Here is a 54612-nt window from a genome sequence, read left to right as displayed (position 1 = left end):
CAGCGAGATGCGAGGAGGAACCGATGCCCGAGGAGGCGAAGGTGAGCTGCCCCGGCCGTGCCTTCGCCAGCGCGATCAGCCCCGCGACATCCTGCGCGGGCAAGGCCGCATTCACCGCGAACAGGTTCGGGGCGCGCTTGTAGCCCGATACCGGCGCGAAGTCGCGCACGGGGTCATAGGGCAGGGACGGCATCAGATGCGGGTTGATAATCTGCGGCCCCGGCGTGCCGTAGAGCAGCGTCAGCCCATCCGGCGCCGCCCGCGCCACCACCTGCGCACCGACCGTCGCGCCACCGCCCGGGCGGTTGTCCACGACCACCGGCTGACCGAGCGCGGTGCCCATCGGGTCCGCCAGCATGCGGGCCGAGGCGTCGGCCGACCCGCCGGCGGCGAAGGGCACGATCAGGCGGATCGGTCGCGACGGATAGCTCTGCGCCAGCGCCGGCGCGGCGAGAACGACAGGGGAAGCCAGCAGGGCGCGACGCGACACTCTCATTCGATGGTGATCCTCTGGGCAGTGATGACGGCACGCCAGCGGTCGATCTCCGACTGCACCGCGGCGGCGAGTTGCTCGGGCGTGCCGCCGACGGGTTCCGCGCCGAGCGCCTCGAAACGCTCGCGCGTGGCGGGCTGGGCGAGCACCTCGTTGATCGCGGCGTTGATGGCGGCGATCGCCTCCGGCGGCGTACGCGTGGGGGCGATCAAATAATTGAAGGAAGCATCGTCGAAGCCTGGCAGCGTGCGCGCGATCGGCGGCAACTCAGGCGCGGCGCGCGCGGGCTCGGCCGTGCTGACGGCAAGCGCGCGCAGCCGCCCCTCCCGCACCAGCGGCAGCAGCGCGGCGGCGGTGTCGAGGATCATGTCCACGCGCCCACCCATCAGGTCCTGCACGCCCGGCGCGGTCCCGCGATACGGGATGTGCAGCAGCTCGATCCCCGCAAGCTGCGCGAACAGCGCGCCGGCGAGATGCGCCGAGGAGCCGATGCCGGCACTGGCATAGGAGAGGCCGCCGGGACGGGACTTTGCCAGCGCGATGATGTCCTCGACGCTCCGCGCCGGGAAGTCCGGCCGCACCACGAGGATCTTCGGCGCCCGCATCAGCGCGATGACGGGCGTGAAATCCGCCATCGCGTCATAGGGGATGTTGCGCATCATCAGCGGGTTGAGGATCTGGATCGACGGGGAGCAGTAGAGCAGCGTCAGCCCATCCGCCGGCCCGCGCGCAACGGCGATGGCGGCGACGGCCCCGCTGCCGCCCGGCCGGTTCTCGACTAGCACAGGCTGGCCGAGGATCGCCGCCGTCGGGTCGGCGATGATGCGTGCGATGGTGTCCGCAGTGCCACCGGGCGCGAGCGGCACCATGATCTTCATCGGCCGCGGCGGTCGCCAGGCCTGCGCCGAAGCCGGCCCCGCCGCGAGAACCCCCGCGGCGGCGAGAAGTGTACGCCTGTCCATCGCCTACTCCAGTCGCATGCCGGTGGCGCGAACGACCTCGCCCCACTGGTCGTAGGCGGCACGGATGAAGGTCGCGAACTCGTCCGGGTTGCTGGCAACGATGCGGCCGCCCTGCTCGGAGAGCACGCGGCGCGTCTCCGGATCGTCCAGCGCCGCCTTCGTCGCCGCCGAGAGGATCGCTAGGCGATCCGCCGGGATGCCCGCGGGTCCCAGTACACCGTACCAGGTCTCGCTGATCAGGCCGGGCACGCCGGCTTCCTCGGCAGTCGGCACGTCGGGCATGATGGACAGGCGCTGCGGGGAGGTGATCGCCAGCGCCGGCACCGCGCCGCCCCGCACATGGGAAATCAGCGCCGGCACGTCCGCGAGCAGGATCTGGATGCGGCCAGCGAGAAGTTCCGTCACCGCCGGCGCCGCGCCGCGGAACGGCACATGGACGATGTCGATGCCGGCGCGCAGCTTGAGCAACTCGCCCGCCAGATGCAGCGAGGAGCCGATGCCGGCGGAGCCATAGGTGAGCTGGCCGGGCCGCGCCTTCGCCATCGCCACCAGTTCCGCGAGCGACTTCGGCCCGAGGTTCGGCGCGCTGGAGACGATCTGAGGCACCGCCAGCACCTGGGTGATCGGCGAGAGATCGGTGCGCGGGTCGAAGGGCATGTTCGGCTGCAGATGCGGCAGCACCGCCATGGCGCCGCTGCTGGCGAGCACCAGCGTGTGCCCATCCGGCCGCGCCTTCGCGACATAGTCCACGCCGATCAGTCCGCCGGCGCCGGCGCGTGCTTCGACCACCACGGGCTTGCCGAGCTTCTCGCCCATCGACCGCCCGACGGTGCGAGCTATGAGGTCCGCCGGCCCGCCCGGCGCGAAGGGAACGATCAGCCGGATCGGCTGGTCGGGGAAGGCCTGCGCCTGCGCGCGGCCGATCAGCGCGGGCAGTGCCAGCGCGGATACTGCGAGTCTTCTGGTGATCATTCGTTGTTTCCTCCCGTTTGTTTGGTTCGCTAGTCGGGCGGCGGCTGGGCGAACAGGCCCTCCGCCGGCGCCGTCAGCGGCGGCGCCGTGTCGCCCGGCAGCGGTATCTCGTGCGCATTGAGTGTCATCGCCACCATGGAATAGTAGCCGACGAGGGCGGTGAGCTCGACGACGCCCTTAACGCCGAAGCGCTTTGTCACCTGCGCGTGCAGCGCTTCCGGCACGGTGCCGTCGCGCAGCAGCAGGCGGGCGTAGTCGTAGATCATCGCGTCATCCGCATCATCGAAATGCGGTGCGCGGCCGTCGCGGATGGCCTCGATGATCGCGGGTTCGAGCCCCGCAGCGGCGGCGGCCTGGGCGTGGACGAACCATTCGACCTGCGCCGACCAGCGCCGCCCCGTGACGATGATGGCGAGTTCCGCCCGTCGCTTGCCGAGGCTGGTGCCGAAGCGGAGCGATTCACCCAGCGCGGACCAGGCGCGGGCGAGGTCCGGCGCATGGATCGCCGCGCGCAGCGGGCCGATGACCTGGCCGCGCGGACCGGAGACGACGCTGTCCCACACCGCGCGCTGGGCGTCGTCGGTCAGGTCGTCGCGCGTCGCGGGAAGGGGGATGCGCGGCATGTCAGATGATTCCCTCGGCAGCGAGCGCCGCCTGTTCGGTGGCGCCGATGCCGATCGCGTTCAGCACTGCGGCCGTATCGGCACCGAGCAGCGGCGGCACCCCGTCTTCCCGCATCCCGTCCATGCGGATGGGCGAGCGGACCATCGGTACCTCGCCCGCCGGATGCGGCAGGTGCCGCAGCAGGCCGCGATGCAGCACCTGCGGATCGGCGAAGACGTCGGGCACGGTGTTGATCGGGCCGCAGGGCACGCCGGCGGCGTCAAGCCGCGCGGTCAGCTCGGCGCGGGTGAAGTCGCTGAAGCGTTCGGCGAGCAACGGCGTCAACTCGCCATTGTGCCGCACGCGGTCGGCGTTGCGGATGAAGCGCGGGTCGGCTGCCAGTTCCGGGAGGTCGATGGCCTCGCACAGCTTGGCGAACTGGCCGTCATTGCCGACAGCGAGGACGATCTCGCCATCGCTCGCCGGGAACACGTCCTGCGGCTGGATGTTCGGATGGCGGTTGCCGGCGCGGTGCGGCACGCGGCCGCCGACCAGGTGGTTCATCGCCTGGTTCGACAAGACGGCCGTGCCGACATCGAGCATGGCGAGGTCGATCGTCTCGCCCTCGCCCGTCTCTGCGCGCCGTGCGACGGCAGCGAGGATCGCGGTCGCGGCATACATGCCCGTCATCAGGTCGATGATCGGCACGCCGACCTTCTGCGGTGCGCCATCGGCCTCACCGGTGATGCTCATCAGCCCGCACATCGCCTGGATCATGAAGTCGTAGGCGGCCTGTTCGGCGCGGGGCCCGTCCTGCCCGAAGCCGGTGACGGAGCAGTAGATCAGCGACGGCTTCAGCGCCCGCAGCGACGCCGCACCCAGACCGTAGCGCTTCAGGGCGCCGACCTTGAAGTTCTCGATGACGATGTCGCAATCCTGCGCCAGGCGCTTCGCGATGGCTTGTCCGGCAGGCTTCGTGATGTCGAGCGTGATGGACCGCTTGCCGCGGTTCACCGCGAGGAAATAGCCCGCATCCTTCGTGCCATTGAGGAAGGGCGGCCCCCAGCCACGCGTATCGTCGCCGGCGCCGGGGCGTTCCACCTTGATCACCTCGGCGCCGAGATCGGCCAGGATCTGCGTCGCCCACGGCGCCGCCATGATGCGGCCGAGATCAAGCACGCGCAGATGCGACAGCGGTCCGGCCATGGTCAGCCGTCGACCACCGGGGTCGCGACCATCGACGGACGCTGGCGAAACCGTTCCTGCCACGCGCTGTAGCGCGGCGCGCGTTCCCGCCAGCCAAGATCGGCGAAGCGGAAATCCAGGTAGTCGCCGGCGATCGCCAGCGAGATCTGCGCGATGCCGGGCGGGTCCGCGTTGATCGCCTCGATCTCCTGGTCGATCGCGGTCAGCGTGCTGTCGAACTTCTTCGCGAAGGCATCCATCATCGGTTGCGACGGCGGCGTGCGTTCGCGCTCCATGCGGTACTGGATCAGCATGTCTAGGAAGCCGTTGCCGAGCGCGTGGCGGCGCAGTTCGGTGAAGCGCGCCGGGCCTTCGCGCGGGATCAGCCTGCCGCCGGCCAGGCTGTCGAGATACTCGATGATGACGTAGCTGTCGTAGAGAACCGTCCCGTCTTCCAGCACCAGGGTCGGGATCTTGTTCAGCGGATTGTCCGGCAGGAGCTGCGGCGCGACGATCGCTGCGCCCACCAGGGTGCGCGTGGTCTGGATCCGGTCGGCGAGGCCGAGTTCATGCGCCGCGACCATGACCTTCCGCACGAAGGGGGAACGTGGCGACCAATGCAGCTTCATCATGGACGTTGCGGCGCGAGCGCGCCCTCCCTCTTGTGTCGTTAGGTCAGTTATATGACTTTAAGGGCGCGCGCGGCGGCGGCAAGACCCTGCGCGCAGGGACGAGGAACCACCAGGGCATGCCCATCACCTATGACGCGGTGAAGGCGCTATCCGCAGATCTGTACGATTGGTCGCTGCGCGCGGTGCCGGCCGATACGAAGGACGGGCTGCGCCACGCGATCGGCACGGAAAGCCAGGACGGTGCGCGCAAGGTGCTGCGCATGATGCTGACCAGCGCGCAGAAGGCAGAGGATGAGGACCGCTTCGTCTGCTCCGATGCCGGTGTGCCGGTCTATCACGTCACCATCGGCACCGCGGCGCGGCTGGATGGCGACATCAAGGCCGCGATCTCGGACGGCTTCGATGAGCTGGTCGGGCGCATCAGCCCGCCGCTGCTGAAGCATGTGACGAACCCGCTGACGAATGAGCGCGGCTACAAGGGCAAGGACATGCCCCTGGTGACGTGGGACGTCGCGGGCGGCGCAGATTGGGTCGAGATCCTGTGCCAACCAAAGGCGCTGGGATCGGGCCGCTGGGCGGCGCTCGAAACCTTTTCCTTCCCCAGCCTCGCCGAGATCGAGGCCTATGTGATGAAGGTGGTGATGCAGGCGGGATCGCAGCATTGCCCGCCGGTCATCATCGGTGTCGGTATCGGCGGGTCCTTCGACGTGGCGGCGCGCATCGCCAGCAAGGCGACGATGCGGCGCGTCGGCAGCGTGAATCCCGAACCGACGCTGGCCGCGATGGAGGAACGCCTGCTTCGTGCGGTGAACGCCACGGGCTTCGGTCCCATGGGCACGGGTGGCGACACCACGGCGCTGGCGGTGCATGTCGATTACGCCTCGGGCCACGGCTACACGCCCGTCGCGGTCTGTTTCAATTGCTGGATCAATCGCCGCACGCGCGCGCGGCTGCACAATGACGGCACGGTGGAGCGGTTCGAATGAGCGCGTCCGATCACGCCGGGTTCCGCACCCTCCGCATGCCGCTGTCCCGCGAGGACGCCCGCTCCCTCCGCGCCGGCGACATGATCTTGGTGGATGGGGAGATCGTCATCACCGCCGGCCTTCCCACCGTTCAGCGCCTGGTCGCCTGCGCGGAGGATGGTCACGCACCGCCTTTCCCGCTTGATGGCGGGTCGCTGCTGCATCTCGGTTCCTACTCGCAGGACACCACTGATGGCGGGCTCGAGATCCTCTACATGAACCCCACCACCAGCACGCGCTTCAACCGGCTGATGCCAACGCTGATCCGGCATTTCGGGCTGACGGCGGTCGGCGGGAAGGGCGGGCTCGATGCCGGCTGCGTCGAGGCTATGCGGGAGGTCGGCTGCGTCTATCTCTCCTTCCTCGGCGGCGGCGCGCCGCTGCATTCCGCGGCGATCGAGGCGGTGCGAGAGGTCGCCTATCCCGACCTCGTCGCGCATTACCGCCTGGTGCGGCTCGCTGTGCGCGGCCTTGGCCCGCTGACCGTCGGCATCGACGCGCACGGCAACAGCCTGTTCGACACGCTGCAGCACCAGGCGCAGGACCGCATGCCGGCCATTCTCGCGCAGCTCGCGAAGGATCGCGCGGCCGCTGGGAACTGACCGGTTCCCCCGCGCCGCGATCCCGGCCACTCTGTGCGCATCAACCGGGAGGAAATCGCACATGAAGCGCCTGCTCGCCCTGCTGCTTGCCGCCGTCGCGCCTTGCGCCGCGACGGCGCAGGAAGCGTTCCCGTCGCGCCCGATCACGCTGATCGCGGCGTACCCGCCCGGCGGCAACACCGACCTCATGGCGCGCGCCATCCAGCCCGAGCTAGCACGGGCCCTGGGCCAGACGGTCGTCGTGGTGAACCGCGGCGGCGCGGCCGGGACGATCGGCTCGGCCGAACTCGCCCGCGCGCGGCCCGATGGCTACACCATCGCCATTTCACCGAACAACCCGATCACCGCGCAGCCGCACGCCATCCCGCTGACCTATTCGCTGGAGAGCTTCCGCTTCCTCTGCCTCGTCTATGACAACCCCCAGGTCGTGATTCTCGGCCGCAACGCGCCGTTCCAGGATTTTCGTGGGTTGATCGCCCATGGGCGGTCGGGGAAGGAGGCGTTGGTCTATGGCGCACCCGGCTCGGCCAGCACGCAGCACATCCTGATGGCCGCGGTGCTGCGGCAGGCGGGGATCGAGGCCCTGATGGTCTCCTTCACCGGCGCCGGGCCGATGAGCCAAGCCGCGCTTGGCGGACAGATCCACGCTTTCGTCGAGGCGTCGTCCATCGTGGCTTCCACCGGCCTCCCGGCGATCGCCGTGGTCGGTGCGCAACGCCTGCCGCATTTGCCGGAGGTACCGACGACAACCGAGCTCGGCTTCCCCGTGCAGGGCACGTCCCATGGCGGGCTGATCGCGCCGGCCGACATCCCGGAGGCGGCGGCGCAGGCGATCGAGCGCGCCTGCCAGACGGCCGTGAACAGCGAGGGCTTCCGCACCACGGCGCAGCGTCTGGCCTCGGTGCCGAGCTTCCTGCCGGGCGCGCAGTTCCGCGAGCGCTTCGCGGCGGAGAGCGAAGCCAACCGGACGCTGCTGCGCGAGCTGGGACTGGGGCGGCAGTAGCCGCTCCTTCCGGCGCGCCGGCCGGTATGGCATGGGCGGGCGCTTGGCCGGCGCTCCGTACCACGCCGGCCGCCGGGAGTTCCGCTCATGACCATCGACGCCCTCGCGCCCTGGTATCTCTGGATCAAGTCGGCGCATCTGATCGGCGCCTTTGCCTGGATGGCGGGTCTGTTCTATCTGCCGAGGCTGTTCGTCTATCACTGCCAGGTGCCGGTCGGCTCGCCGCAATCCGAGCTGTTCAAGGTGATGGAACGCCGCCTGCTGCGCGCCATCATGAACCCGGCGATGATCTGGACCTGGACCTTCGGCGTGCTGCTGGTGCTGACCCCGGGCGTGGTCGACTGGAAGGCCGGGTGGTGGCACGGCAAGATGCTCGGGCTGATCACCATGACGGCGTTTCACCATGTCCTTTCGGCTGGCCGGAAGCGCTTCGATCGCGACGAGAACACGCGCAGCGAGCGGAGCTGGCGCCTGCTGAACGAGGTGCCGACCGTGACCCTGGTCCTCATCGTCGTGATGGTGATTGCGAAGCCCTTTTAGGCTGCGTCGGGCCGCTGCTTCCGGCGCCCCCTGGGGGAACGCGGGGGGCGGAATGGGCGGTGCCGGGTCGGCACGGCCTTGAAATCGCATCGGCCCGCAGCACATCCCCGTTGACGGGCGGCCCCGACCTTCATAGGGTTCGCCCGCTTCCCGCCAGCGGTGCGGGGCGCTCCGCGCCAGGCGCCGCCAACTTCCTTCCTTTTTCCGGGACTTCGCCCGTCGCGCCATCCACGGCGCGGTTGCGGGCGGGCAGGCCGCATACGGCGCGGGTCCTCCGCGCCCGTGCTGCCCTCCTCTGGGAACGTCCCGGCCAATCCCCTGCACGGACAGCGTCCAGCACCCATGCATCTTTCCGAACTCAAGGCCAAAAGCCCCGCCGACCTTCTCGCCTTCGCCGAGGAGGTGGGCGTCGAGAATGCCTCCTCCCTGCGCAAGCAGGACATGATGTTCGGCATCCTCAAGACGCTCGCCGAGAACGAGCAGGCGATCTACGGGGAAGGCACGCTCGAGATCCTGCCGGACGGCTTCGGCTATCTCCGTTCGCCCCAGGCGAACTTCCTGCCGGGGCCGGACGACATCTACATCTCCCCCGCCCAGGTGCGCCGCTTCGGGCTGCGCACCGGCGACACGGTGGAGGGGCAGATCCGCGCGCCCAAGGATGGCGAGCGCTACTTCGCGATGCTGAAGGTCAACAGCATCAACTTCGAGCCGCCCGAGGCGCTGAAGCACCGCATCAACTTCGACAACCTGACGCCGCTGTATCCGCAGCGCCGCCTGAAGATGGAAAATGCGGAGGTCGAGAGCGTCGGGAAGGGCCCGACCAAGGACAACACGCATCGCGTCATCGACCTGATCGCGCCGATCGGCATGGGTCAGCGCGCGCTGATCGTCGCTCCGCCGCGCACCGGCAAGACGGTGATGCTGCAGAACATCGCCAAGTCGATCTCGGCCAACAATCCCGAAGTCTTCCTGATGGTGCTGCTGATCGACGAGCGGCCCGAGGAAGTGACGGACATGGCCCGCACGGTGAAGGGGGAGGTCGTCGCCTCCACCTTCGACGAGCCGGCGACGCGCCACGTCCAGGTGACGGAGATGGTGCTGGAGAAGGCCAAGCGCCTCGTCGAGCACAAGCGGGATGTCGTCATCCTGCTCGACTCGATCACCCGCCTTGGCCGCGCCTACAACTCCGTCGTGCCCTCGTCCGGCAAGGTGCTGACGGGCGGCGTGGACGCCAACGCCCTGCAGCGCCCGAAGCGCTTCTTCGGCGCGGCACGCAACATCGAGGAAGGCGGCTCGCTGACCATCATCGCGACCGCGCTGATCGACACCGGCAGCCGCATGGACGAAGTCATCTTCGAAGAGTTCAAGGGCACCGGTAACTCGGAAATCGTCCTCGACCGCAAGCTGTCCGACAAGCGCACCTTCCCGGCCATCGACATCACCAAGTCGGGCACCCGCAAGGAGGAGCTGCTGGTCGACCGCGCGACGCTGTCGAAGATGTGGGTGCTGCGCCGCATCCTGAACCCGATGGGCACGCAGGACGCGATGGAGTTCCTGACCGACAAGCTGAAGTACAGCAAGACGAACCAGGACTTCTTCGACGCGATGAACACCTGATCCGGGTCGGCCGCGCCAACGCGGCCGACGTCGGAGATCGGAGGGGCTCTGCCCCTCCGAACCACCCCGCCAGGTGCTTGGAGCACCTGGACCGCAATCCGTCGGTGCCAGGCGCGACAGGCGGGCAGCAGAACGGCGCACGCCACGTGCGCAGGAGCCAGCGTCGGCACCAGGCCTGGCCGTGGCGTGGCAACGCTTCTGCAACGCCGGCCGAGGAACTATCGGGATAGTCAGGCGTGTCTTGCACGGGCAGGCGCAACCGCGGATCCAACCCGCGGCCGCACGCTGCGTTCAGGTCGGCAGGGATCTCGGTCGTAGCCTTTCCCGGCGTGGCCGCCCGCCCTTATGTTGGCCGGAATCCGGGAGACGCCCGACATGACCCGCCGCAGCAAGCGCATCCTGGGTGCGGTGCTGGCCCTGCCGCTGATCGCCGTGCTTGCCGTGGCGGCGCTGTTCGTCGCGTTGCCGCGCCTTGAACTCGCCCCCTACGCCGCCGCGCGCCTCACGGCCCAACTCGGTCGCGCGGTCACCATCGAAGGCCTGACGATCTCCCCGGGCCTCGCCACCACCGTCACTCTGCGCGGCCTCGCCGTCGCCAATATCGAGGGCGGCTCGGCGCCACAGATGGCCCGCCTCGACTCAGCGACCGCCGTGCTCGACCTGCTGCCGCTGTTGCGTCGCCAGGTGGTGTTGCGCCAGGTACGCGCCGAGGGGTTCGACCTCCTCCTGGAACGCGATGCGCGGAAGCGGCGCAATTGGCGTTTTCATGGCGATGCCGCCGGTCCTTCGACGCCCTTCTCACCGGAGCCCCCCGACCGCAGCGGCCTGCCGGTGATCCTCGACGTTGGTCTCAGCCGGGCCAATATCGTCTTTCGCACCAGCAGCGGAACGCCGCTGCGCACCGAGCTTACCGCCGTCACCCTCGTTGCCCCGGCGCGCGACCAGCCGCTGACACTACGTGCCCAGGGCGCCTATCAGTCGATTCCCGTCAGCATAGCCGGCACGCTCGGCACGCCGGACCAACTCCGAGATGGGACCGCGCCCTTCCCCTATCCGCTGCGCGCCACCGCGCCGGAGACGGTGCTCGCCTTCGACGGCACCTCGCGCGACCCGCTGAACTTCGATCGGCTGGAGGGGCGGCTGTCGCTGCAGGCCGGATCGCTCGGCGCCATCCTGACCATGGCGGGCGCCGGCCCTGGTCCTGCGTTCCTGGTCGGCCTGGCCGGCGCCTTCCGGCGCGAGGGCGACCGCTGGCGCCTGACCGCGGCACGGGGCGAGATCGACAACGACGCCTTCACCGCCCCGCGGCTGGAACTGGTCGAAGGCCCGGCGGGCGAGCCGGACGCGGTGGCGGCCGAGATCGACTTCACCCGGCTCGACCTCAACGCCCTGTTCGGCGCGCCGCCGGCGCAGCCCGGCGACGGGCGTGGCCAGGCCGACATCCCGCTGACCTTCGCAGCGGCACCCGACCCGCGGCTGAACATCCGGGCGACGGCGCGCGAATTCGCCTACGCCGATCTCGCTGCCACCGAGGTACGGCTCGTCGCAACTGCCGCGCCCGGCCGCATCGCGGCCGAAACCCTCACCATGCGCGCCTATGGCGCACGGCTCGAAGCCACCGGCGCGCTGGAACCGTCACCGCGCGGCGGCAAGGTGACGGCGAACGTCGCCCTGCGGGAGGGCAATCTCGACACGTTGCGCCAGGCCTTCGGCATCCGTTCCCTGCCGGCGCAGGGCCCGATGGAAGCGCGCGTCGCCGTCGCCGCCGAGGGCGCCACCATGAATGCGGCGACCCGGCAGGCCCACATCTCCGCCGTGGTGTCGATGCGCAGCGGCTCGATCGCGCGGGAAGTGATCGAGATGGCATCGACCGACCTGCGCGCGCTGTTCCGCACCGCCCGTGGCCAGACGCCGCTCACCTGCCTGCTCGCCGTCGTCGACATCCGCGATGGGCGGGGGGAGGCAGCGCCGCTGCGCATCCGCGCCGGCACCGGCACCATCAGCGGCCTTGCGACCTTCGACCTGAACCGCCGGGTTCTTGACCTGGTGATCGGCAGCCAGAGCGAGACGACGGATTTCTTCGCGCTCGATATCCCCGTCCGGGTCAGCGGGTCCTTCGCCGACCCGAACATCGCGCCGGCGAGCTGGTCGGGCGAAGGGCGTGCGCGGCTGGCCGCCGGGGACCGGATTGCCCCGCTTCCCCCGGCGCTGCGCGACTTCGCCCGGCAGAATCCATGCTTCCGGGCGGGCGCGGGGCGCTGACCGAGGCGCGGCTCAGCCGTCACCGCACGCCGCGACCGCCCTGATCGCCGCGGCCTCGTCGAGCAAGTAGAGATCCTTCAGCGACGGCATGGCCAACACCGCGCGCCCGCGGAACCGGCGAGGCTCGTCCACCATGGCTATTCCCTTCACCCTTGCGCGAACGGCCATCGCGGTTCCATTGGAGCAGCCATGAAACCCAGTACCGACCCCGGTGCCGAGATCCTTCGCGCCACGTTGTTCGCCGCCCGCGCCCATGCCGGCCAGGTGCGCAAGGGCTCGGCCGCCGAACCCTACGTCAACCACGTCATCGAGGTGGCATCGATCCTCGCGGAGCATGGTGCGCCGCTGCCGGTGATCCTGGCGGCGCTACTGCACGACACGGTGGAGGACACCGACGTCACCCATGCCGATCTTGTCGCCGCCTTCGGGGTGGAGGTCGCCGATCTTGTCGCCGAGGCCACAGACGACACGATGCTGCCCAAGGAGACGCGCAAGGCCTTGCAGGTCAGCCAGGCGGCGAAGAAGTCGGACGGGGCAAAGCAGCTCAAACTGGCCGACAAGATCTCGAACCTGCTCGCCATCGCGGACAGCCCGCCGGCGAACTGGATCCATGCGCGGCGCCTGGAATATGTCGGCTGGGCCGGCCGTGTCGCGGCAGGGCTGAAGGGCGTGAACCCGGCGCTGGACGCGCTGTTCGACGCAACCTACCGCAGCGCGGTCGCGAAGCTGTCGGCGGAGGAGGGGTAGCCCGCCACAGCCACGGTGACCCGGCACCGGGCTGCGGCGCCTGCCCGCCTTTAAGCCGCCGGTAGCCGTACGACGAAGCGCGCACCGAGCACCTTCCCCGCCGCGTCCCGCCGGTTCTCGGCCGAGATCCGGCCGCGCAGCCCCTCGATGATCTGTTTGCTGATCGACAGGCCGAGGCCGGAATGCTGGCCGAAGCGCTCGCCGCTGGGCCGTTCGGAATAGAAGCGCTCGAAGATGCTCTCGAGCTTCTGCTCGGGGATGCCGGGGCCCTGGTCCTCGATCGCGACCTCTACCACCGCGCCTGTCGGCCGTGCCTTCACCGTCACCTTGCCGCCGCGTGGGCTGAAGGACAGCGCATTGCCGAGCAGGTTGCGGAAGACCTGCACGATGCGGCCCTCGACCCCGCGCACCACGAGCGCGCCGGGTTCCGTCTCCAGCGAGACGGACGGCGCGTCGTCCTCCGCCCGCGTCGCCTCATGCAGTTCGGCCAGTGCGGACAGGATCGGCGCGATGTCCACGGGGGCGGATATGGTGCGCGACAGCTCGGCATCCACGCGCGAGGAATCGGAGATGTCGGCGATCAGCCGGTCCATCCGCACCGCATCCTCGGCGATGATCGCGAGCAGGCGGTTGCGGCTGTCCGGATTCTCGACACGGCGCAGCGTCTCCAGCGCGCTGCGCACGGAGGTCAGGGGGTTGCGGAGCTCATGCGCCACGTCGGCGGCGAAGCGTTCGTTGGCGTCGATGCGCGCCCACAGGGCGCGGGCGGAATTCTGGAGGTCGCGCGCCAGGGTGCCGATCTCGTCGTTGCGCGCGAGCAGGGGTTCGGGAACGGATTCCTCGCGTCCTTCGCCTTCGCGGATGCGCTGGGTGGAACGCGCCAGGTCCAGCATCGGCGTCGCGATGGTACGCGCCAGATAGAAGGACAGCATCACCGTCAGCACCAGCGCCGTGCCGAACAGCAGCAGCACGGAGGCACGGATCTCGAACAGCCGCTGGTCCACCTCGCGCGCCTCGCGCGTCAGCAGCACGATGCCGACGCTCTGCCCCCCGCGCCGGGCAGGCTCGGCGACCGAGACGAGCAGGCGGCCGTCGCCGGTGCGGCGGATATAGGGGCGCACGCCGCCTTCGAGGGCGAGGCGCAGTTCTTCCCGCCGGTCGGGGCCGAGATCGGGCTGCCAGTCGAAATCCGGCGCCTCCGGCCCGACCGTGACCGCGACGCCATCGCCGCCCGCACCGCCACGCAGCGGCGCGGGCAGCACCGAGACCAGCCGGTCATAGACATTGGCGACGGTCGAAGTCAGCGGTCCCCGCGGTTCGGGCGGCGGCAGCGGTTCGCTGGTCACCGCGCCGCCGGGTCCCTCGCGTACCCGGCTGTCGGCGACCATCACGCCGCTGCTGTCGAACAGCCGCGCCTGGGTATTGGGGGAGGGTTCGACGAGGCGGCGAAGCAGCGGGCGCGCCTGGTCAGGCACAAGGATGGCGCGGTCGCCCTCGATGCGCACGGCGGCTTCGGCGATGGCGCCGGCATAGATGCGCGCCTGGGTGCGGAGCGCCTCGACCTCCGCGGCCAGCAGGCCGTTCTGGTACTGGTCGAGGTAAAGCAGCGAGGCTGCGAGGAGCGCCGGCGGCACGGCGTTGACCAGCAGGATGCGGCGCAGGAGCGGGGAGAAGCGGCGCGTGCGGCGTCGTTCGACCTTGCTTGAGGTCGGCGGGGCGGGGCGGGGCAGGCTGGCGCTGTCGTCAGGCACGGGGAGAACCTAGCTCGATTGGGCGCCCGGCGCTCGTCAGGAACGCCGCATCGAAGGCCTGGGGCAGAACGCTCAATGACGCGGTGGCGGCATACATGCAGGAATAGCGCCTGAAGGCTCCCGCGGCTTCCATCGCCGGACCAGGAAAAGCAATGGCCATGCGGCACTGGCAAACGCGATCAGGTGCCAGTTCACGGCAATGGACCAGCCACCCTCGCGAAGCACGGCCCGCCCGATCTCCGGGGAGTGGAAGTCCTGCAACAGGCCGAAGCCAATGCACCAGACGCTGAGCGGCCACGTCACCAGCAAGGTCCAGCGGCTGGCATAGGCGAGAAGCGTGCCGATGAGCATCGCCATGCCCGTGGCCAGCCAAAGCTCGGGTAACGACGGGAACTTGTCGAGCACCTCACTGCTTGCCGCCGTCGGTACCAGGAGGCCGAGGATGAGCAGCATGGTCGATGCCGCATTCCGGCTGCTATGCCCTGCCATCACCGAATGCCCCGGCCAGGGTTTCAGGCCTCCTTGTAGCGATACCCGATGCCGTACAGCGTCTCGATCTGGTCGAACTCCGTATCCGTCTGCCGGAACTTCTTGCGAATGCGCTTCACGTGGCTGTCGATGGTGCGGTCATCGACATAAATGTTCTCCCCATAGGCGGCATCGATAAGCTGGTCGCGGTTCTTCACCATGCCGGGACGCACGGCGAGCGCCTTCACCAGCAGGAATTCCGTGACCGTCAGCTGCACCTGCTTCCCGCGCCAGACGCAGGTGTGCTTCGTCTCATCCAGCACCAGGTCGCCGCGGGCGATGACGCCGCCCGGCGGGGCGCCGGAGCCCTCGGCGCGCGATGCTTCGTTGCGGCGCAGCAGGGCGCGGATGCGCTCCAGCAGCAGGCGCTGGCTGAACGGCTTGGTGATGTAGTCGTCGGCACCGAGCCGCAGGCCCATCAGCTCATCCACTTCCTCATCCTTCGAGGTGAGGAAGACCACCGGCATGTTGGAGCGCTGGCGCAGGCGCTGGAGCAGTTCCATGCCGTCCATCCGCGGCATCTTGATGTCGAGCACGGCAAGGTCGGCTGGCTTCGACATCAGGCCCTGCAGCGCGCTCTCGCCATCGGTGAAGGTGCGGACGGAATAGCCCTCCGCCTCCAGCGTCATCTGCACGCTGGTCAGGATGTTGCGGTCGTCATCCACGAGGGCGATGGTCTGGGCCATGTGTCTTTCCGGTACTCGAGCCCGGTTCGGGCCCGCGGGTTGCGCAGCGGCTGGTGTCGGGACAGTTTCGCGCCCGATTGTGGCACGAGACGGGCCGGGGGAAGACATGGCATCGCAGGACGGCATTCGCGAGGCCACCACCCTGATCCGCGGCGGACGGGAAGCGACCCTCGCCTCCTCAGCCGAGGGGCAGCCCTTCGCCAGCCTCGTTACCCCGGCCCCGGCGCCCGACCTGTCGCCGCTGCTGTGGCTGTCCAGCCTGTCGGCGCATACGCGGCAGCTCGCGGCCGAGCCACGTTGCGCGCTGCTGTTCACCGGCCCCGCCGACGGCCCGAACCCCCAAACGGCCCCGCGCGTCACCGTCACGGGCCTCGCCGAGCGGGTGCCGGATTCGGAGGCGCCCGCGCTGAAGGCCCGGTGGCTGGCGCGTCACCCCTATGCCGCACTCTATGCCGATTTCGCCGATTTCAGCCTTTGGCGGGTGCGAATCGGCGGCGCGCTGCATGTTGGCGGGTTCGCTCGGGCGGAGAGGATCAAAGCGAGCGAGCTTGCTCCGGATCCCGTTGCGGTCGCTGCCATCCTCGCCGCAGAGCCCCACATCATCGAGCACATGAACCGCGACCACGCCGATGCGGTGGCTGCGATCGCGCAGGGCCTGCTTGGTGGGGGCTCCGGCGGCTGGCGCATGGTCGGGGTCGACGTCGATGGCTGTGACATCTCGGATAGTAACCAAACGGTTCGTCTTGCGTTCTTAGCGAAGGTAAGCGATTCGGACGGTGTTCGCGCGGCCCTGATCCGCGCGGCGCGGGAGGGGCGGGCGCGCCTGGGCGGCTGAGAAGTGGCGGTGTTCCGCCGCAATTTTGCCGCCAGGGGCACTGAAACGGCTCTGTCACCGAACCGCGACGTGACCCCAGGAGAGTGGCCCCCGATGTCTTCCCAGAACCCCGCCCTCGCCGGCACCGGCGTTTCCCCGAGCGGGGAGGTTCACGCAAACCTGACGGCTCCGGTCCTGGTCGCCCAGGCGCTTCGGCGCGGGGAGGGCCGGCTGTCCGCGGACGGCGCCTTCATCGCGGTCACCGGCCAGCACACCGGCCGCTCGGTGCAGGACAAGTTCGTGGTCGATGAGCCCGAAACGACCGAGGCGGTCTGGTGGGGCAAGATCAATCAGAAGCTGCCCGCGGATAAGTTCGCCGGACTGGCCGCCAAGGTGCGCGCCTATCTCGGCCAGAAGGCGGAACTGTTCACCCAGGACCTGCATGCCGGCGCCGACACTGCGCACCAGATTCGCGTGCGCCTGGTCACGACCAATGCGTGGCATGCGCTGTTCGCGCGCAACATGTTCATCCGCCCTGCGAAGGATGCGTTGAACGGCTTCGCCCCTGACTGGACCATCCTGCACGCCCCGGAATTCGAGGCCGACGCCACCATCGACGGCTGCCGCAGCAGCACCGTCATCGCGTTGTCGCTCGCCACGAAGACGATCCTGATCGCCGGCACGTCCTATGCCGGCGAGATCAAGAAATCGATCTTCACCGTCATGAACTGGCTGCTGCCCGCGGGCGGCGTGCTGCCGATGCATTGCAGCGCCAATGTCGGCCGCGACCGGGATGTCGCGCTGTTCTTTGGCCTGTCCGGCACCGGCAAGACGACCCTGTCCTCCGACCCCGACCGCGCGCTGATCGGCGACGACGAGCATGGCTGGTCGGATACCGGCGTCTTCAACTTCGAAGGCGGCTGCTACGCCAAGGTCATCAAGCTGTCCCAGGATGCCGAGCCGCAGATCTGGTCCGCGACCCACCGCTTCGGCACGGTCCTTGAGAACGTCGTCGCCGATGCGGATGGCGTCGTCGACCTCGACGACGGGTCGCTGACCGAGAACACCCGGTCCTGCTACCCGATCCATTACATCCCGAACACCGTGGAGACCGGCACGGCCGGCCTGCCGAAGAACGTGGTGATGCTGACCGCGGACGCCTTCGGCGTGCTGCCGCCGATCAGCAAGCTGTCGGCCGCCCAGGCAATGTACCACTTCCTGTCCGGCTACACCGCGCGCGTCGCCGGCACGGAGAAGGGCCTGGGCAAGGAACCGCAGGCGACCTTCTCCACCTGCTTCGGCGCGCCGTTCCTGCCCCGGCATCCGGAAGTCTACGGCCGCATGCTGCAGGACCTGATCGCGAAGCACGGCGCGGATTGCTGGCTGGTGAATACCGGCTGGTCGGGCGGCGCCTACGGCACCGGATCACGCATGTCGATCAAGGTGACGCGCGCGCTGCTGCGCGCTGCGCTCGATGGCTCGCTGGCGAAGGTGGAATTCGTCCGCGACCCCTTCTTCGGGCTGATGATGCCGAAGGCCGTGCCGGGCATCCCGGCCGAGGTGCTGAACCCGCGCGAAGCCTGGGCCGACAAGACGGCCTACGACCGGACCGCCGCCAATCTCGTCGGACTGTTCGAGAAGAACTTCGCGACCTTCGCCGGCGCGGTTGGCGACGATGTGAAGGCGGCGGCGATCCGTACGGCGGCGTGACGTGTGCCGGAGCGGGGCTGTGCCTCGCTCCGGAGCTTGAGGCCCGAAGGGCTTTACCCTGAGGCTGCCGTTGGGGCTCTGCCTCAGCTTGCGCGGCCGACGGGCGGAGCGGGGAAACCTTGACCTGGCGTTGCCCGGCGCCCGGAAAAGCCCCCAGCCACCGAGCACAAGAACTGTTCTGTTGCTGGAAGCCCGCCTGCCACGCCCGGCGCCCGATGGAGGTTTCCAAAGGCCCTTCGGCCTTTGGCGGGGAGGGTCCGGGAGGGGCGGCGCCCCTCCCGGTTCCGTCCCCCACGCCCTGGGACGAGTAACCTACTTCCGCGTCGCCTCGTACCGCGCCTTCGTCTCCGCATTCGGCGGATACAGGCCGGGCAGCGGCACCCCGCGATCGACCTCGGTCATGATCCAGGCTTCCAGCCGCTCCTGCTCGACCGCGGCTTCCACCACCGCGTCCAGCAGCGCCGCCGGGATCACCACCGCGCCGTCCATGTCGGCCACGATGATGTCGCCCGGAATGACGGTGACGCCGCCGCAGCCGATCGTCTCCTGCCAGCCCACGAAGTTCAGCGCGGCGACCGAGGCCGGCGCGACATAGCCCTGGCAGAACACCGGCAGGCCGGTGCCGATCACGCCCGCGCCGTCACGCAGCACGCCGTCGGTCACGAGGCCGGCCACGCCCTTCTTCGCCATGCGGGCGCAGAGGATGTCGCCGAAGATGCCGGCGGCGGTCGAGGCCATCGCGTCAGCAACGGCGACGCAGCCCTCCGGCATCTCTTCGATGGCGGCGCGGGTGGAGCGCGGGGAGGACCAGGAATCGACCGTCGCTAGATCCTCGCGCGTCGGGGTGAAGCGCAGGGTGAAGGCGGGGCCGACGATGCGCTTCGCCTGGCCCGGCACGATCGGCCGGGACCCGGCGATGTAGCAGAAGCGCACGCCCTTCTTGAGCAGGACCGTGGTCAGCGTCGCGGTGCAGACGCCTTCGAGGGCGGTCTTCTGGGCAGGTGTCAGGGCCATGGCGCGGATCTCCTTCAGCGTCGGTCGTGCATCGCAGGGGGGCGGGCCGCCGGCAAGGGGGGTGCGGCCGGGCTGGATTCGATCCCGACATGTGCTGGCGGCATGGCCGCCCGCTGGCTCACCAGCCGTTCACACGATCCCAGGTCGCGATCACGTCGCGCGACCCGTCCACGACGTAGTAGCGGTCATGCGCCGCGACCGTCAGGCAGGTGTGGTTCGGTGCGATGCGCACCAGCGCGCCGATCGGCAGCCGGTCGAACGGCAATGCGCGATCGCCGCGGACCTCCCCATGCTCCTGATGGGTGCGGGCGACGATGGCTTCGCCGAAGGCAGGCTTGCCGTCGCTGTCGAGCATCAGGCCGAAGCCGTAGTCCTTCGGTGCCTTCTCGGTGGACCGGTCCTTCGACAGCGCGATGGCGCCTGCATCCACCAGCACCGCATTGCGGTCGGGCTTGCGGCCGGTGACGGCGGATAGGACCGTCACGGCAATGTCGCCCATGCCATGCGTGCCGATCTGTCCCTGGAACAGGTCCCCGAACATGTAGACGCCGGCACGGACATCCGTGATGCCTGCCATGTCCTTGCCGTACAGCGCGGTGGGGGAGGATCCGAGCGAGACGACCTCGACAGCGATGCCCGCGGCGCGCAGGCGTTCGGCAGCAAGCGCTGCGCCGCGATGCTCCGTCTCGGCCACGGCCGCGACGCCGGGTATGCTGCGCTCGTTGTAGGAATGCCCCGCATGCGTCATCACCCCGACGCAACGCGCGCCCAGCCGACCGGCGATCTCGGTCAGCAGTTCACCGTCAGGCGTGACACCGCCGCGGCCCTCGCCGCAATCCACCTCGACCAGCGCACGCAGTCGGCCCTGATGGGCGGCGATGGCGGCCGCGACATCGAGGTCGTCGGTAATCACCTTCACATCCGCGCCCTGCGCATTCAGCGCGGCGATGGCGTCGAGCTTCGCCGGCGTGATGCCCACGGCGTAGATCTGGTCGTTGAAGCCGCCACCGGCGAAGTAGCGCGCCTCGGCGACCGTGCTGACGGTGATGGGCCCCTTGCCCGGCGCGGCGAGATCCGCCACCGCCAGCGACTTCGCGGTCTTCATATGCGGCCGCAGCGTCAGGCCGGGATGCCGCGCCACGGCGGCCTGCATGCGCGCAAGATTGGCCTTCAGGATGCCGAGATCGAGAACCAGGCAGGGCGTCGGCAGGTCGTCGAGGGTCATGTCGGATTTACCAGCGGGAGGCGACGGAGAGTTCCACGAGCGATTGCGGCAACTCGCCATCGCCATCCGCACGGCGCAGGCCGACCCGCGCATACTGCGTCTGCCAGTTCGCCTGAGCATTGCCCTGGCCCTGCGTCACGCCAAGGAACGACGCTCCGGACAGGCATGCGCCGATCTCATGCTGCAGGGCGGCGAAGCGCTCATGCGCGCCGGTGTTGCCGTCATGGCGGTACATCACGGCGTAGTAGACGCCATGCGGCTCGCCGCCGACGTGGTTCTGCACCACCCCGCGCCGTTCCTCGATGGAACCGGGGATGTTGCGGCCGGTCGTGGGCAGCCAGTCGAAGCGGCTTTGCGCCGCGGCGACCAGGCCCTGCAGCCCCTGGCAGAAGGCGCGGTCCGCCTGGGCCTCGATCGGCAGGCTCGCGAGCAGCGTCAGGACCAGCAGTTTGCGGCGCAAGGGGCGTCTCCCGATAGGGGTGGCGTGCGGATTGTCTCTACGGCCAGCGCGCCGCCGCGTCGATGGGCAGGACCGGCCGCGGCAGGTGCTTCCAGTCGAAGCGGGTCAGGATGGGTGAGGTCAGGCCGGGGCAATCGACCTCGACGATCTGCTCATGCGCGAAGAATTCGTCGAAGCCGCCGCGGAAGTGGCCGCGCGACTTCACCACGACGGCGCGCGCGGCGCCGATGTCGAGACCCAGATGCTCGAAGAACACCGGGTCCGCGCATTGCGCCCGGCCCTCCGTGACAACGACGGCGATGCCGCCGATCTGCAGGCAGACGGTGCGCCCCAGCGTCATCGCCGTGCCGCGATAGATGCCGCGCCGGCCGGTGACCTTGCCGTCCGAGACCGCACGGACCACCGCCTCGGCCTGGTAGCGCCGGCTGAACGGATCATCCGCCGCCATGCCGGTGTTGAAGCGCGCCGTGAAACGGGCACCGACGCCAAGGCCGTGCGCCTCTACCGCCAGCGGCGCATCCAGCAACATGCCGAGCAGCGCGTTCTCGACCCTCGCCATATGGAAGGCTTCGAGGATCCAGACCGTGTTGCCGCTGGCGCCACCGCCAGGATTGTCAGCCACATCGGCAAAGGCGAGCGGCCTTGGGCTTTCCTTCGCGAGCCGCACGGCCTCGTCCAACGACGTCAGATTGGCCACGAAGCGCGACCGCCGCGCCCAGCCTTCCTCCGCCAGGCGCTGCGCGAGCGCCTCCGCGACATCCTTCTCCGTCGCCGTGGTGATGACGGAAAAGCCGTTGAACGGCGTGTCGCCATAGGAGAAGCCAGCCATCACCGAAACATTGGCGATGCGCGGGTCCTTCGCCGCCAGTTCCTGCCCGAGATCGATCACCTCGGCATAAGGTCCCTGCGCCGTCAGCAACGCCGTCTGCGGGGAGACGATCGGCAGGCGCCGATGGCCGCGATGGAAGCGCTCCCCGGCCAGCAGCCGCCGCAGCAACTGCGCGCTCTCCGCGCCGCGTTCCCGCATGTCGAGATGCGGGTTCGTTCGATAGCCCACGAAGGCATCGACAGTCTGGACCATCCGGTCCGAGACATTGGCGTGCAGGTCGAAGGAGGCGACGAAGGGAATGTCGCCCAGGATGTCGCGCACCATCGCCTGGATGGTGCCTTCCGGGTCGTGGTCGTCCGTCGTCAGCCCGGCGCCGTGCATCACGGCATAGACGCCGTCGACCTTGCCCTTCGCGGCTTCCAGCCCGGCGCGCCACATCGCCGTCATTTCCGCGAAGAAGCCGGCATCGACGGGCCCGTTCGGTTCCGCCATGGCCAGCAGGATCGGGATGGGTTCCCAGGGCCCGGCCGCGTCCATGTCGGCGACGAAGCCGGGCATCTCGGCGAGCGCGCTCGGCGCGGGGCTGCGCGCATCCGTCAGTATTGCCTCACCTTCCAGGTAACACCGGCTGGTGAAGTCGGCCCGCGTCGCGATGGGCGCGAAGCGGTTGCATTCGATGGAAAAGCCCAGAAGGGCGATGCGCGGGCCCGCCATCAGATCGCGACCCCAAGGAGCTCCGCCATGCGCGGCGTCGATTTCAGCCCGGTGCCCGTCAGCACCACGACCGTCGTCTCATCCGCGCGGATGGTGCCGGCTTCCAGCAGCTTCGCGAAGGCCGCCGCCGCCTGGGCCGAGGTCGGTTCCACATAGATGCCGGTACGGGCCAGGTAGAGCGTTGCGGCCGCGATCTCCTCCTCGGACAGCATCACCGCGCCGCCCTGGCTGCCGGACAGCACCTCGTTCACCTCGGCGGTGCGCAACGGCTGGGCGATCGCGGTGCCTTCGGCGATCGTCGGCAGCGGCGGCACCGGTGCCTCGCCCAGGAATGCGCGGGCGATCGGCGCGCAATTCGCCGGCTGCGCGGCGAAGATGCGCGGCAGGCGGTCGATCGCGCCCGAATGCATCAACTCGTCGAAGCCGATGCCGCAACCGAGCACGTTGGACCCCGCCCCGCAGGGCACGATGACGTTGTCCGGTGCCGTGAAGCCGAGATCCTCCCACAGCTCATAGGCGAGCGTCTTGGTGCCGTGCAGGAAGTACGGATGCCAGTTGTGGCTGGCGTAGAAGATGCGGGCGGATTCCGCGAGCGCCGCATCCGCGCAATCCTGACGCGACCCGGGAATGAGCTGGATGGTCGCCCCCGCCGCACGCGACTGCACCGTTTTGGCCGGGGAGGTGCTGGCGGGCACGAAGATGGTCGCCGTCATCCCGCCCGCCGCGGCATAGGCCGAGACGGCCGCACCGCCATTGCCCGAGGAATCCTCCAGCACCGAGGTCACACCCTGCGCGCGCAGCAGCGACAGCATCACCGAGGCCCCGCGATCCTTGAAGGACCCCGTCGGCATGAACCATTCGCATTTCAGCAGCACCGAGGCACCGCCGATCACGCGCGACACCAGCGGCGTGCAGCCCTCGCCCATCGTGATCGGGTCGTCGGGGATGAAGGGCAGCGCGGCGGCATAGCGCCACAGGGACCGATCCTCGGTGCGGATCGCATCGCGGGTGATGCCGGGCAGCGGCGTCAGCAGCAGCGGCGCCTGGCCGTCACCGCACCAGCGCGGGGTGTCGAGCGGATAGGTGCGGTCGGAGCGGGGGTCGAGATAAGCAATGTCGGTCATGGCGGCCGGAGCCTCGCTTGCCCGGGCCCGCACGGCAAGGGATGCTGCATGCATGCCTGATGATGCCGCCGCCGTCCTTCGTCTCGCCGCCGATCTGGTGGCGATCGACAGCCGCTCTTCCCTCTCGAACCTGCCGGTCGCGGACCGGATCGAGGCCGAGCTGACCGGCTTCGAAATCGAGCGCGTGGACTATGCCGACGCGAACGGCGTCGCGAAGCGCGTGCTGGTTGCCCATCGCGGGCCGAAGGGCGGCTATGCCCTGTCCGGCCACATGGACACGGTGCCGGAGACAGGCTGGACCGATCCGCCCTGGACGCCGCGCGTCGCGGATGGCGTGCTGCACGGGCTCGGGAGCGTGGACATGAAGGGGCCGGTCGCCGCCTGCATCGTAGCGGCGCGCGGCATGGCGGCGGATGCGCCCGTGACGCTGCTGCTGACCACCGATGAGGAAACCAGCAAACAGGGCGCCCGCGCCGTGGCGGCGTCGGACTATGCGCGCTCCCTGGGGCTGAAGGGCATCGTGGTGGCGGAACCGACCGGCCTCTCCCCGGTGCGCGGACACCGCAGCCACATCGAATACACCGCCGTCGCGAGCGGGGTGCAGGCTCATTCATCGACTGGGCAGGGCACGAACGCCAACTGGTCGCTGATTCCGTTTCTGACCGAGATGAAGACGGTGTTCGAGCGGCTGCGCCACGACCCCGCCTTCCATGACGCCGCCTATGACCCGCCCTTCTCCGACTTCAATCTGGTCATCGACAATCACGGCACGGCGGTGAACGTGACCGTCGCCAGGGCCACGGCGCGCATCAAGTTCCGCCGCAGCCGGAACATCGACTATGCCGATATCGAGGCTGCGGTGAAGGAGGCCGCGTCGCGCGCCGGCGTCGTGCTGACCGAGAAACGCGAGGGCACACCGCCGGAACTCCCGGCGGACCATCCGCTGATCGCGCTTGGTGTCGCGGCGACGGGACAGGCGGCGCGCACCGCGCCGTATGGTACCGATGCCAGCGAGTTGCAGGAACTCGCCCCCTGCATGGTCCTCGGACCCGGCGGCATCGGGACCGCGCATACCCCACACGAATGCGTGGCTGTCGCCGATCTCGCCGCGGCAATCCCGCTGTTCCGGCGCATCCTCGCCGCCGGATCCTGAGGAGCACGAGTTCATGATCGGACGCCGCGGCGTCATCGCGACCGGCCTTGCCGCAGCCGTCCCAGCGCGGGCTCAGGGCACCTGGCCCGACCGCCCGATACGCATAATCGTCGGCTATCCGGCCGGCGGGCCGTCGGACGTCTTCGCACGGATGGTCGCGGCGCAGCTCGGCCCGCGCCTGGGCGAGACGGTCGTGGTGGAGAACCGACCGGGCGGCGGCGCCGTCCTGGCCAGCGAAACCGCGGCGCGCGCATCCGCGGACGGCCTGACCCTGCTGCATGTCGACAACGGCATCCTGGTCTACAATCCGGCGCTCTATGCGCGCCTGCCCTACGACCCGGATCGCGACTTCGCCGGCGTCGGCTTCATCGGCAGCTTTCCGCTCTACATCGTCTGCCGTGCCGATGCGGTCTGGGGCGATTTCCCGGCCCTGGTGGCCGCCAGCCGGAGCCGCGCGCCGACCTACGGCAGCCCGGCCGTCGCCTCCCCCCACCACCTGGCCATGGAGCTAGTGAAGCGCCGCTCCGGCCTCGAAGCGGAACATGTGCCCTATCGCGGCGGGCAGGCGGCGATGCAGGACCTGCTCGCCGGGTCGGTCGATCTTGTCATGATCGACACGGCAACGGGCCTGCCCTTCATCCGTGATGGCCAGGTGCGTGCGCTCGCCGTGCTGACGGCAGCCCGCACTGCCGAGGCCCCCGCGGTGCCGACGATGCGCGAGATAGGCCATGACGCCGTCGCCTTCGGCTGGCAGGGCCTCAGCGTGCCTGCCGGCGTTGCGCCTGACATAGTGTCCCGTCTGAATGCGGAGCTGGTTCGCGCCACGGCGTCGGAGGAGCTGCGGCAGCGCACCACCGCGCTCGGCATCCAGACCAATGGATGGTCGGCCACCGAGTTCGACGCCTTCGTCGCGGCGGAGAATGCCATTTGGCGGCCGCTCATTCGTGAGCTGGGTATCCGCCTGGACGCTTGACCGGCGGCGCACGCAACCCGAGATTCATCTCCATGAACCGGCGCAGTTGGATCCTGGCCCTGACGGCAACGACCATCGCCCTGCCCGCCGCGGCCCGCGAAGGCGCGGTCCAGCGCAGCGGGCGGGCGATCGAGCGCGGTGCCCAGCGTACCGGCGCGGCGGTGGAGCGCGGTGCCCGCCGCACGGGATCGGCCCTGGAACGCGCGGCGGGTTGGACCGGCGAACGCCTGCGCCGCGCAGGACGCTGGGCGTTCGGGAGCTGATCACAGCCCGTTGTCGCCGCGCCCCGGCAGCATCATCTTGCTGCTCGAAATCGCCGACCTCCGGAGGCACCAATGCGACTGACGCTTGCCACCGTTCTCCTCGCCCTCGCCGGCCCCGCCCTGGCGCAGCAGGCAGGCACCCTGCCCGCGCCGGTGCCGCGGCCTGCCCCACCCGCTGAAGCCTACGGCCCCCCGACCGACCCGGTCGCACCACGCCAGCCAGGCGCCGCGGAACGCGGCGGCGCAGCCATCGACCGCGCGGCGGAATCGACGGGCCGGGCATTGGAACGGGCCGCGGACGATACCGGCTCCGCGCTGGGCCGCGCCATGCGCTGGACCGGGGAACAGATGCAGGGCGCCGGCGACTGGACGGCGCGGCAGGGGGAGAGAATGACAGGGCAACCACCCCGCCAGTGAGCGGCGGGAAGGCACTGCCCCATTGGTGCGGAGGTTAGCCCTGGCGAGGGCGCTGCCGCTGTCCGATCACCTCGGCCAAAGCTCACCGGCGAACCCGATCAATGCCTTCGCCACGGCCTCCGCCCGCTCTGGTAACAACGCGTGCCCTGCGCGTTCGACCACGACCAGCGTCGCCATCGGCCCGAGGGTGGCCTTCAGTTCCGCCTCGCTCGGCGGCGCGGCGATCGCGTCCTCGGCCGCGGCCAGATACAGCAGCGGCTTGTGGTCGGCGACGCGCAGCCATGACTTGTCCGTCGTCGCCTCGCGTGCGCGGCGCTGGGCGCGGGCGACCTCCGTGTGCCATCCCGCCAGCCAGACGCGCGCATCGCTGCCCGGTGCGAAATAGCCGCGCTGCAGATGTGCCAGGCGCACATCGTCGGGCAGCGACGTGTCAAAGCTGCCGGAGATCGCGGCACTGATCTCCGGATGCACGGTCGTGCCCGTCACGGCGGCAAGCATCGCGACCCCCTGCACCAGGTCAGGCCGCAGATGCGCCGTGATGCGCGCCACCCAGTTGCCGGCGGCATGGCCGGCAACGAGCGCCGTCTCAACACCCACATCCTCCATCGCGGCGATTACGTCGCGCGTCATGTCGAACAGCGTGGCGCCGTCGCGCAGCGGTGCGGAACGGCCGATGCCGCGTGGCTCGGGGCGGATCAGACGCAGCCCGGCGGCTAGCAGCATCGGCGCGATGCCGTCGAAATCCTCCTGCCCGCGGCCGAGCGAGGGGAGCAGGACGACGCTGCGACCGTCGCCCTCCACGAAGACTTCCAGCGGGCCTGAATCCAGCTCGAGCATGCGCGACGTCATCGGTGTTCCTCCGTTGACGCGCAGCGTATCAGATGCCGGTCGGCGTGCGGATCGGGCTGCCGTCGAAGAAGCGCTTCAGCGTGAAGGGCGTGGGGTCGACGATGGGCGGCGCGCCGGTCACGAGATCCGCCGCCAGGCGCCCTGCCGCGGGACCAATGCCGAAGCCATGCCCGCTGAATCCCGCGGCGACGACGACGCCGGGCAGTGCCTCGACCGGCGAGATCACCGGCACCGCGTCGGGCGTGGAATCGATCCAGCCCGCCCAGACGCGTGCGGCCCTGATGCCGGCGAGTTCCGGGTAGGTCGCGACGATCTCGCGCAGCGCGGGTTCGACGATCTCCGTTCGCGGAGCCGGGTCCAGCACGCGCATGCGTTCGAAGACGGTAGGCCGGTCGAACGACCAACGTCCGTGCATCGCGTCCGGCCCGTCGAAGAAGGACCGGCCGAAGCGGATCTGCACGACCGACCAGTTCTTGCGCAGCGCCGGCAGGAACTGACGGGCATAGCGGATTCCGGCCGGCGTCAGCTCCAGCCGCCCGCGCGCCTTCGCCGCGACGATGTAGCCGCCATCGAGCCGCGGCGTGAGGATGAAGTCCGGCGTCGACAGCCCGCCAGGCGAAACCTGCCTGGCCGGCGTGGTGGCGAAGACGGTGGACATCACCGAGGATTGCGGCAGGTCCGCCCCATGCCGCCGCAGGAACATCGAGGCCCAGGCACCCCCTGCGAGCAGAACGGCATTCGCGCGGATCCGCCCCTTCTCGGTGAACACGCCGCTTACGCGGCCGCCCGTCATGTCGAGTCCGCGCACCGCGCAGTTCTGGTGCAACGTGGCGCCCAGCGCGCGCGCGGCCTTCGCCAGCGCAGGCGCGGCCATCGCGGGCTCCGCACGACCGTCGCGCGGGGAGACGACGCCGCCGATCCAGTCCTGCTCATTGCCCGGCGTCAGGCGCTTCGCCTCGGCACCATCGATGATGCGCATCGGCGCCTGATAGGTCTGTGCCATCGCGACCCAGTCGCGCCAAGCATCAAGTTGCTTCGGGTCCTTGGTGACATAGACCAGGCCGTTGCGGCGGAATCCCATGTCGGCGCCAATCTCCGCCGGCAACCGCTCCCACAACTCGTGGCTGTGCTGCATGAGCGGAATCTCGCGTTCGTCGCGATTCATCAGCCGGCACCAGCCCCAGTTGCGGCTGGACTGCTCGCCGGCGACGACGCCTTTTTCGAGCAGCGCCACGGAATGGCCCGCCTTCGCGAGCGCGTAGGCTGCGCCGACGCCGATGATGCCGGCGCCTATCACCACGACATCGGCCGAAGCAGGCAGCGTGTCGTCGCTATCCACCGTGTCGAGTGCGCGCGTCGCGGGCATTGCGTGATCGGTCATGAGGCGGAACTCTGACGTGACGCCGCGCGCTGTCCAGCCCCATCGCATTTGGCGGCTTGCGCCATCGGGTGAGCGGAGGAAGCATGCGTCCGCGCCGAGGCCGGCATGCGTCCTGCATCGCACCGGCCCGTTCTATTCCTGTTCAAGTGAGTGCCGGAGGCACCGACCATGACCAAGCTACATCGCCGTTCCCTGCTCGCCGCCACGCTCGCGGTGCCTGCGCTGCGCCCCGCCCTCGCCCAGGCGCCCTGGCCCACGCGCCCGGTCACGCTGGTCAATCCCTGGCCGGCCGGCGGTTCCTCCGACACGATGACGCGCATTTTCGCGCACCGCCTGAGCCAGGCCTTCGGTCAGAACTTCGTCGTCGAGAACCGCACCGGCGCATCGGGCACGATCGGGCACAACTACGTGTCGCAGCAGCGGCCCGACGGCTACACGCTGCTCTCGGCAACCAACAGCACCTATGCGATCGCGCCGCACCTGATCTCCCCGCTGCCCTACGATACGCGCACCGCGTTCACGGGGATCAGCCTCCTCGCGCGGACGGCGCAGGCGGTCTGCGTGCACCCGTCGGTGCCGGTGACGACGATCCAGGAGTTCCTCACCTACGTCCGCGCGCGGCCGGGCGAGATCAACTTCTCCTCCGCCGGCATCGGCGCCAGCAGCCACCTCGCGACCGAGCTGCTGATGTCGGCCGCCGGGCTCGACATGATGCACGTTCCCTATCGTGGCGGTGCGCCCTCGGCGCAGGCAGTGCTCGCGGGCGAGACGAAGATGTCCTTCGTCGATGCGATCACCGCCCTGCCGCACCGCCAGGCGGGCACGCTGAAGATGCTCGCGGTGAGCACCGCGCAGCGCACGCCGCTCGCGCAGGATGTCCCGACACTCCAGGAAGCCGGCGTGCCGGGCTTCGAATCCTCGACCGACATGGCGCTGATGGCGCCGGCCAACCTGCCGGCGCCGATCGTCGCACGGCTGACCGACGCCGTGCGCACCGCGGTGAACGACCCGGCCTTCCGCCAGCAGATCCTGTCGCAGGGCGCGGAACCGGTCGGCGGCACGCCTGAAGAATTCGCCGTCTACGTGGTGCAGGAAAACGAGAAGTGGGGGAACCTGATCCGTAGCCGCAACATCCGGATGCCGAGCTGATACTCGGCCTCCGGCGACGGGCGGCGGCCACCCGGCCGCCCTGCCTTCGCGCTCCGGATCGTCGTCCGCCGCGTGACGCGGTCGCGGCTCAGCCGCGACCGGCTGGCGGGGGTGGGGCGGCGCTTCCCATGCCAGCGGGCGGCAGGGTCTGCGCGACGCTCGGGCGCGGCTGCGCGGCGTCGAACAGCGCGGCGAGCGACGGCCGGCCCTGGCGCCAATCGAACATCGTGTGACGCCGTTCGCAGTATCCGAAGCAGGAGACGAGCGCGAGCCAGGCGGCATCACGAGCCGCGAAGCCTCCCGCCGCCACGTCGCGTTCCAGAATATCCGCCACGCGCGCCGCGCGCATCGTCTCGAGCGCGATGACACCCGGCGAGCGCTCATGCGCCGGCCGACGCAGTTCCCGGTTCCACACCGCGATGCCGTCGATCATGCCGAGCACGCGACCATAGGCGGCCAGCGCAGCGGGCGCATCCGGCCCCGGCAGCAGGCGTTTGGCGGGGTCCGCCATGCTGTCGAGCATCATCAGGACCGGCGTCGTCTCGGTGATCGTGGTGCCGTCGTCCAACAGCAGGGACGGCACCCGCCCCACCGGGTTGTGCGGCAGCAACACCGAATCCGGGTCGCGCAGCGTCGCTTCCTCGACCGCTACGCGGTCGGTCAGGTCGAGCTCGATCACCGCCATCCGGGCGATGCGGGCATAGGGAGAACCAGGGGCATGGAACAGGCGCATGCTTGGCACGCTACCATCCCCCGTTGACGGCGCCAGCCCGCCGGGCGAAGCGGGTTGCATGACCGACGCGACCCTCACCGCCTTCGACCCCGCCGCCGCCGGCTGGAAGCAGTTCCGCTGGCATGAGGACGGCTTCCCCACCCTGGTCGGCCCCTTCTGGTCGAAGAAGGAGGACGTCGGCTGGGCCTACGGCCTGCTCGCCGAGGAGAAGCACGGCAACGCCCATGGTATCGTCCATGGCGGCATGCTGGTCACCTTCCTCGACCAGATCCTGGGCGCGACCTGCTGGGAAGCGGCGAAGCGCGACCCCGTGGTCACCATCCAGCTCAACACGCATTTCGTGTCGGCAGCGCGGGCGGGGGAGTTCATGGAAGCGCGGGCAGAAGCGGTACGTGCGACGAAGTCGATCGTCTTCGTGCGGGGACAGATCACGGTGGGTGACAGGGTCGTCGCGACAGCCGACGGGGTCTGGAAGCGTCTCGGCGCGCGCTGAAGGTCGGGGGAGATGAACTCCCCCGAACCCCCTCCTTTTTCTATCTTCTGGCGCCGCCCACCGCGGTCAGTCTCCAACAGACAAAAAACGGTGGGGGATTCGGGGGAGGTGTTCCTCCCCCGACCTTTCCTCAATAGCGGTAGGCTTCCGCCTTGAACGGCCCCTGCGCGGACACGCCGATATAGTCCGCCTGCGCCTTGCTCATCTTGGTCAGCGTCGCGCCGACCTTCGCGAGGTGCAGCGACGCCACCTTCTCATCGAGGTGCTTGGGCAGCACGTAGACCTTCTTCTCGTACTTGCCCGGGTTGGTCCACAGCTCGATCTGCGCGAGCGTCTGGTTGGTGAAGGACGCCGACATCACGAAGCTCGGGTGGCCGGTCGCGTTGCCCAGGTTCACCAGGCGGCCTTCGGACAACAGGATGATGCGCTTGCCGTCGGGGAACTCGATCTCGTCCACCTGCGGCTTCACGTTGTCCCACTTGAAGTTGCGCAGGCCCGCGATCTGGATCTCGCTGTCGAAGTGGCCGATGTTGCACACGATGGCGCGGTGCTTCATCGCGCGCATGTTGTCGACCGTGATGACATCGACATTGCCGGTCGCGGTGACGAAGATGTCGGCCTGCGGGGCCGCCTGCTCCATCGTCACGACCTCATAGCCTTCCATCGCCGCCTGCAGCGCGCAGATCGGATCGACCTCGCTGACCATGACGCGGCAGCCGGCGTTGCGCAGCGACGCGGCGGAACCCTTGCCCACATCGCCGAAGCCGCAGACCATCGCGACCTTGCCGGCCATCATCACGTCGGTGCCGCGGCGGATGGCGTCCACCAGAGATTCACGGCAGCCATACAGATTGTCGAACTTCGACTTGGTGACGCTGTCGTTCACGTTGATGGCGGGGAACAGCAGCTTGCCTTCCTTCGCCATGGTATAGAGGCGGTGAACGCCCGTCGTCGTTTCCTCCGACACGCCCTTGATGGCGGCCGCGAGCTGCGCGAACCAGCCCGGCTTGGTCTTCAGGCAGTCCTTGATCAGGGCGAAGAAGACTGTCTCTTCCTCATTGGTCGCCTTGTCGAGGAAGGCGGTGTCGCCGTTCTCGGCGCGCAGGCCGTAATGCACCAGCAGCGTCATGTCGCCGCCATCGTCCAGCAGCACGTTCGGCGTGCCGCCATCGGCCCATTCCAGCGTGCGCTTCACATACTGCCAGTATTCCTCGAGCGTCTCGCCCTTGATGGCGAAGACCGGCGTGCCGGTCGAGGCGATCGCGGCGGCTGCGTGGTCCTGCGTCGAGAAGATGTTGCACGACGACCAGCGCACATCGGCGCCGAGCGCCTTCAGCGTTTCGATCAGCACGGCAGTCTGGATGGTCATGTGCAGGCAGCCGGCGATGCGCGCGCCCTTCAGCGGCTGCGTCGCGCCGTACTCGGCGCGGGTCGCCATCAGGCCGGGCATCTCGTCCTCGGCCATCGAGATTTCCTTCCGGCCCCAGCCGGCCAGGGACAGATCCTTCACGACGAAATCGGCGGCAGCGGACATGCGCGTTCTCTTTCTCTCACCCACGGGTCTGCCGGGCGGGTAGCACGCCCGGCAGGGTGAGGCCAGAGACTGCGACTATCTATAAGGATATCTTTATGTGAAGACCGGAGGCTTCAGGCCCGCAGCCGCGGCGCGCCGTGCGGAGGTTCCTCGTCTTCCTGATCGCGCCGCAGTTCAGCGACGCGCTCAGCCTGCACGGGTCGGTCTGCTCGGAAAGAAGGCCCGTTCGATGTCGCCGCCGTCGCCGACAGCGGCGCGAGCCAGATGGCGAAAAGTCCCGTCACGGCGGCCCGGCGGATGTTTCGCATCAGGTTGCCCTTTCAGGCCGTTGGCAATGCTCACATTGGGTAGGGGGGCTGGCCGTGAAAGGGCGCAACCGTGGCGATCCCGTGGCAATGGTGATCAGTCATCGTCGTCATCATCATCGTCATCGTCGCGCCGCCGGCAGCCCTGCACCTGGCCGGGCCGGCCGCGATCATCATCCTCTCGCCAGGATTCGCGACGGGTGGTGGTCCGCCGCCCGTTGCGATCCTCAACCGTGTAGCGCTCGACCCGCGTGCAGCGGCCGTTCGAGCAGTCGGAGGAAGAATCCGAAGACTGGCTCTCCGCCGCCGCCGGTCGGGGGGCAAGGGGCAGGGCGCAGGCGCCCAGGATGAGAAGGCGTCGAAACTGGCTCATGGCGGGACTCCCGGTTGTTCCCGGGCGAACGCTGCCGGCGGGTTGAGCCGGCCCGGCGGCGAAACGGCGGCGAAATCGGGGCGCTATGCGCGCTCCGTTATCCCCTCCGCGAAGCCGGCCACCAGCTCGCGGATGCGGGCCGGGTCGGATTGCTCCATCACCCGCCGCGCGAAGCGCGCGCAGTCGCCGATGTCGAGGCCACGCACCGCCTGCTTCACCCGCGGCAGGGCGGAGGCGTTCATCGAGAAGGTCCGCAACCCGAGCCCCAGCAGCAGCGGGGTCAGCCGCGGGTTGCCCGCCATCTCCCCGCAGACCGACACCGGCATGCGTAGCCGCAGCGCCGCCTCGGTCGCGAACTGAACCAGCCGCAGCACGGCCGGGTGCAGCGGGTCGTAGAGGTGGGAGACATCGACCTCCGACCGGTCCACCGCCAGCGTGTACATGGCGAGGTCGTTGGTCCCGATGGCAAAGAAATCCGCCTCCAGCGCGATCGCATCGGCGGCGAGCGCGGCGCCCGGCGTCTCGATCATCACGCCGAGGGGCGGCAGCTTTTCCGGCAGCTTCTCGCCGCGGCGGCGCAGGCGGCGGGCGACGCGGTCATAGACCTCGCGCGCCTGGCGCACCTCCTCCGGTATGGTGACCATCGGCAGCAGCAGCCGCACATGCCCGTCGCCGCTCGCGGCCGCCACGCGCAGGACCGCGGCGAACTGCACTTCCAGCAGTTCCGACCGCTTCAGCAGCATGCGCAGCCCGCGCAGCCCGAGTGCGGGGTTGCTGCCCGCATGCACCGGCGCGACGCCCTCGGCCAGCGCCTCCATATCCTTCTCGCCGCCCCAGTCGAGCACGCGGATGGTGACCGGCTGGCCCTCCATCGCCTCGACGATCTGGGTATAGGCCTCGACCTGCGCTTCCTCGTCCGGCAGATCCTCGCGGTTCATGAACAGGAACTCGGTACGCAGCAGGCCGATGCCCATCGCGCCCGCCTGCGCGATCAGCGGCAGTTCCTGCGGGATCTCCATGTTGGCCTGCAGCTCGACCAGCTCGCCATCCGTGGTCTCCGCGGGCAGGCGGCGCAGCTTCGACAGCTTCGCCCGTTCCTTGGCGAAGGCCGCAAGCCGTTCCTTCGCTGCGTTCAGGGTGGCCGTGGTCGGGCTGATCGAAACGACGCCCGCCGTGCCGTCCAGCACCGCCTGGTCCCCACGCTTCGTGGCCTCTGTCAGCCCATGGGCGCCGAGCACCGCGGGGATGCCGAGCGCCCGAAGCATGATCGCCGTGTGGCCGTCCGTCCCGCCTTCTTCGGTTGCCACGCCCGCAACACGGGACGGGTCCAGCAGCGCGGCATCGGCTGGCGTCAGTTCCTCGGCAACCAGGATGCAGCCCTCAGGCAGATCCTTGAAGCTGCGGAACGGCGTCGCGGTCAGGTTGCGGATCAGCCGGCGGGCGATGTCCCGCACCTCCGCGGCGCGGCGCGCCAGCCCGGCCTTGTCGTCGTCCTTCGCGGCGAGGATCGTCGCCTGGATCTCCTCGGATTCCTCGAGCACCGCGGTTTCGGCGCCGAGCAGCTCCGCCTCGATGCGCTTGCGCGCGCCACGGATCAGCCGCGAATTGCCGAGCATCATCAGATGCGCGTCGAGCAGCGGCTCGATCTCCTCCTGCGCTTCCTCGGGCAGGATGCCGATGCGGGTCTTGAGCTTGCCGATCTGCTTGCGGGAGAAGGCCACCGCGCCGGCGAGCTTCTGCTTCTCCCCGTCCACGTCGTTCTGGCCGATGGTCCGCCGGGTAACCTCGCTGGGCGGCTCGGTGGTGTCGTAGACGAGGCCGATCGCCACGCCATGCGAGACGGGAATGCCCGGGACGGCGACCTCGGGCAGCTTGGCCTTTCGCGTCCTCGACGTCTCAGTCTTCATGGAAGCCGGCTTCGACCAGGCCAGCGACCGCGTCGAGGGCCTCCTTGGCATCCCAGCCTTCGGCCTCGATCGTCACCTCGGCTCCCTTGCCCGCACCCAGCATCATCAGCCCCATGATGGAGCAGGCAGGCACCTTGTCGCCATTGCGGACGACGCTCACGCAGGCGGAGAAGCGCTCAGCGGTGGTGACCAGCTTGGCGGCGGCGCGCGCATGCAGGCCGCGGCTGTTCGGAACGACGACACTGCGCCGGAGCACCATGCCCGAATCCCCCGGATCGCAACCGCAGCCCTCGGCGGCCGGCGCTGCATCGATCGCTACCCGCGCGCCTGGTTCATCCGGCCACTCGTTCACGCGCCGTTCCTCCTCATGGCCGGCGGCGGCACGGCGGCGGCTCCGGCCGCCACTTCCCTACCGCTGGCGATGTATTTGCGCCCCGCCGCCAGGGCGTGGTCAACCGCCTCGGCGAGTGGCTCGCTGCCGCGAAGTTTCGCCAGCTTGATCAGCAGCGGCAGGTTCACCCCTGCCAACACCTCCACCGGGCGGTCGCCATTGGCGATCTGCATGGCGAGGTTCGATGGGGTACCGCCAAACATATCCGTCAGCACCACGACCCCGTCGCCCTGATCCACCGCGTCCACCGAGCGACGGATGTCGGCACGGGTGTGCTCCAGATCGTCGTCGGCGCCGATGCAGACCGTTGCCACGCCCTGCTGCGGACCAACCACGTGCTCCATGGCGTGCCGCAGTTCCTCGGCCAAACGGCCGTGCGTGACCAGAACCATTCCGATCATGATACCTGTGTCAGGGCCTCCCGCCCCGCGTCGCGGCCGGCAAAGCGCGATCCTGCCTGGGACGCCGCCGCGACATCGTCGCGTTGGGTCCCCGGCGTCGCGCCGGCCGTAAGCTCCCGGTGGTGCAATTCCACCCGCCAGCCGTTGGTGTGAAGATGGTGTGCCAACCGTTCCGCCGCCAGGACCGACCGATGCTTTCCGCCGGTGCACCCTAGCGCGATGGTGAGGTACTTCTTTCCCTCCTGGGCGTAGCGGGGCAAGAGCGGCCCCAGCATATCGGTCATGCAGCGCATGAAAGGCGCGAAATCCGCATCGGCCTCGATATAGGCGGCGACCGCCGGGTCGCGCCCGGTCAGCGGTCGCAGCGCGTCGACGTAATGCGGGTTGCGCAGGAAGCGCAGGTCGAAGACCAGGTCGGCCTCCCGCGGCAGGCCCTTCGGGAAGGCGAAGGACAGCACCGATACGCCCATCCCCGGCGCGCCCTCGATGCCGAAGCGGCGTTCGATCATCCGCCGCAGCTCCGGCAGCGGCAGATCCGAGGTATCGACGACCATGTCTGCCGCCGCGCGCAGCCGGGCCAGCAGCGCGGCCTCCCGCGCGATGCCTTCAGCGACGCTGTAGCCGAGCGGCCCGCCCGGGGCCAGCGGGTGGCGCCGCCGCGTCTCGGTGAAGCGGCGCAGCAGCACGTCCGCCTCGGCGGTGGCGAAGACCAGCGTCACCTGGATGTCCGGGCGCAGGCGCAACCGTTCCAGAAGGCGGATGGCCGCCGGCCCGTCGAAGTCCCGCGTCCGGCTGTCCACCCCGGCGGCGAGCGGCTGGTCGCCATCCCCCACCACCGCCTCGATGACGCTGAGCGGCGGGTTGTCCACCGTCTCGTAGCCGAGATCCTCGAGCACCCGCAGGATCGAGGCCTTGCCGGCCCCCGACAGGCCGGTCACCAGCACGACCTGGCGGCGCGGCGCCTCGGCGGCCTCGATCATGCCGCGAAGGCCCCGGCGCGCTGCGCCACGCGGCCGAGCGCGGCGTCGAGCGCGAGGCCGATCTTTTCCGGTGCCGCTGCGTCGAACCCGTGCAGCGCCACGCGCGGCACCCCCGCCGGGCCCCATTGCCCGGGCACCGGCAGCCGTGTCACCGCATCGCGCGCAACCAGTTCCACCACCAGCGCCAGTCGAGCCTCCTGGGCCACCGCCAATCCTTCGAAAACCCCCAGGCCCCGGACCTCCAGCATTCCCCGCAGCGCGGGGGGTGCCGCAACCGCGACCCCATCGATGGTCACCTGGTCGTCCGCCACCAGGGCCCAGCCTTGTCCGATCAGCCGCAACGACAGGTCCGACTTGCCGGAGCCCGGTGGCCCCAGCAGCAGAACCGCCGCCGCGTCGCGCGAAACACAGCTTCCGTGAAGCAACATCCCAACGTGACAGTCCGTTCAGGCGGCGGACAGTGGCAGAAATGGGGCACCGGGGAAAGCACAGCAACATGACTCCCCGGACGGCGTTGCCGGACGCTCGCGCCAATGCCACCTTCCCGGCCCATGCCGACCCAGGACGCCATCCGCGCCGCCGCGGACCGCATCGCCCCGCATATCCGCCGCACGCCGGTCATCACGCTCTCGCCGGCGGAGACGGGGCTGGAGAACCCGCTGGTCCTGAAGCTGGAACAGCTTCAGGTCACCGGCTCCTTCAAGCCGCGCGGTGCGTTCAATCGCATCCTCTCGGCCGAGGTGCCGAAGGCCGGGGTGATCGCGGCCTCGGGCGGCAACCACGGCCTGGCGGTTGCGCATGCCGCCCAGGTGCTGGGCATCAAGGCCGAGATCTTCGTCCCCGAGATCGCCGCGGAGGCCAAGCGCGCCCGCATCGCCGCCACCGGTGCGACGCTGACCGTGGGCGGGCCGACCTACAACGAGGCGCGAATGGCCAGCGAGACCCGCGCCGCCGAGACCGGCGCGCTGATCGTTCATGCCTACGACCAGGATGAGGTGCTGGCCGGGCAGGGCACCATCGGCATGGAGCTGGAAGCCGACGCGCCCGACCTGACGCATGTGGCGGTCGCGGCGGGGGGCGGCGGGCTCTATGGCGGCATTGCCTCCTGGTATCGCAACCGGGTGCAGATGGTGATCGCCGAGCCGGAGGAATGCCCGACGCTGTTCATGGCGGGCTTCGCGGGCCAGCCGATCGATGCGCCGGCCGGCGGCATCGCCGCGGACAGCCTCGGCGCGCGCCGCGTCGGCGACCTGGCCTTCGAGGTGATGATGGAGGTCGGCGGCCGGTCCGTGGTGCTGCAGGACATGGTGATCCGCAACACCCAGCGCTGGTTGTGGGACAGGCTGCGCGTCGTGGCGGAGCCGGGCGGTGCGACCGCGCTGGCCGCCGTGCTCGGCGGCGCCTGGACGCCACCGAAGGGCGCACGGATCGGCGTGGTGGTGTGCGGGGCGAATTGCGATCCGGGATCGGTGGTGGAGTAGCGCGGATGCGCGGCGATCGGCCGCTTCAGCCGCGACGGCGCCACGGCCTGGCGGCAGAATAGGGTCGCGCAGCAGCAGAAGCCGCCTCGTCTCGGCTACCCAGCTGTGCGTGGTCGGCAATACGCGCGAGCCAGGAGCATCGGAGATGCCTGATGCGGCTCTGGTAAGCGCCGTCAGCCGCCATCCATTGACCGGGCAAGGCTGACCGCCACCTCGTCCCCCGGCCGCAGGCGCGTGGCGAAGGCCATCATCGGCGGGTAGTCGAGGGCAACCTCCTGTTCGGTGCCGTCCGACATCGTCAGCAGCAGGTTGTTGCCGCCGACGGCGACCCCCCGCACTGTCGCGCGTATCCGACCCGTGGCCTGCGCGGCGGTCAGCCGCGCGGCGGGCGCGATCCGCACCGCGCCATTCGCATCGTATTCGACGACCACCCGCGCGCCTTGCCTGATCGCACCAAGGCTGCGGACGCGCTGCGCCGCCGTCATGTCGATGATCGACCCGCCCGCGGTTTCCAGCACCACCTGCCGCGTCGCGGCATCGAAGACGCGCACCGTCGCGAAGGCGGCCAGGCTGGACAAGACGGGCGGCGGCGGGGCGGCCTGAGGCGGGGGGCTGGCAGGTGGTGCGGCGGCGCAGGCAACTAGGAAAAGCAGGGCAGCGAAATGCAGGGACTTTGCACCGCCGAACCGTGCCAGGGTGAAGGCCACCTGCATCGGCCGAAGGGCCCCTGCAAACCTCAACCCCGCGCTGAGTGCAAACATCACAACGGCGCGGAGACCCGCCTTTGCGCACGAAGCGCGCTCGGCGGGCCGCACAGCGTCTATCCTGCCCTGCGCCGGCAGATTGCGGTCCAGGATGCCCAGCATCCTGGCGGGGAGGTTCGGAGGGGCGGAGCCCCTCCGATGCGAACGCAGGACTCGGCGATCAGACAGGCTCGGCATCACGACCACCCTTGGGCTTGGCTTGCGCGGCTACTGTCCCGTTCAGGCTGGCACCGGCGCAAGCGCTGACATCAGCCCCGCGATGCGGTCCAGCCCCGCATCGCGCACCCCCATCGCTTGCAGATGCGCGAGGGTGTTCAGCAGGTAGTCGCGGTTCGCCCCCATGCGGCCGTGGCCTTCGGCGATCGCCGCCGCCGCGCGTTCGGCCGGCAGCCGTCCGCAATAGAGCCCGCAGTCCCTGTTCGCGACATAGGTGACGGCGCGTACGACGCGCCCCGATCCGACCAGCCGCAGCGGCAGCAGGCGGCGGTGATAGACCTGCTCCGCGCCGTCCGGCAGTTCCCGCTCATCGAGATAGGCGAGCACCGCCGCGGCTTCCGTGGCCGCAACGCCGAAGGCGAGCCCGCGGCAGGCGCCGCCTCGGTCGAGGCCGAGCACCAGTCCCGGCCGTTCCGGCGTGCCGCGATAATAATGCGACCACAGGCAGAAACGGCGGTGGAAGCCGCGCAGGAGAGCCGGATGCGTCGCCACATGGGCGAAGCCCGGGCGCCAGATCAGCGAGCCATAGGCGAAGACGTAGAGATGCCCGTCGGCATCGAGGCTGTCGCGCACATCGTCCTGATGCATTCGTGGCCCTCTCGCGACGGCTCACGGCAGCCTCGCCAGCCCTTTGCTGTCGCCCGGCCGGGTGATTACGCCAACGGGGCTTCTGCTCTATAGGGCGCGGCATGATGAGCGCCAAGCCGACGGCCCGGCCCGGTCGCCGCCGTGCCCTGCGAGGCGTGGGGTTCACGCTGTTGTCCGTCCTCGTGCTCGCCGGGCTGGCGCATGGCCTGGCGTGGTTCTGGCTGACCGGCGTGATGACCGTGGCGCTGTCGGATTGGGTGACGCTGCAGCGTGCCCGCGGCTGGGACGTGGAGCACGAGCTGCCGCAGCGGGCCGGATGGCCGTTCTCCGCAAGGCTCGTCGTGCCGGGCGTGCGCATCGCCGGATGGACGCCGACACTGCCGCAGGGCTTCGTCTGGGATGCCGAGCGCGTCGAGCTGTCGATCGGGCCGCCGCGGATCGACCGTCTTTTGATTGCCGCTTCGGGGCAGCAGCGGATCGCGAGCGGTGGCGTGACGGTGCCCTATACCGCGGCACGGCTGGAACTGCTGCTGCCGCTCGACCAGCGCGGCGGCCAGCGCCCGGCCGAGCTGCTGCTGCAGGGGTTGCAGGCGATGACGCCGTCCGGGCCCCTCGCCGCCGAGCGCATCGAGGCACGCGCCACGCCGGGCTCACCGCTGAACGAGCCCGGCCTCGGCCTGTGGATCGAGGCATGGCGGATGACGCTGCCCCCCGTGCCGGACGCTGCCGCCTTCGGCCGGCAGATCGCGCATGCCTCGATCGACGCGCGCCTGACCGGCCTGCCGCCGCCGCCGGTGCCGCTGTCCCCGCGCGACATGGCGCAGGCGTGGCGCGCCGGAGGCGGTGCGCTCGACCTGCGCGAACTGTCCCTGCGCTGGGGGCCGCTGGCCGGCACGCTACGCGCCGTATTGCGGCTGGACGCGGCGTTGCAGCCGGCGGGTAGCGGGGACCTCGTGCTGGAACAGCCGGCCGCCGCGGTCGCTGCGCTTGCCGGCGCCGGGATGATCGAATCGGGTACGGCAACGGCGGCGCAGGCGGTGCTCGGCATGATGGCGCGACCACCCGCAGATGGCGGCACGCCGCGCGTCGATGTGCCCTTCGGTGTCGAAGGCGGCGTGGTGACGGTGGCGCGGTTCCCGCTGCTGCGACTACGGCCCCTCGTCTGGCCGGAACAGGTGCCGTATCAACGGTGACGCGTAGAGCCGTGCATGACCTGCGCGTAATCCGTGCAAGTCGCTGAACAGAACTTTAACGCTGCGCAAGCGCTGCGTGCGGCTTTTCATCAGCAGCGCGAGACTGCCGTGAAAACGGCGTCAATCGCGGTTTTCCAAGCGTCAGGACCCTGTCGGCTACCGCCATTGCAGCGTTAAAGGACTCTTGCGCCCACCTCACGAAAGCGCTGGTGCCCGACAGGCGGGGCGTTGAGAGTTCGATCATGGATGCGGTAATGCCCGTTTCTGAACATGACGAGGAGCGCACGGACAAGAGCGCTATCCTGATGATGCTGGCCTATGTCGAGGCCGAGTGTCGCAGGCTCGGCGTGACGGAAGCGGCGGACCACGCAGCGCAGGCGGCGACGATCCTGTCCCCGGCCGGGCCGGGTGCCGCGCCGCGGCGGTCGGGTGCCGCTGTCTTCATGCCGTTGCTCCCGCTGCACTGACCCGTCCTGGCCACACGGCCCGACTTCAGCCCGCGCGGCTCAATTGGAACAGCGCCTGTTCGCCGAACAGGTTGGCCAGCCGCACCGAGCGGCGCCACGGCGCCTTCAGCCCGCGCTCATCCACCGCGAGCCATTTCTCCACCCGATAGCCGTCCATCTCGCACAGCGCGAAGAAGTCGAGGATGGTGCACGGATGGATGTTGGGCGTCTCGTACCAGGGACGGTTCCAGGTGTCGGTGTCGGGCATGCGCCCGTTGCGGAGCAGGCGCCAGCGCATTTGCCAATGGCCGAAATTCGGAAAGGAGACGATGGCGTTCCGCCCGATGCGCAGCATCTGGCGCAGCACCTCGCGCGGCTTCTCCACCGCCTGCAACGTGCGCGACAGCACCACGAAGTCGAAGCCGCCATCCGGGTAGAAGGCGAGGTCGTTGTCGGCATCGCCATGGATGACCGCGAGGCCGGAGGAAACGGCCTTTGTCACCTCGGCCATGTCGATCTCGATGCCGCGCGCATCGGCCTGCTTCTCACGCGTGAGATGTTCGATCAGCGCGCCGTCACCGCAGCCGATGTCGAGCACCTTGGCGCCGGCTGGGATCATTTCCGCGATCAGGCGGAGGTCGAGCCGCATGTTCTTGGCGACGTAGCGGATGTCGGCGGGGGCTTCGGGCATGGTCCTGGACACGCGACGCAGGTATCCCTCCGGGCATAAGGCCCCGGCTTTGCCGCGGCAAGCCTCGCTTCAGCGAAGAACGGTAGCAGTTCCGCAACGACGGGACGATAATGTGCCCATGGCGGATGCACTCACCAGCGTCGCCCACCGGACATCGGCCGCGACGTCACCTGTCGCCTACGCCGTGGGTCTTGGCGGAGCCTGTCTCCTCGCCTGGATCGCAGCTTCCGTCCTGATCGGCGCCCCACCGCCCTATCACCGCCCCGGCGACTACACCGGCCCGCTGCACTGGACGGTGGCCTGGCTCTGGCTGGCGCCGCTGCCCTATGTCTTTGCCTGGTTCTTCCTGGTCAGCCGGCATCTCACGCGTGCCTTTCTCGCCTTGGCCATCCTCGGCGTTCTGACCGGCGCCGTCGCGCCGGTCGCGGGCATGGCGCTGCTCGGGCTGGGGCCGCTTGTCATCATGGGCAGCGTGCCGGTCGCGATGCTGTTCGGCGTGGTGATGGCTGCGCTGCAGGATGACGTTCCGCCCGGCCTCGCCGATGAATGGCAAGGCGCGCATGTGAAGGGCTGCTTCCTTGCGCTCGCGCCGTATTCGCTGGCTATGGCCGCGTTCTACGCGATGACCTTGTCCCCGGGGGGCGCGCCGGGCCGCGTGGTGCAGACGGTCCTGCCGCTTGCTGTCCTGGCGGTCGGATGGTGCTTCCACGCCGCCTGGTGCTGGCGCCTGCTGTCGCCGGCGCGGCGCGGCGCCGTGCCCTGGTGGCGCGTCGCCGTCCTGTTGTCGGTCTTCGGCATCGCCGTGCTCGCCGCGCTTGCGCGGGCGTAAGGCCGTTCGTCAGACGCTCGCCTTCTCCGCCGCGCCCTTCAGGAACCCCCCCAGCGCCGCATGGAACCCCGGTTCCTCCAGCAGGAAGGCGTCGTGCCCCTTGTCGCTCTCGATCTCGACGAAGCTCACGCTCGCGCCGGCCGCGTTCAGCGCGCGCACCGTTGCGCGGCTCTCGCTCGTCGGGAACAGCCAGTCGCTGCTGAAGGACGCCAGGAAGAACCGTGTTGCCGTGCCCCTGAACGCTGCCGACAGGTCGCCCTCATGCTCGGATGCCAGGTCGAAGAAATCCATCGCGCGCGTGATGGTCAGGTAGGAATTCGCGTCGAACCGCCGCACGAAGGTCGAGCCCTGGTGGCGCAGATAGCTCTCCACCTCGAACACGTCCTCGAGGAAGGTCAGCGCATTCGCGCCGCGCAGCCGCCGCCCGAACTTCCGCGTCAGCGCCTGTTCCGACAGATAGGTGATGTGCGCGACCATCCGCGCCACGGCGAGGCCCCGGGCCGGGATCCGCCCATCCTCCCAGTAGCGCCCGCCGCGCCAGTCGGGGTCGCCATGGATCGCCTGGCGGCCGACCTCGTGGAAGGCGATGTTCTGCGCGGAGTGATGCGCCGCGCAGGCGATGGGCGCGGCGGCGAGCACATGGTCCGGATATGTCGCGGCCCATTCCAGCACCTGCATCCCACCCATCGACCCGCCGATCACGGCGAGCCAGCGCCCGATGCCGAGATGCTCCATCAGCCGCTTCTGCGCGCGGACCATGTCGCGGATCGTCACCTGCGGGAAATCGGTGCCCCAGGGGCGGCCGAGGCCGCGCCCCTCGGCATCGGTCATCTCGCTGCGCGGCCCGGTCGAGCCCATGCAGCCGCCCAGGACATTGGCGCAGATCAGGAAGTAGCGATCGGTGTCGAGCGGCTTGCCGGGGCCGACGATGCTCTCCCACCAGCCGGATTTGCCGGTGACGGGGCTCGGCTCCGCCAAGTACTGGTCCCCGGTCAGCGCATGGCAGACCAGCACGGCATTCGTCTTCGCGGCGTTCAGCGTGCCATAGGTGCGGTAGGCGACGGTCATCGGCACCAGCACCGCGCCGCAATCCAGCGGCATGCCGTCAGCGAAGACGGCGTGCTGGTGGTCCACCTCGGGGAAGGGGGCGATCGCCTGGGACATGGGGCCGGCAGCATTAGGGCCGGTGGTTCCCGACCGCAACGGCCATCACGCCGCGCAGCCGCTTGGCGGGCTGCGCGGCGCCGTCTATTGGAATCGCACCCATGCCCGATACCCCCGCCCTGCCCCCGGCCGCCCCGGAGATCGCCGCCCTCCGCGCCGAGATCGACGCGATCGATGACGCGATGCACGACCTGCTGATGGAGCGCTCCCAGGTGGTCGGGCGTCTCGCCGGCAGCCGCGCCAAGGGCAGCGGGTCCCCGCTCCGCCCGGGGCGGGAGGCCGTGGTGCTGCGTCGCCTGCTTGCCCGCCACACCGGCCCGTTGGGGCGGGACCGCATCGTGCGCATCTGGCGGGAGGTGTTCATGGCGAGCACCGCCATCCAGGGTGCCTTCTCGGTCGCCGTCTTCTCGGCCGATGCCCATGCCGACGAGGCGCGGCTGACGCGCGAGCATTTCGGGCCGATCACGCCGGTTCGCCTGCATCCCACGCCGTTCCGCGCCCTGGCGGCCGTCAGCGACGGCGAAGCCTCGGTGGCCGTGCTGCCGATGCCCTCGGAAGGTGACCCCGCCGAGACGGCCTGGTGGGCGCTCCTGGATGCTCCACGCCTGCAGGTGGTCGCCCGGCTGCCCTTCATGGCGGCCAATGATGGCGCGGGCGCGCTCGTCGTCGCGCCGACGCCGCCCGATCCGTCGGGCGAGGACCGCACCCTCGTGTTGCTTGAGGCGGCGAACCGCGTCTCCCGCACCGCGATCGCCCACACGCTGGCCGAGGCGGGCCTGTCCGTGCCGTCGCTGCTGCTGGCGCGGTCGGAGGACGGCACGCTCGCCCTGGCGGAGATCGAGGGTTTCCTCGCGCCCGGCGACCCGCGTCTTGCGGCGCTGCCCTGGCCGCGGCGCACCATTCTCGGCGCCTATGCCGCGCCGGTTGCCGGAGACCCAGCATGACCGTCGTGCCGCGCCCCTCCATCCTGGCGGTCGAGCCCTATGTCGGCGGGGAATCCAAGATCCCGGGCGTGAACCGGATCGTGAAGCTGTCCTCCAACGAAGGCCCCTTCGGCCCGCCGCCCGGTGCGATCGAGGCGATCCGCGCCATGGCGGCCGAGGCGCACCGCTACCCGGATGGCGGCGCGAAGGCGATCCGCGAGGCGATCGGCGCGCGCTTCGGGCTGGATCCCGCGCGCATCGTGGTCGGCAACGGGTCCGACGAATTGCTGGCGCTGCTGATCCTTGCCTATGGCGGCGAGGGCACCGAGCTGGTGATGAGCGCCCACGGCTTCCTGATGTATGAGATCACCGGCCTCTGGGCCGGCTGCCGCATCATCAAGGTGCCGGAGAAGAACCTGACCACGGATGTGGACGGGATGCTGGCGGCGGTCGGGCCGCGCACGCGGCTGGTGTTCCTGGCGAACCCCAACAATCCGACGGGGTCGATCCTGCCGCAATCGGAAGTGGAGCGCCTGCGCCTCGGGCTGCGCGACGACATCCTGCTGGTGCTCGACAGCGCCTATGCCGAATACGTCACGCGGCCGGACTACGATGCGGGCGCGAAGCTCGTGGACTCGTCGAGCACGACGGTCATGACGCGTACCTTCTCGAAGATCTTCGGCATGGGCGGAATGCGGCTCGGCTGGTGCTATGCGCCGGCGCCGGTGATTGACGTGCTGTCGCGCGTTCGCGGGCCGTTCAACGTGAACGCGGCGGCGATGGCCGCAGGCGTAGCCGCGCTCGCCGAGAAGGGTTGGATCGAGAAGTCCGTCGCGCACAACACCGAATGGCGCGGCAAGGTGACCGATGCGCTGACCGCGGCCGGCATCAAGGTGTGGCCGAGCGAGGGCAATTTCCTGCTCGTCGATTTCGGTACGGGTGCCAAGGCCAAGGCGGCCGACGACGCAATGAAGCAGCGCGGTCTGATCGTGCGCGCCATGGGCGGCTACGGCCTGCCGCAATGCCTGCGCATCACGATCGGCACCGCTGAGGAATGCACCATGGTGATCGAGGCGCTGACCGCGTTCGTGCGGCATGGCTGAGCCGATCTTCAACCGGCTCTGCCTGATCGGCATCGGGCTGATCGGGTCCTCCATCGCGCGCGTCGCACAGAAGCGCGGCGACATCGCACGCACCGTGGTCGCGACGGCGCGGCGGCCGCAGACGCTGGCGCGCGTGCGGGAGCTCGGCATCGTCGACGTGGTCGAGGATGACATCGGCAAGGCCGTCGAGGGCTGCGACTGCGTCGTGCTCTGCGTGCCGGTCGGGGTCTATGCCGCGGTGATGCGGCGGATCGCGCCGCATCTGGCGAAGGGCTGCATCCTGACGGATGTGGGTTCGACCAAGGGCAGCGTGGTGCGCGACCTGACGCCGCTGCTGCCGGAGGGCGTGCAGCTGATCCCGGCGCACCCGATGGCCGGCACCGAGCATTCCGGCCCGGATGCCGGCTTCCCTGAACTGTTCGAGGGCCGCTACGCCATCGTCACGCCGCTGCCCGGTGCCGATCCCGAGGCGGTGGAGAAGATCCGCGAGATGTGGCGCCGCTGCGGGTCGATGATCGAGACGCTCGATCCCGTCACGCACGACAAGGTCGTCGCGATGGTGTCCCACCTGCCGCACCTGATTGCCTTCACCATCTGCGGCACGGCGGATGATTTGGCCGAGGAGACGAAGGAGGCCGTGCTGAACTTCGCCGCCTCCGGCTTCCGCGATTTCACCCGCATCGCCGGGTCGGATGTCGACATGTGGCGCGACATCTTCCTCAACAACCGCGAGGCGCTGCTGGAGATGCTGGCGCGCTTCAGCGAGGACGCGCACGCGCTCGGCCGCGCAGTACGCTACGGCCAGGCGGAGTTCATCGAGGACCGCATCCGGCGCGGACGGAAGATCCGGCGTGAGCTGATCGAGCGGAAGCAGGCGTAGGCCGAGCGGCCCGCTTGGAGAGAACGATGGACCCCGATCAAGCCAGGGCCTTCGGCACCTCCGACATCGTGCCGGCATTGGCGCGCCCTGTCGCCTGCCGGACACGCTCCCCTCGGTGCGGTCGGTCCGTCGAAGCCTAGCGACCGGCTGTTCGTCTCGGTCAGCGCCCGCGCTGACCGGAGCAAGCTGCAGCGCCCTTTCCTGACCTTCGTCCGGTGGACCGGCTTCGCCTTTCACCGTTGTCGCGCAGGTTTAGCGCCGGTCAGCCGGCCTCGGCCTTCAGCACCTCGCCAGCGAGGTAGAGGCTCCCGCAGATGAGGATGCGCCCCGGCGCGTCCTCCTTGGCGATGCGGGCCAGGGCCTCGGCCACCGTCGGGCCGGGGCGCGCCACGCCGTCACTCGCCGCGACGATGTCGTCGACCTCCATGGCCAGGTGCTGGCCCGGTTCGGCGACGGCCGTCAGCGACGTCGCGAAGGGGATCAGCGGCTGGAGAAACTCCGCGCTCGCCTTGCCCTTCTTCATGCCGACGACGAGGTGCAGCGGCCGGTCGCGCCACGATGCCAAGTGTTCCGCCAGCGCCAGGCCGGCACCGGCATTGTGGCCGCCGTCGAGCCAGAGCTCGAACCCCGCCGGCAGAGACCGGGCCAGTTCACCGCGCAACCGCTGCAGCCGCGCCGGCCACTCCGCGGAAGCGACCCCGCGCGCGATGGCCTCGTCCGTCAACCAGCCGGGGTTCCAGGCGCGCAGCGCGGCAATGGCGATACCGCCATTGTCCGCCTGGTGCGGGCCGGGCAGCGATGGATGTGGCAGGTCCAGCACACCGCGTGCATCGGCGTAGCGCAGGCCGCCCCCCGCGAACTCGCAGCGCCAGTCGCGCCCCCGCGCCAGCAGCGCCGCGCCGCGTTCCATCGCCACGCGCTCCAGCACGGCCATCGCCGCCGGATCCTGGAGCCCCGTCGCGCAGGGCACGCCGGCCTTCATGATGCCGGCCTTCTCGCCGGCGATGCCTTCCAGCCGGTCGCCGAGGAATTCCATGTGGTCCATGGAAATGCTGGCGATCGCCGTCGCCGCCGGCCGGTCGACCACATTCGTCGCGTCGTAGATGCCGCCGAGCCCGACTTCCAGCACCAGCAGATCCGCCGGCACGCGGCTGAACAGCAGCAGCGCGACGGCGGTCGTCACTTCGAAGACGGTGATGGGGTCGCCGGCATTGACGGCCTCGACCTCCTCCAGCGCGGCGGTCAGCGCTTCCTCGCTCACCAGCTCACCGGCCAGGCGGATGCGCTCATGGAACCGCACCAGATGCGGGGAGGTGTAGACATGCACCCGCTGCCCGGCGGCTTCGGCGATGGCGCGGGTGAAGGCGCAGGTCGACCCCTTGCCGTTCGTGCCCGCCACATGGATCACCGGCGGCAGGTTGCGCTCGGGATGGCCGAGCTTCGCCAGCGCGCGATGCATCCGGTCCAGGCTGAGGTCGATCAGCTTCGGATGCAGCGCGTGCAGGCGGTCGATGATGGCCTCGGCACGCGACATCGGGATCACCCCTGGGCCGGCGCGGGCGTCTCCTCGACGGCAGGCGGATCGGGCGGTGCCTCCAGCGTCGGCCCGGGATCCTGGGCGAGCACCGGTACGCGCAGCAGGCCGATGACACGCGCGAGCGTCGCCCGCATCTCCCCCCGCTTCACCACCAGGTCAAGGATGCCGTGCTCGAGCAGGTACTCCGCGCGCTGGAAGCCTTCCGGCAGCTTCTCGCGCACCGTCTGCTCGATCACCCGCGCGCCGGCGAAGCCGATCATAGCGCCGGGCTCGGCGATCTGGATGTCGCCCAGCATGGCGAAGGATGCGGTGACGCCGCCCGTCGTCGGGTCGCACATCACGACGATGAAGGGCAGCCCCGCCTCCTTCACCATGCGCGACGCGATGACGGTGCGCGGCATCTGCATCAGGGACACGGCGCCTTCCTGCATGCGCGCCCCGCCCGAGGCGGTGAAGACGATCAGCGGCGCATCCTGCAGCACGGCGAGCTTGGCAGCGGTGACGAGCGCCTCCCCGACGCCGGCGCCCATCGATCCACCCATGAAGGCGAATTCCATGGCGGCGACGACGGCGCGCTGGCCCTCGATCGTGCCGTGAGCGACGGCGACGGCGTCATCCATCGCCGACTTCACCTGCGCTTCCTTCAGGCGGTCGGAATACCGGCGCTGGTCGCGAAAACGCAGCGGGTCCGCCGGGGCGCGCGGCAGCTCGATCCGCGAGAAGCCGGCATCGAGCGTAATCTCGATCCGCCGCAGGGCGGAGATGCGCATGTGGTGGCCGCAATGCGGACAGACATGCAGCGCCGCGTCGAGGTCGCGACGGAAGATCATCTGCTCGCAGGCCGGGCACTTGTGCCAGAGGTTCTCCGGCACGTCCCGCTTGAACAGGCCCGAGATCTTCGGCAGGGCCCAATCGGAAATCCAGTTCATCGCAGTCCCTCGGTGCGGCGGCAGCCTCGCGCGGGAGGGGAGTAGGGGGTGCGGGGGGCCGGGCGCAAGAGCAGGCTGGGGAGGATGAGCGGAGGGAAGGGACCCGGGGAGGGGCCTTGCCCCTCCCCGCACCCCGCCCCACCAAAGGCCGAAAGGCCTTTGGAAACCGATACTTGGCGCGGTGTGGAAGCTGCCGGCTATACGGCGCCGTCCGTGGAGCTCCCGGGGCGGGATATCGTGAGGGCCGCGCTTAATTCAATCAGTGATAGAGTATCGGGAATGGCTTAGCGCCTTGCCGTTCCACCCGGGCATGAGGCACCAGGACGCCATGAGCATCGACGACATCGAGGCCGTGACCATCGACGGCCGCCGCATCGCCCTGTCGGACTACGCCGGCCGCGCCCTGTTGGTCGTCAACGTCGCCAGTCGCTGCGGCTTTACCCCACAATACGACGGGCTGGAGGCGCTGCATCGTCGCTACGCGCCGCGCGGCCTCTCCGTCCTCGGCTTTCCCTGCAACCAGTTCGGCGCGCAGGAGCCGGGAGACGAGGCTACGATCCGCGGCTTCTGCGACACCCGCTTCGGCGTCACCTTCGACCTTTTCGCCAAGGTCGAGGTGAATGGCCGGAATGCCCACCCACTGTTCCGCGCGCTGAAGGCGGCGGCGCCGGGCCTGCTGCGCACGCAGGCGATCAAATGGAACTTCACCAAATTCCTCGTCGATCCGGCGCGGCAATCCGTCCGCCGCTATGCGCCGCAGGTTCCGCCGGACCGGATCGCCCCGGAAATCGCGGCGATGCTGCCCTAAGGGCATCCGCGCGCGAGCTGCTCCGCGGCCGTGCGGCCGACGAACGCGCCGCGTCAGCGGAAAGCCCGGGCGGCATGCTGTATCACCGTGCCGTCAGCCGCGGCCGCCCGGCCTTGCGCGGCGTCGCGGCCGGTGCCGGCTGCGGCGCCCGGATCCGAAGCAGCACGTCCACCCGCCCCGGCTGATCGGCGATCGCTTGGCGGATGATGGCGGACAGCGTCTCGGGCGAGACGTCCAGATCGACCATCGTCGCCGTCGCCTCATCCAGCATGTGGGAGTGGGGATGCGCCACGCTGTCGTAGACCGGCGCCGTGCCCATCGTCGGAACCCGCCCCAGCAGGCCGCGGCCGGCGAGTGCCTCCAGAAGGTCGGCGATCTCCGCGCGACCGATGGCGAGGCCGCCCTCGGCGGCGATGCGCTGCGCATCGGCAGCGTCGATATGCGTCTCCTCGGCGATACGCAGCAGCGTCAGCAGGCGCGGCAAGGGGCCGTCGGCGGACAGGCCTGCCCGGCGCACATCCTCCCGCGCCGCGATATCCGCGGTGCTGCCCATGCCTTCCTCCCTTCGGGGTCTCACGCCCCGTGAGCAGGGGCCATACCCCTGCGCGCCTGGAGGGCGGGAGTACCCGCCGCACCCGACGCCTCGTACTGACTCTCGATGGATGCCCTTCGGCGTTGCTCCGCAACGTCAATGGGCACCCTGGCGGCGGCGAGCGCCGGAGAGGGACAGCGCCCCTCTCCGACTCCCTCAGCGCAGGTCGAACCGATCCGCGTTCATCACCTTCGCCCAGGCCGCGACGAAATCGTTGATGAACTTCGGCCCGTTGTCGGCCTGCGCGTAAACCTCCGCCAGCGCGCGGAGTTGGGAGTTCGACCCGAACACCAGATCGACGCGCGTGCCGGTCCACTTCACCGCGCCGCTCTCGCGGTCGCGGCCTTCGAAGACCTCCGCCGTCTCGTCCGTCGGCGTCCAGGCCGTGCCCATGTCGAGCAGGTTGACGAAGAAGTCGTTCGTCAGGTTGCCCGGCTGCGCCGTGAAGACGCCATGCGTCGAGCCGCCATGATTCGCCCCGAGCACGCGCAGCCCGCCGACCAGCACCGTCATCTCGGGCGCCGTCAGCGTCAGTAGCTGCGCCTTGTCGACCAGCTGCTCCTCGGCCGAGACGGTGTAGCGTGCCTTGCGGTAGTTGCGGAACCCGTCCGCCTCGGGCTCCAGCGGCGCGAAGGAATGGGCGTCGGTCTGTTCCTCCGTCGCATCCGTCCGGCCTGGCGAGAACGGCACGGTCACGGTGTGACCGGCATCCTTCGCCGCCTTCTCGATGGCGGCCGAACCGCCCAGCACGATCAGGTCGGCGAGCGATACCTGTTTGCCGCCGGCGCTGAACGCCTTCTGCACGGCTTCGAGCTTGCCCAGCACCTCGGCAAGCTGCGCCGGCTGATTGGCCTCCCAGTCCTTTTGGGGGGCGAGGCGGATGCGGGCGCCATTCGCCCCACCGCGGCGGTCCGACCCGCGGAAGGTCGAGGCCGAGGCCCAGGCGGCCGAAACGAGCTGCGAAACCGACAGGCCGGTGGCGAGGATATCCGCCTTCAGCTTGGCGACATCAGCTTCGCCGATCGGCGCGCCAGTCGCAGCCGGCACGGGGTCCTGCCAGATCAGATCCTCGGCCGGGACGAGCGGGCCGAGGTAGCGGACCTTCGGCCCCATGTCGCGATGCGTCAGCTTGAACCAGGCGCGGGCGAACGCGTCCTGGAACTGGTCCGGGTTCTGGTGGAAGCGCTCGGAGATCTTCCGGTATTCCGGGTCCATCTTCATCGCCATGTCCGCCGTCGTCATCATCGGCGGATGGCGCTTCGCCGGATCGAACGCGTCCGGCACCAAGGTCTGCGCCTCGGGGTTCTTCGGCTTCCACTGGTTGGCGCCCGCCGGGCTCTTGGTCAGTTCCCAGTCGAAGCCGAGCAGCATCTCGAAATAGCTGCCGTCCCACTTGGTCGGCGTCGGCGTCCAGGCGCCCTCGATGCCGCTGGTGATGGCATCGCCGGCCTTGCCGGACGCGAAGGTGCTGATCCAACCGAGGCCCATCTGCTCGATGGCGCCGGCTTCCGGCTCGCGCCCGACCAGCGTCGCGTCCCCGGCACCGTGGCACTTGCCGAAGGTGTGGCCGCCGGCGGTCAGCGCCACCGTCTCCTCATCGTTCATCGCCATGCGCGAGAAGGTCTCGCGGATGTCGCGGCCGGAGGCGAGCGGGTCCGGCGTGCCGTTCGGCCCTTCCGGGTTCACGTAGATCAGGCCCATCTGCACGGCGGCGAGCGGGTTCTCCAGCTGGCGGTCGCCGGTGTAGCGCTTGTCGCCCAGCCACACATCCTCGGCGCCCCAGTAGATGTCTTCTTCCGGTTCCCAGATGTCGGGCCGGCCGAAGCCGAAGCCGAAGGTCTTCAGCCCCATCGATTCCATCGCGACGGTGCCCGTCAAAACCAGCAGATCGGCCCAGGAGATGCTGTTGCCGTACGTCTGCTTGATCGGCCACAGCAGGCGGCGCGCCTTGTCGAGATTGGCGTTGTCGGGCCACGAATTCTCGGGCGCGAAGCGCTGCGCGCCGGTCGATCCCCCGCCGCGGCCGTCCGCCGTGCGATAGGTGCCGGCCGCGTGCCAGGACATGCGCACGAATAGCGGGCCGTAATGCCCGTAATCCGCCGGCCACCAGTCCTGGCTGACCGTCATCAGCGCAACCAGGTCCTTCTTCAGCGCCGCGACGTCGAGCTTCTTGAAAGCCTCGGCATAGTCGAAGCCGGCACCCATGGGGTCGGACTTGGAGGACTGCTGGCTGAGCATCCGCAGATTCAGCGAATTCGGCCACCAGTCACGGTTCGACCGGGTGGAGAAGCGCGCCGTCGTCGGCCTCCCGTGCGCCACCGGGCACTTGCCGCCGCTCTGACCATGTCCGTCCATCGTTTCTCTCCATCTGGCTGGCGCTGCGCGGCTGGGGCCATGCAGTCGCTGGCGAAGCGAATGGAGCCAGCGGGCCACCGTTGCGCGTGCCCGCCATTCCCCCACCCATCGGAGGGAGCGTAGGCAGCCCACGGACGATCGCGGAAGTGACAAGTTGCGAAGGGGTCGATAGACGGTGCCAATCGTCGCGGCGGGCAGGTCATCTGCCGCGCCGCAGCATCCCCGAAGACGCCCGATCGCATGAACCTGCGCGACCTCCGCTACCTGCTCGCCGTTGCCGAGTACCGCCATTTCGGCCGCGCCGCGGAGGCCTGCCGCGTCAGCCAGCCCACCCTGTCGGTGCAGCTTCGCAAGCTGGAACACGAACTCGGCACCGTGCTGTTCGAGCGTAACAGCAAGCAGGTGGTCCCCACCCCGGTCTGCGAGCTGCTGCTCACCCATGCCCGCGTCGCCGTCGCCGAGGCCGACGCCATGGCCGCGGTCGCCCGCGCCGCCATGGACCCGCTGCGCGGAGAACTGCGCATCGGCATCATCCCGACACTCGGCCCCTATCTCCTGCCCCTCATTTTCGGGCCCCTCCGGGCTGCGTTGCCGGCCCTCGAACTGGAACCGTGGGAAGACGTGACGGCGGTCCTGCTCGACCGGCTGCGGGCGCATGAACTGGACGCCGCGATCATCGCGACCGAACCCGAGGGCGCGGAGATCGCCACCACGGCGCTGTTCACCGAGCCGTTCCACGCCGCGCTCCCGCCGGACCACGCGCTGTCCGGCAGAACCCGCATCTCCGAGGAGGAACTCGCGCCGGATGTGCTCGTCCTCGCGGACGGCCATTGCCTGCGCGACCAGGCACTCACCGCCTGCGGCCTGGCGGGGCCCCAGGGCGGATCGCTGCGCGCCTCCTCGCTGGCCACTCTGATCAACATGGTCGCCGCAGGCTACGGGACGACGCTGATCCCCGGCCTCGCGGCCGGCGCCGCACAGGATGCCGGGATCACCCTGGTGCCGCTGCGCCGCGGCGTGTCGCGTACAGTGCGCATCGCATGGCGCACGGCCTTCCCGCGCCGCGCCGCGGTGGAAGCCGTGGCACGGGTGATCGCGGAGCGGCTGAAGCCGTTCTCGCTGGCGGCGGGTGCGGTGCCGACGCTGGGGTGAGCGTGGAAAGCACGGAAAGGGGCTTTGCCCCTCTCCGGACCTCTCCCCACCAAAGGCCGAAGGGCCTTTGGAAACCACTACTGGCGCGGTGCGTATGTGTCGGATCGAGTGGCGGAGGCCGTTCTGGGCGTCGCGTCGGCCGTCAGGCCGCCGGTCCAAGC

Annotated in this window: 57 protein-coding genes (1 of these 57 only partly in view); 24 read left to right on the top strand and 33 right to left on the bottom strand. The window is 69.7% G+C overall.

Translation table 11 applies throughout. From position 1 onward, the window contains the following. The 6 genes in view from GXW78_RS05975 to GXW78_RS05950 are tightly spaced (at most 29 nt apart) and all read right to left on the bottom strand, a layout consistent with a single transcriptional unit that may run on beyond the window. Positions 1-496, bottom strand: partial view of a Bug family tripartite tricarboxylate transporter substrate binding protein gene (locus tag GXW78_RS05975; protein WP_211866954.1) — the 5' portion only. Its footprint begins 467 nt before the window's first position; 496 of the gene's 963 nt are visible here — the first part of the coding sequence; its start codon is at positions 494-496; the stop codon falls past the left edge of the window. After that, the gene (locus GXW78_RS05970; protein WP_211866951.1) at positions 493-1455 is read right to left on the bottom strand and encodes a tripartite tricarboxylate transporter substrate-binding protein; all 963 of its coding nucleotides are present in this window, start codon (positions 1453-1455) and stop codon (positions 493-495) included. The genes GXW78_RS05975 and GXW78_RS05970 overlap by 4 nt, the downstream gene beginning before the upstream one ends. Positions 1456-1458: 3 nt before the next feature. After that, positions 1459-2427, bottom strand: coding sequence for a Bug family tripartite tricarboxylate transporter substrate binding protein (locus tag GXW78_RS05965; RefSeq protein WP_211866949.1), 969 nt, complete (start codon positions 2425-2427; stop codon positions 1459-1461). A 29-nt stretch (positions 2428-2456) separates the two neighbouring features. Further along, entirely contained in the window at positions 2457-3050 is a 594-nt protein-coding gene (locus GXW78_RS05960) for a carboxymuconolactone decarboxylase family protein (protein ID WP_211866948.1), read from the bottom strand. A 1-nt stretch (position 3051) separates the two neighbouring features. Further along, positions 3052-4236 carry a CaiB/BaiF CoA transferase family protein gene (locus GXW78_RS05955; RefSeq protein WP_211866946.1) on the bottom strand — a complete coding sequence of 395 codons (1185 nt, stop codon included), beginning with the start codon at positions 4234-4236 and terminating at the stop codon, positions 3052-3054. Positions 4237-4238: 2 nt separating this feature from the next. Continuing rightward, a complete protein-coding gene (locus GXW78_RS05950) occupies positions 4239-4847 on the bottom strand; it encodes a glutathione S-transferase family protein (RefSeq protein ID WP_211866944.1) in 609 nt (202 codons plus the stop codon). Positions 4848-4963: 116 nt separating this feature from the next. Here GXW78_RS05950 and GXW78_RS05945 point away from each other — a divergent pair, with 116 nt between their 5' ends. From GXW78_RS05945 to GXW78_RS05920, 6 genes are all read left to right on the top strand, one after another. Next, positions 4964-5833 carry a fumarate hydratase gene (locus tag GXW78_RS05945; protein WP_211866943.1) on the top strand — a complete coding sequence of 290 codons (870 nt, stop codon included), beginning with the start codon at positions 4964-4966 and terminating at the stop codon, positions 5831-5833. Then, a complete protein-coding gene (locus GXW78_RS05940) occupies positions 5830-6474 on the top strand; it encodes a fumarate hydratase C-terminal domain-containing protein (protein WP_211866940.1) in 645 nt (214 codons plus the stop codon). The genes GXW78_RS05945 and GXW78_RS05940 overlap by 4 nt, the downstream gene beginning before the upstream one ends. Positions 6475-6535: 61 nt before the next feature. Continuing rightward, the gene (locus tag GXW78_RS05935) at positions 6536-7477 is read left to right on the top strand and encodes a tripartite tricarboxylate transporter substrate binding protein (RefSeq protein WP_211866938.1); all 942 of its coding nucleotides are present in this window, start codon (positions 6536-6538) and stop codon (positions 7475-7477) included. Positions 7478-7564: 87 nt separating this feature from the next. Further along, the gene (hemJ, locus tag GXW78_RS05930; protein ID WP_211866936.1) at positions 7565-8017 is read left to right on the top strand and encodes a protoporphyrinogen oxidase HemJ; all 453 of its coding nucleotides are present in this window, start codon (positions 7565-7567) and stop codon (positions 8015-8017) included. Positions 8018-8359: 342 nt separating this feature from the next. After that, positions 8360-9634, top strand: a complete 1275-nt coding sequence (gene rho, locus GXW78_RS05925) for a transcription termination factor Rho (protein WP_211866934.1) — start codon at positions 8360-8362, stop codon at positions 9632-9634. A 375-nt stretch (positions 9635-10009) separates the two neighbouring features. Beyond that, on the top strand, positions 10010-11896 hold the full coding sequence (locus GXW78_RS05920) for an AsmA family protein (protein ID WP_211866932.1): 1887 nt from the start codon (positions 10010-10012) through the stop codon (positions 11894-11896). Positions 11897-11908: 12 nt separating this feature from the next. On the opposite strand, the gene GXW78_RS28215 is transcribed toward GXW78_RS05920, so the two are convergent. After that, positions 11909-12031: a hypothetical protein gene (locus tag GXW78_RS28215; RefSeq protein WP_272876795.1), complete on the bottom strand. Its 123-nt coding sequence runs from the start codon at positions 12029-12031 to the stop codon at positions 11909-11911. Between the two features lie 54 nt (positions 12032-12085). Here GXW78_RS28215 and GXW78_RS05915 point away from each other — a divergent pair, with 54 nt between their 5' ends. Continuing rightward, on the top strand, positions 12086-12643 hold the full coding sequence (locus GXW78_RS05915; RefSeq protein WP_211866930.1) for an HD domain-containing protein: 558 nt from the start codon (positions 12086-12088) through the stop codon (positions 12641-12643). Positions 12644-12693: 50 nt separating this feature from the next. On the opposite strand, the gene GXW78_RS05910 is transcribed toward GXW78_RS05915, so the two are convergent. The 3 genes from GXW78_RS05910 to GXW78_RS05900 all read right to left on the bottom strand — a co-directional run bounded on the left by GXW78_RS05910 (position 12694) and on the right by GXW78_RS05900 (position 15608). After that, positions 12694-14394, bottom strand: a complete 1701-nt coding sequence (locus GXW78_RS05910; RefSeq protein ID WP_408904167.1) for a stimulus-sensing domain-containing protein — start codon at positions 14392-14394, stop codon at positions 12694-12696. Positions 14395-14466: 72 nt separating this feature from the next. After that, positions 14467-14847: a hypothetical protein gene (locus GXW78_RS05905; protein ID WP_211866929.1), complete on the bottom strand. Its 381-nt coding sequence runs from the start codon at positions 14845-14847 to the stop codon at positions 14467-14469. Between the two features lie 59 nt (positions 14848-14906). Then, complete coding sequence (locus tag GXW78_RS05900; protein WP_211866928.1) at positions 14907-15608, bottom strand: response regulator transcription factor; 702 nt, start codon at positions 15606-15608, stop codon at positions 14907-14909. A gap of 106 nt (positions 15609-15714) precedes the next feature. Between GXW78_RS05900 and GXW78_RS05895 the strand changes: the two genes are divergently transcribed. Further along, positions 15715-16443 (top strand): HugZ family pyridoxamine 5'-phosphate oxidase, encoded by a 729-nt coding sequence (locus GXW78_RS05895; protein ID WP_211866927.1) that lies wholly within the window; start codon positions 15715-15717, stop codon positions 16441-16443. A 93-nt stretch (positions 16444-16536) separates the two neighbouring features. After that, positions 16537-18132: a phosphoenolpyruvate carboxykinase gene (locus tag GXW78_RS05890; protein ID WP_211866926.1), complete on the top strand. Its 1596-nt coding sequence runs from the start codon at positions 16537-16539 to the stop codon at positions 18130-18132. Positions 18133-18444: 312 nt separating this feature from the next. Here the strand turns inward: GXW78_RS05890 and GXW78_RS05885 are convergent, their stop codons facing one another. The 5 genes from GXW78_RS05885 to GXW78_RS05865 form a co-directional block, all read right to left on the bottom strand. Continuing rightward, positions 18445-19146 carry a ribonuclease activity regulator RraA gene (locus tag GXW78_RS05885; protein WP_211866925.1) on the bottom strand — a complete coding sequence of 234 codons (702 nt, stop codon included), beginning with the start codon at positions 19144-19146 and terminating at the stop codon, positions 18445-18447. A 118-nt stretch (positions 19147-19264) separates the two neighbouring features. Further along, positions 19265-20371, bottom strand: coding sequence for an alanine racemase (locus GXW78_RS05880; RefSeq protein WP_211866924.1), 1107 nt, complete (start codon positions 20369-20371; stop codon positions 19265-19267). A 7-nt stretch (positions 20372-20378) separates the two neighbouring features. Further along, positions 20379-20831, bottom strand: a complete 453-nt coding sequence (locus tag GXW78_RS05875; protein ID WP_211866922.1) for a hypothetical protein — start codon at positions 20829-20831, stop codon at positions 20379-20381. Positions 20832-20868: 37 nt separating this feature from the next. Continuing rightward, a complete protein-coding gene (locus GXW78_RS05870) occupies positions 20869-22374 on the bottom strand; it encodes a M81 family metallopeptidase (protein WP_211866921.1) in 1506 nt (501 codons plus the stop codon). After that, positions 22374-23498 carry a pyridoxal-phosphate dependent enzyme gene (locus GXW78_RS05865; RefSeq protein ID WP_211866919.1) on the bottom strand — a complete coding sequence of 375 codons (1125 nt, stop codon included), beginning with the start codon at positions 23496-23498 and terminating at the stop codon, positions 22374-22376. Before GXW78_RS05865 ends, GXW78_RS05870 begins: the two co-directional genes overlap by 1 nt. A gap of 52 nt (positions 23499-23550) precedes the next feature. Between GXW78_RS05865 and GXW78_RS05860 the strand changes: the two genes are divergently transcribed. The 4 genes from GXW78_RS05860 to GXW78_RS05845 all read left to right on the top strand — a co-directional run bounded on the left by GXW78_RS05860 (position 23551) and on the right by GXW78_RS05845 (position 26304). After that, positions 23551-24651: a M20/M25/M40 family metallo-hydrolase gene (locus tag GXW78_RS05860; RefSeq protein ID WP_211866917.1), complete on the top strand. Its 1101-nt coding sequence runs from the start codon at positions 23551-23553 to the stop codon at positions 24649-24651. A 13-nt stretch (positions 24652-24664) separates the two neighbouring features. Further along, entirely contained in the window at positions 24665-25624 is a 960-nt protein-coding gene (locus GXW78_RS05855; protein ID WP_211866915.1) for a Bug family tripartite tricarboxylate transporter substrate binding protein, read from the top strand. 32 nt (positions 25625-25656) lie between these two features. Further along, positions 25657-25887 carry a hypothetical protein gene (locus tag GXW78_RS05850; protein ID WP_211866914.1) on the top strand — a complete coding sequence of 77 codons (231 nt, stop codon included), beginning with the start codon at positions 25657-25659 and terminating at the stop codon, positions 25885-25887. 72 nt (positions 25888-25959) lie between these two features. Continuing rightward, a complete protein-coding gene (locus GXW78_RS05845) occupies positions 25960-26304 on the top strand; it encodes a hypothetical protein (RefSeq protein WP_211866913.1) in 345 nt (114 codons plus the stop codon). Between the two features lie 66 nt (positions 26305-26370). On the opposite strand, the gene GXW78_RS05840 is transcribed toward GXW78_RS05845, so the two are convergent. Together GXW78_RS05840 and GXW78_RS05835 are read right to left on the bottom strand one after the other, a co-directional pair. After that, positions 26371-27153, bottom strand: coding sequence for an alpha/beta fold hydrolase (locus tag GXW78_RS05840; RefSeq protein ID WP_211866912.1), 783 nt, complete (start codon positions 27151-27153; stop codon positions 26371-26373). Positions 27154-27181: 28 nt separating this feature from the next. After that, positions 27182-28534, bottom strand: a complete 1353-nt coding sequence (locus tag GXW78_RS05835; RefSeq protein ID WP_246521901.1) for an NAD(P)/FAD-dependent oxidoreductase — start codon at positions 28532-28534, stop codon at positions 27182-27184. 168 nt (positions 28535-28702) lie between these two features. On the opposite strand from GXW78_RS05835, the gene GXW78_RS05830 reads away from it, so the two are divergent. Further along, the gene (locus GXW78_RS05830; RefSeq protein WP_211866911.1) at positions 28703-29683 is read left to right on the top strand and encodes a Bug family tripartite tricarboxylate transporter substrate binding protein; all 981 of its coding nucleotides are present in this window, start codon (positions 28703-28705) and stop codon (positions 29681-29683) included. Positions 29684-29771: 88 nt separating this feature from the next. Here GXW78_RS05830 and GXW78_RS05825 read toward each other — a convergent pair whose 3' ends face one another. Next, positions 29772-30416, bottom strand: a complete 645-nt coding sequence (locus GXW78_RS05825) for a glutathione S-transferase family protein (protein WP_246521919.1) — start codon at positions 30414-30416, stop codon at positions 29772-29774. A gap of 58 nt (positions 30417-30474) precedes the next feature. Between GXW78_RS05825 and GXW78_RS05820 the strand changes: the two genes are divergently transcribed. Continuing rightward, positions 30475-30909 (top strand): PaaI family thioesterase, encoded by a 435-nt coding sequence (locus GXW78_RS05820; RefSeq protein ID WP_211866909.1) that lies wholly within the window; start codon positions 30475-30477, stop codon positions 30907-30909. A gap of 130 nt (positions 30910-31039) precedes the next feature. Here GXW78_RS05820 and ahcY read toward each other — a convergent pair whose 3' ends face one another. From ahcY to GXW78_RS05785, 7 genes are all read right to left on the bottom strand, one after another. After that, positions 31040-32443, bottom strand: coding sequence for an adenosylhomocysteinase (gene ahcY / locus GXW78_RS05815; protein WP_211866908.1), 1404 nt, complete (start codon positions 32441-32443; stop codon positions 31040-31042). 402 nt (positions 32444-32845) lie between these two features. After that, positions 32846-33121, bottom strand: coding sequence for a hypothetical protein (locus GXW78_RS05810; RefSeq protein ID WP_211866907.1), 276 nt, complete (start codon positions 33119-33121; stop codon positions 32846-32848). Between the two features lie 83 nt (positions 33122-33204). Beyond that, positions 33205-35028, bottom strand: coding sequence for a phosphoenolpyruvate--protein phosphotransferase (gene ptsP / locus GXW78_RS05805; protein ID WP_211866906.1), 1824 nt, complete (start codon positions 35026-35028; stop codon positions 33205-33207). Next, on the bottom strand, positions 35018-35287 hold the full coding sequence (locus tag GXW78_RS05800) for an HPr family phosphocarrier protein (RefSeq protein WP_211867113.1): 270 nt from the start codon (positions 35285-35287) through the stop codon (positions 35018-35020). Before GXW78_RS05800 ends, ptsP begins: the two co-directional genes overlap by 11 nt. Positions 35288-35376: 89 nt before the next feature. After that, the gene (locus GXW78_RS05795; protein WP_456307077.1) at positions 35377-35811 is read right to left on the bottom strand and encodes a PTS sugar transporter subunit IIA; all 435 of its coding nucleotides are present in this window, start codon (positions 35809-35811) and stop codon (positions 35377-35379) included. Between the two features lie 5 nt (positions 35812-35816). Further along, entirely contained in the window at positions 35817-36800 is a 984-nt protein-coding gene (gene rapZ / locus GXW78_RS05790; RefSeq protein ID WP_211866904.1) for an RNase adapter RapZ, read from the bottom strand. Continuing rightward, positions 36797-37228, bottom strand: coding sequence for an HPr kinase/phosphorylase (locus tag GXW78_RS05785; protein ID WP_211866903.1), 432 nt, complete (start codon positions 37226-37228; stop codon positions 36797-36799). The genes rapZ and GXW78_RS05785 overlap by 4 nt, the downstream gene beginning before the upstream one ends. 123 nt (positions 37229-37351) lie before the next feature. Between GXW78_RS05785 and GXW78_RS05780 the strand changes: the two genes are divergently transcribed. Beyond that, positions 37352-38281: a threonine/serine dehydratase gene (locus GXW78_RS05780; protein WP_211866901.1), complete on the top strand. Its 930-nt coding sequence runs from the start codon at positions 37352-37354 to the stop codon at positions 38279-38281. A gap of 173 nt (positions 38282-38454) precedes the next feature. Here GXW78_RS05780 and GXW78_RS05775 read toward each other — a convergent pair whose 3' ends face one another. Further along, positions 38455-38859: a hypothetical protein gene (locus tag GXW78_RS05775; protein ID WP_211866899.1), complete on the bottom strand. Its 405-nt coding sequence runs from the start codon at positions 38857-38859 to the stop codon at positions 38455-38457. 405 nt (positions 38860-39264) lie between these two features. Next, a complete protein-coding gene (locus tag GXW78_RS05770) occupies positions 39265-39849 on the bottom strand; it encodes a gamma-glutamylcyclotransferase (protein WP_211866897.1) in 585 nt (194 codons plus the stop codon). Positions 39850-39953: 104 nt separating this feature from the next. Here GXW78_RS05770 and GXW78_RS05765 point away from each other — a divergent pair, with 104 nt between their 5' ends. Together GXW78_RS05765 and GXW78_RS05760 are read left to right on the top strand one after the other, a co-directional pair. After that, positions 39954-41042 (top strand): DUF2125 domain-containing protein, encoded by a 1089-nt coding sequence (locus GXW78_RS05765; RefSeq protein ID WP_211866895.1) that lies wholly within the window; start codon positions 39954-39956, stop codon positions 41040-41042. Between the two features lie 254 nt (positions 41043-41296). Beyond that, complete coding sequence (locus tag GXW78_RS05760) at positions 41297-41509, top strand: hypothetical protein (RefSeq protein ID WP_211866893.1); 213 nt, start codon at positions 41297-41299, stop codon at positions 41507-41509. A 25-nt stretch (positions 41510-41534) separates the two neighbouring features. Here the strand turns inward: GXW78_RS05760 and metW are convergent, their stop codons facing one another. Further along, positions 41535-42137 carry a methionine biosynthesis protein MetW gene (gene metW, locus GXW78_RS05755; RefSeq protein ID WP_211867109.1) on the bottom strand — a complete coding sequence of 201 codons (603 nt, stop codon included), beginning with the start codon at positions 42135-42137 and terminating at the stop codon, positions 41535-41537. Between the two features lie 160 nt (positions 42138-42297). Here metW and GXW78_RS05750 point away from each other — a divergent pair, with 160 nt between their 5' ends. Then, the gene (locus GXW78_RS05750) at positions 42298-43008 is read left to right on the top strand and encodes a hypothetical protein (RefSeq protein WP_211866891.1); all 711 of its coding nucleotides are present in this window, start codon (positions 42298-42300) and stop codon (positions 43006-43008) included. Between the two features lie 9 nt (positions 43009-43017). On the opposite strand, the gene metX is transcribed toward GXW78_RS05750, so the two are convergent. Continuing rightward, positions 43018-44172, bottom strand: coding sequence for a homoserine O-acetyltransferase MetX (metX, locus tag GXW78_RS05745; protein ID WP_211866889.1), 1155 nt, complete (start codon positions 44170-44172; stop codon positions 43018-43020). 101 nt (positions 44173-44273) lie between these two features. On the opposite strand from metX, the gene GXW78_RS05740 reads away from it, so the two are divergent. From GXW78_RS05740 to GXW78_RS05730, 3 genes are read left to right on the top strand one after another with little or no spacing between them, the layout of a single operon-like run. Then, positions 44274-45116, top strand: a complete 843-nt coding sequence (locus GXW78_RS05740; protein WP_211866887.1) for a chorismate mutase — start codon at positions 44274-44276, stop codon at positions 45114-45116. Continuing rightward, a complete protein-coding gene (gene hisC / locus GXW78_RS05735) occupies positions 45113-46198 on the top strand; it encodes a histidinol-phosphate transaminase (RefSeq protein WP_211866885.1) in 1086 nt (361 codons plus the stop codon). The genes GXW78_RS05740 and hisC overlap by 4 nt, the downstream gene beginning before the upstream one ends. Continuing rightward, positions 46191-47078 (top strand): prephenate/arogenate dehydrogenase family protein, encoded by an 888-nt coding sequence (locus GXW78_RS05730; protein ID WP_211866883.1) that lies wholly within the window; start codon positions 46191-46193, stop codon positions 47076-47078. Before hisC ends, GXW78_RS05730 begins: the two co-directional genes overlap by 8 nt. A 262-nt stretch (positions 47079-47340) precedes the next feature. Here the strand turns inward: GXW78_RS05730 and GXW78_RS05725 are convergent, their stop codons facing one another. Together GXW78_RS05725 and accD are read right to left on the bottom strand one after the other, a co-directional pair. After that, entirely contained in the window at positions 47341-48612 is a 1272-nt protein-coding gene (locus GXW78_RS05725; RefSeq protein ID WP_211866881.1) for a bifunctional folylpolyglutamate synthase/dihydrofolate synthase, read from the bottom strand. A 5-nt stretch (positions 48613-48617) separates the two neighbouring features. Further along, a complete protein-coding gene (gene accD / locus GXW78_RS05720) occupies positions 48618-49544 on the bottom strand; it encodes an acetyl-CoA carboxylase, carboxyltransferase subunit beta (protein ID WP_211866879.1) in 927 nt (308 codons plus the stop codon). Positions 49545-49872: 328 nt separating this feature from the next. On the opposite strand from accD, the gene GXW78_RS05715 reads away from it, so the two are divergent. Further along, positions 49873-50352, top strand: a complete 480-nt coding sequence (locus GXW78_RS05715; protein WP_211866877.1) for a glutathione peroxidase — start codon at positions 49873-49875, stop codon at positions 50350-50352. A gap of 82 nt (positions 50353-50434) precedes the next feature. Here the strand turns inward: GXW78_RS05715 and GXW78_RS05710 are convergent, their stop codons facing one another. Further along, the gene (locus GXW78_RS05710; RefSeq protein ID WP_211866875.1) at positions 50435-50905 is read right to left on the bottom strand and encodes a hypothetical protein; all 471 of its coding nucleotides are present in this window, start codon (positions 50903-50905) and stop codon (positions 50435-50437) included. A gap of 195 nt (positions 50906-51100) precedes the next feature. Further along, positions 51101-53299: a catalase/peroxidase HPI gene (katG, locus tag GXW78_RS05705; RefSeq protein WP_211866873.1), complete on the bottom strand. Its 2199-nt coding sequence runs from the start codon at positions 53297-53299 to the stop codon at positions 51101-51103. Between the two features lie 240 nt (positions 53300-53539). Here katG and GXW78_RS05700 point away from each other — a divergent pair, with 240 nt between their 5' ends. Then, the gene (locus tag GXW78_RS05700) at positions 53540-54451 is read left to right on the top strand and encodes a LysR substrate-binding domain-containing protein (RefSeq protein ID WP_211866871.1); all 912 of its coding nucleotides are present in this window, start codon (positions 53540-53542) and stop codon (positions 54449-54451) included. Positions 54452-54612 lie beyond the last annotated feature (161 nt).

It is taken from the genome of Neoroseomonas terrae (assembly GCF_018129025.1).
GTDB classification, from domain to species: Bacteria; Pseudomonadota; Alphaproteobacteria; order Acetobacterales; family Acetobacteraceae; genus Neoroseomonas; species Neoroseomonas terrae.
The sequence above is the reverse complement of the archived record's forward strand: the minus strand, read 5'-3'. Positions and strand labels throughout refer to the sequence as shown.

Bases quoted from the DNA above. Each gene is read 5' to 3' on its own strand.
- GXW78_RS05970 (WP_211866951.1), bottom strand. From the start codon at position 1,455: ATGGACAGGCGTACACTTCTCGCCGCCGCGGGGGTTCTCGCGGCGGGG.
- GXW78_RS05965 (WP_211866949.1), bottom strand. From the start codon at position 2,427: ATGATCACCAGAAGACTCGCAGTATCCGCGCTGGCACTGCCCGCGCTG.
- GXW78_RS05960 (WP_211866948.1), bottom strand. From the start codon at position 3,050: ATGCCGCGCATCCCCCTTCCCGCGACGCGCGACGACCTGACCGACGAC.
- GXW78_RS05955 (WP_211866946.1), bottom strand. From the start codon at position 4,236: ATGGCCGGACCGCTGTCGCATCTGCGCGTGCTTGATCTCGGCCGCATC.
- GXW78_RS05950 (WP_211866944.1), bottom strand. From the start codon at position 4,847: ATGATGAAGCTGCATTGGTCGCCACGTTCCCCCTTCGTGCGGAAGGTC.
- GXW78_RS05945 (WP_211866943.1), top strand. From the start codon at position 4,964: ATGCCCATCACCTATGACGCGGTGAAGGCGCTATCCGCAGATCTGTAC.
- GXW78_RS05940 (WP_211866940.1), top strand. From the start codon at position 5,830: ATGAGCGCGTCCGATCACGCCGGGTTCCGCACCCTCCGCATGCCGCTG.
- GXW78_RS05935 (WP_211866938.1), top strand. From the start codon at position 6,536: ATGAAGCGCCTGCTCGCCCTGCTGCTTGCCGCCGTCGCGCCTTGCGCC.
- hemJ (WP_211866936.1), top strand. From the start codon at position 7,565: ATGACCATCGACGCCCTCGCGCCCTGGTATCTCTGGATCAAGTCGGCG.
- rho (WP_211866934.1), top strand. From the start codon at position 8,360: ATGCATCTTTCCGAACTCAAGGCCAAAAGCCCCGCCGACCTTCTCGCC.
- GXW78_RS05920 (WP_211866932.1), top strand. From the start codon at position 10,010: ATGACCCGCCGCAGCAAGCGCATCCTGGGTGCGGTGCTGGCCCTGCCG.
- GXW78_RS28215 (WP_272876795.1), bottom strand. From the start codon at position 12,031: ATGGTGGACGAGCCTCGCCGGTTCCGCGGGCGCGCGGTGTTGGCCATG.
- GXW78_RS05915 (WP_211866930.1), top strand. From the start codon at position 12,086: ATGAAACCCAGTACCGACCCCGGTGCCGAGATCCTTCGCGCCACGTTG.
- GXW78_RS05905 (WP_211866929.1), bottom strand. From the start codon at position 14,847: ATGCTGCTCATCCTCGGCCTCCTGGTACCGACGGCGGCAAGCAGTGAG.
- GXW78_RS05900 (WP_211866928.1), bottom strand. From the start codon at position 15,608: ATGGCCCAGACCATCGCCCTCGTGGATGACGACCGCAACATCCTGACC.
- GXW78_RS05895 (WP_211866927.1), top strand. From the start codon at position 15,715: ATGGCATCGCAGGACGGCATTCGCGAGGCCACCACCCTGATCCGCGGC.
- GXW78_RS05890 (WP_211866926.1), top strand. From the start codon at position 16,537: ATGTCTTCCCAGAACCCCGCCCTCGCCGGCACCGGCGTTTCCCCGAGC.
- GXW78_RS05885 (WP_211866925.1), bottom strand. From the start codon at position 19,146: ATGGCCCTGACACCTGCCCAGAAGACCGCCCTCGAAGGCGTCTGCACC.
- GXW78_RS05880 (WP_211866924.1), bottom strand. From the start codon at position 20,371: ATGACCCTCGACGACCTGCCGACGCCCTGCCTGGTTCTCGATCTCGGC.
- GXW78_RS05870 (WP_211866921.1), bottom strand. From the start codon at position 22,374: ATGGCGGGCCCGCGCATCGCCCTTCTGGGCTTTTCCATCGAATGCAAC.
- GXW78_RS05865 (WP_211866919.1), bottom strand. From the start codon at position 23,498: ATGACCGACATTGCTTATCTCGACCCCCGCTCCGACCGCACCTATCCG.
- GXW78_RS05860 (WP_211866917.1), top strand. From the start codon at position 23,551: ATGCCTGATGATGCCGCCGCCGTCCTTCGTCTCGCCGCCGATCTGGTG.
- GXW78_RS05855 (WP_211866915.1), top strand. From the start codon at position 24,665: ATGATCGGACGCCGCGGCGTCATCGCGACCGGCCTTGCCGCAGCCGTC.
- GXW78_RS05850 (WP_211866914.1), top strand. From the start codon at position 25,657: ATGAACCGGCGCAGTTGGATCCTGGCCCTGACGGCAACGACCATCGCC.
- GXW78_RS05845 (WP_211866913.1), top strand. From the start codon at position 25,960: ATGCGACTGACGCTTGCCACCGTTCTCCTCGCCCTCGCCGGCCCCGCC.
- GXW78_RS05840 (WP_211866912.1), bottom strand. From the start codon at position 27,153: ATGACGTCGCGCATGCTCGAGCTGGATTCAGGCCCGCTGGAAGTCTTC.
- GXW78_RS05835 (WP_246521901.1), bottom strand. From the start codon at position 28,534: ATGACCGATCACGCAATGCCCGCGACGCGCGCACTCGACACGGTGGAT.
- GXW78_RS05830 (WP_211866911.1), top strand. From the start codon at position 28,703: ATGACCAAGCTACATCGCCGTTCCCTGCTCGCCGCCACGCTCGCGGTG.
- GXW78_RS05825 (WP_246521919.1), bottom strand. From the start codon at position 30,416: ATGCGCCTGTTCCATGCCCCTGGTTCTCCCTATGCCCGCATCGCCCGG.
- GXW78_RS05820 (WP_211866909.1), top strand. From the start codon at position 30,475: ATGACCGACGCGACCCTCACCGCCTTCGACCCCGCCGCCGCCGGCTGG.
- ahcY (WP_211866908.1), bottom strand. From the start codon at position 32,443: ATGTCCGCTGCCGCCGATTTCGTCGTGAAGGATCTGTCCCTGGCCGGC.
- GXW78_RS05810 (WP_211866907.1), bottom strand. From the start codon at position 33,121: ATGAGCCAGTTTCGACGCCTTCTCATCCTGGGCGCCTGCGCCCTGCCC.
- ptsP (WP_211866906.1), bottom strand. From the start codon at position 35,028: ATGAAGACTGAGACGTCGAGGACGCGAAAGGCCAAGCTGCCCGAGGTC.
- GXW78_RS05800 (WP_211867113.1), bottom strand. From the start codon at position 35,287: ATGGTGCTCCGGCGCAGTGTCGTCGTTCCGAACAGCCGCGGCCTGCAT.
- GXW78_RS05795 (WP_456307077.1), bottom strand. From the start codon at position 35,811: ATGGTTCTGGTCACGCACGGCCGTTTGGCCGAGGAACTGCGGCACGCC.
- rapZ (WP_211866904.1), bottom strand. From the start codon at position 36,800: ATGATCGAGGCCGCCGAGGCGCCGCGCCGCCAGGTCGTGCTGGTGACC.
- GXW78_RS05785 (WP_211866903.1), bottom strand. From the start codon at position 37,228: ATGTTGCTTCACGGAAGCTGTGTTTCGCGCGACGCGGCGGCGGTTCTG.
- GXW78_RS05780 (WP_211866901.1), top strand. From the start codon at position 37,352: ATGCCGACCCAGGACGCCATCCGCGCCGCCGCGGACCGCATCGCCCCG.
- GXW78_RS05770 (WP_211866897.1), bottom strand. From the start codon at position 39,849: ATGCATCAGGACGATGTGCGCGACAGCCTCGATGCCGACGGGCATCTC.
- GXW78_RS05765 (WP_211866895.1), top strand. From the start codon at position 39,954: ATGAGCGCCAAGCCGACGGCCCGGCCCGGTCGCCGCCGTGCCCTGCGA.
- GXW78_RS05760 (WP_211866893.1), top strand. From the start codon at position 41,297: ATGCCCGTTTCTGAACATGACGAGGAGCGCACGGACAAGAGCGCTATC.
- metW (WP_211867109.1), bottom strand. From the start codon at position 42,137: ATGCGGCTCGACCTCCGCCTGATCGCGGAAATGATCCCAGCCGGCGCC.
- GXW78_RS05750 (WP_211866891.1), top strand. From the start codon at position 42,298: ATGGCGGATGCACTCACCAGCGTCGCCCACCGGACATCGGCCGCGACG.
- metX (WP_211866889.1), bottom strand. From the start codon at position 44,172: ATGTCCCAGGCGATCGCCCCCTTCCCCGAGGTGGACCACCAGCACGCC.
- GXW78_RS05740 (WP_211866887.1), top strand. From the start codon at position 44,274: ATGCCCGATACCCCCGCCCTGCCCCCGGCCGCCCCGGAGATCGCCGCC.
- hisC (WP_211866885.1), top strand. From the start codon at position 45,113: ATGACCGTCGTGCCGCGCCCCTCCATCCTGGCGGTCGAGCCCTATGTC.
- GXW78_RS05730 (WP_211866883.1), top strand. From the start codon at position 46,191: ATGGCTGAGCCGATCTTCAACCGGCTCTGCCTGATCGGCATCGGGCTG.
- GXW78_RS05725 (WP_211866881.1), bottom strand. From the start codon at position 48,612: ATGTCGCGTGCCGAGGCCATCATCGACCGCCTGCACGCGCTGCATCCG.
- accD (WP_211866879.1), bottom strand. From the start codon at position 49,544: ATGAACTGGATTTCCGATTGGGCCCTGCCGAAGATCTCGGGCCTGTTC.
- GXW78_RS05715 (WP_211866877.1), top strand. From the start codon at position 49,873: ATGAGCATCGACGACATCGAGGCCGTGACCATCGACGGCCGCCGCATC.
- GXW78_RS05710 (WP_211866875.1), bottom strand. From the start codon at position 50,905: ATGGGCAGCACCGCGGATATCGCGGCGCGGGAGGATGTGCGCCGGGCA.
- katG (WP_211866873.1), bottom strand. From the start codon at position 53,299: ATGGACGGACATGGTCAGAGCGGCGGCAAGTGCCCGGTGGCGCACGGG.
- GXW78_RS05700 (WP_211866871.1), top strand. From the start codon at position 53,540: ATGAACCTGCGCGACCTCCGCTACCTGCTCGCCGTTGCCGAGTACCGC.